Consider the following 57,671-nt stretch of genomic DNA (forward strand, 5'->3'; position numbering starts at 1 on the left):
AACCCGATAGTAGTTTGTATCCGCAAAAAATCGGGACTCAAACATGGCACATCTGTGCCAGTCCGCAGTTATTGGCCCGCTATTCTGCTGAGCAGATTGGCCAGTTCAACCATTTGCCGCTGATTGATAAATGCGCCGAGTACAACTCGCTGTGTTGGAAAGGGCTGGAGAAATCAAATGTTATTGCGGCCAGATGTGACGATTTTCATGCACAGTTGATGCTGGCAATGGCAGGCATTGGTGTTTGCTGTTTACCGAATTGGGTGGTTGCGCCAGCAATTGCCGCCGGAGAGCTGGTCAAAGTGATGGATGATCCGTTTGATCGGTGTGAAACGATTTATGCCCTCAGACCCTTTCAGCAAGCCAGTGCCAAAGTGAGTCTAGCGATGGCGGGGATTGAAACTGCGCTGATCACCATCTCCGGGACGATGTCTGCCGACAGTCAATGAGCCTAACATGGCTCATTGACTGGAAGAAACAACCAACCGCCGTCATCAGCTCACGTTACTGATCCGTAAAGCGGGCAAATTCAGCGGTGTATCGTTCTCCGGCAACACCGAGTTGCGTGCTGATCTCACTAAGCTGACGGACTTCATCGGCTTTGAGTTCGAGACTGGCGGCACCGAGGTTGTCATCGAGGTGAGCAATTCGCCGGCAGCCCGGAATCGGCACAATGTCATCGCCCTGATGGAGTAACCAAGCCAGTGCGATTCTGGCTGGCGTCGTGGCCTTGTCTGCAGCGAGCTGACGGATTGCATCAACCAGCCGCAGGTTGGTGGCGTAATTCTCGTCACTCAGCCGCGGATCGCCCCAGGCCCGAAAATCATTCTTATCGTAGGCGGAAGCGGGTTTGCTATCACCGCTCAGAAATCCGCGTCCCAAGGGGCTGAATGGGACTAAGCCTATCCCCAGCTCGCGCAGTACGGGCAACGTCTCATGTTCCAGACGGCGTTCCCACAATGAATACTCACTTTGAAGTACCGACACCGGACATGTCTGGTGCGCTTTACGGATAGTCTTCGGTGATGCTTCAGATAAACCAAAATAGCGAACCTTTCCCGCATCAATCAGTTCGGCGACTGTCCCTGCAACGTCTTCAATCGGCACGTTGGGATCCACCCGGTGTTGATAAAGAATATCAATATAATCGGTCTGGAGCCGTTGCAGTGATGCATCCACCACGTCTCGGATATGTTCCGGGCGACTGTTGAGTCCGATGGACGCACCGTCACGGATATCAAACCCAAATTTGGTCGCAATGACGAGCTCTTGCCGCTGACTTTTCAGTGAGTTGAGCCATTGGCCCAGTAATTTTTCATTGGTATAAGGCCCGTACATTTCAGCGGTATCGAAAAAATTAATCCCTTGAGCCAGCGCATGATTGAGTGTGGCGAACGATGCACTGTCATCATAACCCCCATAAGCATGACTCATGCCCATACAGCCTAACCCTAACGCTGAGACTTGTAGACCTTGACTTCCTAAACGACGCTTTAGCATGTGTGTATCCTTATCATTGATGAACCAGGCTATTATGCGCACATTGACATTGTTTATTAATACTTCAGAATATTCATTAACTATGAAGTATAAGATTGATAATTATCTCGCCTCAATCATGCTGAACATCATTTGTCTCAAGAGTCATATCAATGAAAAGCAGTGAATATACAGAAATGAAAGCGTTTAAAGCCGTTGCTGAACAGGGGAGTTTCTCTGCTGCCGCGAAGGTATTACGCATCACGCCCTCGGCCTTGAGTCAGATTATTAAACGTTTGGAGGATAATCTGGGCAGCCGGCTGTTTAACCGGACAACGCGCAGTGTGGTACTGACAGAAATCGGGTTGCGGTTTTATCAGCGTCTGCGACCGGCACTGGATGAAGTCGAAGCTGCATTGAATGAAGTGAAGACTCAGTCGGGCGCACTGGCCGGCACGGTTCGGTTACACCTGACTACGGCTGCGGCCGATGCGATCTTACAGCCGGTTTTAGGGCAGTTTTATCGGGCATATCCCGATATCGTGCTGGATATTCTGGTCGAAGATGCGGTGATTGATTTGGTCGCGGATGGATTTGATGTCGGGATCCGGTTGTGGGAGTTTGTTGAGCAGGACATGATAGCCTACCCGATCGGGCCGAAAGTCCGTATGTGTGCTGCAGCTTCGCCTCAGTATCTGGAAAAGTATGGTTGGCCTGAAACCCCGGCTGCGCTGCGTGAGCATCAGTGTCTGAACTGGCGACTTTCCGGTGACAGAGCGGTGTATCGGTGGGAGTTTTTCCAGCACGGGCACTGGTTCTCAATGGCTGTCGATGGCCCCTTGATTACCACCAGCAGAGAGCTGGCGGTGACAGCGGCCTGTGAAGATCAGGGCATTGTTTTCTGGACGGAAGATAAACTCAGACCTTGGTTAGAGCGGGGTGAACTGGTGTCCGTTCTGGATGAGTTCTGTCCGTTCTTTCCGGGGTGGCATCTCTGCTATCCGCGTCACCGGCATACGTCCAGTGCTTTGCAAGCATTTATTCAGTTTATGCGTCAGGCTTATCCGCTGCCGCTGCCGCTGCCTAATGAAACAAGAACATCGAGTGATTGACCTGACTTACCCCTTCCGATAACAGACTAACAGCAGCCTGTTATCGAAAATCAGCTTAACACTTGCCTTTTTTCGCCTGTCCCGGTGGGCAGAATTTGCCTTGATCATTGGTTTCCGTGGTATTGACTTTCACCTGAGTATCATTGATTTTCCCTTCAACCCGGGTCAACTGGCAGCCGGATAAAACGATGGATGTGACGGCAATCATGAGCAGCTGTTTCATATATTCACCAATAAAATATTTACGTATTTACTTATATATAATAGTTGGCTCAAAGGCATGTTTGTCTGGAAGATGTAAAAATAGTCGCGATTGATGAATCTGAGATACAGTCGGTTACCGGATGGTACGATAACCGATATGGGCGGATTTGATACGGGGGAGATGATTGATATCGGTTTATTGAGAGGAACCGATATTCGGTGCGCTGGTATTTTATACGCTGATATTTGATACGCTGATATTTTATACAAATACACCGTAAATCGCATGACTCAGAATTCGATCCCCGACTTTTTCCTGATGGCTGATAATCCCTTCCAGTGTCATGCCTAACCGTTCACAGACGGCTCTGCTTGGCAGGTTGTCTGCCGCCACAGCGATCTGAACTTTTTCGACCTTGAGTGTTTCGAATGCGTAAGCGATCAAAAACCGACAGGCACGGGTAATAATGCCGTTTCCCTGATATTGCTGGCCGAGCCAATAACCGATTTCGGCTTTTTTAAGCTCATGATCAATACTATTAAAGCCAATATTACCCACCAGTTCGCCGCGATATTCAATCGCGCAATCCAGACCATCGCCATCAATATATTTATACCGTGAACCTTGAATAAAGGTTTTGAAATCGTCGGTGGAATGACAAACTCTGGGCCAGTTTAACCACTGTGAGAGGTATGGTTTATTTTCTTGTACGAGCTCGGCGTATCGGGACGCAAATGATTCATGCAGCTGGTATAAAATAATATCCTGATCGATCGTCCATTTCAGCATAAGGTAATTTGATTTCCTCTCAACTATTGCGGGTTATATTGATTTTTGGTCATTGAAAGTCATCTATATATTTATCCAATATACATTCAAAGCTCATCCTATCAAACAGAAGATAAAATGCCTGTTTATTTTATCTGCCGGTTATCTGCTGGCAAACATTGTGATGCTCTGTCGTATTTTTATTCTTGTTCATGAAATTCTTTACAGGCAAAAAAATTATCGTGTTATGGTTTGGTGGAATATATGAGTTTATAGGCATATATTATTTAAATACTGTACTGAATAATGGAGAAACTATGAAACTAAAAAATACGATATCTATCGCATTGTGTACGGTGGCATCTTTCATTTCCGTGAGTGCTTTTGCCGTCGATAAAGATGCGATTGCAGCTCGGTTGGCATCTCAGTTACATGATTCAGTCAATTTGAATCAGCAACTTCAACAGATCGAACGTTCACACACACCGATACGGGTTAACACATTTTTAGCGCCACAATCTTTTTTAGCACCGCAAGGTATGCAGGCCCCTCAGGCAGTGAGTGACAGCACGGAAATGTGGTTATTCCTCCCGGCGGATCGTGCGCTGAATGATGATATGTCCGATCTGGTGGTGGCGTATCCGCCATCCGGTGATGAAGCGTCATGGACGGAAGTGACCGGTTATACGCTCAGCGGTGATAAAACCTCGCTGGCGGTCGATCAGGAACCCAATGTCCCGGTGCTGGTAGTCGATGACAACGGTTATTACGCGATGAAAGAGGGCATGGAAAAACTCAATGCGCTTTTACAAGAGAATGGTTTACAAGAGAGTGGATTGCAGGAGAGCGGCTTAGAAAAAGGTTTACGGGAAAAAGCATCGGCAGCACCTCAACAAGGTGTTCAGGTTCAGGCAGCAACCGGATTTGATGCAACGAAATTAACCAAGGTGAGTGTTAAAGATACCAAAGAGCCTTGGATTAAAGGCCCGGCAGAAATATACAGTCTGGTCACGGGCGTCGTGACGAACAATAAACCGCAAGTGATTGCTGTTGAAATGCCGTATTTGGATTACAAAGAGACCAACTATTATCCCAATCAAATCGTAATCAACTGGTCTGCATATGATTATCGCGTGGTTGATTTGTTGATGTATGAACACGATTCAGGAACCAACTATAAAACCTTGGTGCAAGCTTTGGTCTCGGCTATCGGTGCTGCCGGGTCGCTTGCCGGCTGGCCTCCGTCTTCAGCCGTTGCTGAGATTACCAACCGGGTGATTGCAGCGATGCCAGATTCTGTGTTTGTTGATGACGATGATTTTGTTGATGCCTGTTATACCCTTGAGCGCGGTAAGTCTTATGCGGATTTCCATTGTTCAGCGGACAATGCCACTATCAGTATGGAACCCTTCTTTGTTGAACCCAATTAAGCCCTGAAACGCATGAAACCCTGAAGACAAGACAATCCGTGACTTACGACGGTATTGTGTTGATCTGGAATGGCAAGTAAAAGTCCGGCCTCAATCGCCGGATTTTTTATTTTTGGCATATCCGTATTTTTCTATGCTGATGGCCTGAGGGTTAACATCTGTGTGTTCTGATGCAAATTATCAAATCGCAATATTGTACAATTTTTTTGTTGCAGGGTCGGTTATGATAGGACAAAAACGACAAGGGTAAGGAATCAGCACACCATGACAATGATGACAGCTGCGCATCACGCTTCAGATTCGCCGATGAGGCTATTTTTCCGCGGGGCGTTGGCGATGATGCCTTTAAGTATTGCGGTACTACCTTGGGGGCTATTGGCGGGATCTTTTGCGGTCGAATCCGGGTTAACCGTGATCGAGAGCCAAGCGTTATCTGCGATTTTATTTGCCGGTTCAGCCCAGTTGGTTGCCACTGGGATGCTAAAAGCCGGTGCCGGATTGTTTTCTCTGCTCCTGACGGTCTTTTTCATTACCTCACGCCATTTTCTCTACAGTGTGTCGATGCGTTCAAAAATCAGCCCAATGCCATTGCGCTGGCGGCTCATTCTGGGATTTTTACTGACCGATGAACTGTTCGCTTTACTCAACCATCAGGATGATGCCCGCTTTAACCGCTGGTATGCATTCGGAGCCGGGTTTAGTTTTTATCTGTTATGGAACATCGCCACGCTGGTGGGGATTGTTGCCGGTCATACGATTCCGCAACTTAATTCGATGGGGCTTGATTTTGCCATTGCAGCCACTTTTATTGCGATTGTCATTCCGAATGTCAAAACAGTACCAGTGACAGTTGCCGTCCTGACGGGACTGGTGATGTCGGTTCTGTTGAATTTATATCAGGTGGACGGCAGTCTGGTGATCGCCAGTCTGTCTGCGATGATCGCCGGTTATGTGACTGAAACTTATCTGGAGGGGAAATAGTATGGTGCTCATCCAAATTATAGCTATGGCAGGGGTGGTGTTTCTCAGCCGCTATCTCTTTTTAGAACCTAAATTGCCCTTGCGTTTAGGCCCTCATTTACATCGGTTTTTGAGCTATTCCGGTCCGGCCATCTTAACGGTGATCTGGGCGCCGATTGTGTTTATGCCGGAACAGTCGTTATGGATTCACTGGCACAACCCTTATTTGTGGGGCGCTTTAACGGCAGGAGTAATCTCTTGGAAAACCCAAAATGTCCTGCTCACCACCGTGTTGAGCATGATGGTGTTTTTGGTCCTTCATTTGGTGGTGTTTCCGGCATAACGGCAAGGTTACTGAGCGACCCATTCAATCTCGATTAAGGTTTTGTCTTCACTCTTCAGCCGGGCAAGAAACACATCACCCGCCTGAACAACGCCAACACCTTTGGGGGTGCCGGTCATCACAATATCCCCGTCTTCCAGTGTGGTATAGCGTTGTAATTCCTGCAAAATGGTGTTTGGCGGGTAGATCATTTGCGCGACGCCGCCCTGTTGAATACGGACGCAGTTGATCAGTAATTCCAGATTGAGCGTGTCGAGCTCGATATCTTTGAGCGCAATAAACTTACTGAAGACCGCCGAACCGTTGAATGCTTTGGCCCGTTCCCAAGGGAGTCCCTGTTTTTTCAGCTGGGATTGCAGATTTCTTTTGGTGAGATCCAGCCCGAGTCCAACCCCGTGAAAGCGGTTATTTTTGACTAAAAAACAGATTTCAGTTTCGTAATGCAACGGTTCTTCATGGTAGGCATACAACCGAGACGTAATACTACTGTTGGGTTTATGAAATACCACCATCTGCTCAGGTACGGCATTATCCAATTCATGAATATGCTCGATATAATTTCTGCCGACACAGACAACTTTTGACGGTGTGATTTTCCGGTTGCCAAAACGAATGGTGTTCATGAGCCTGCCCTTGATAAAGTCTCTCCTGCGAACCGCTGAAATGGCGTGTTCAGCGGTGGTCAGAGAATAGTCTATCCGATCTGAGTCAGAATGAATATTAATTTATATTCAATAAGTTATTTGCTCTCCAGAATGCAATCTTAAACTCAGAATTGTGCGTGATTGAGCCATAGATGCGTTGCAATACTGGCCGCATAGCCTAAGACAATCACCGGTGTCCAACGTAAATGACTCAAAAAGGTATACTGCCCGTGAGATGCGCCCATCAGCGCAACACCGGCAGCAGAACCAATCGATAGCATACTGCCCCCGACACCCGCCGTCAGCGTGATCAGGAGCCAGTTGCCGGTAGACATGACCGGATCCATGGTCAGTACGGCATACATGATCGGGATGTTATCGATAATCGCAGAGAGTGCGCCCATGAAAATATTCGCCCATTGTGCCCCCCAATGCGGATAGATGGTGCCCGAGATCAGGCTGAGATAACCCAACAGACTCAGGCCACCGACACTCATGACGATGCCATAGAAAAACAGCAAGGTATCCCATTCGGCATGGGAAATACGTTTAAACACGTCAAACGGGACGATTGACCCCAGCCGTTTCAGGGTGGTTTCGTCATGGTTAGCTTGTGCGAGGGCCTTTTGTTGCGCGAGAAAACGGGGGAGCGACTTCTGGAGGTAATAGCCGAAAAACTGCAGATAAGCCAATCCCATCATCATGCCGACCACCGGCGGAAACTCAAATAAGGCGTGAAAACTGACCGCGGTCACAATCGTCAGTAAGAACAAGGCCACAATCCGTTTTGCCCCCCGTTTGGGGGCGATATGCTCCTGCACAAGGTCAGGACAGCCTTTGGGTAAAAAGCAGGACATAACCAGAGCCGGTACCATGTAATTGACGACCGACGGAACGAAGAGATCAAAAAACTGAAGAAAACCCGCCATACCCGCCTGCCAGACCATCAGGGTGGTGATGTCTCCGAACGGACTGAACGCGCCACCGGCATTGGCGGCAATGACGATATTAATACAGCACAGGTTGACGAAAGACGGATTATTTTCACTGACTTTCATCACCACCGCACACATCAGCAAAGCTGTGGTGAGGTTATCCGCGACCGGTGAAATGAAAAAAGCGAGTAAACCGGTCAGCCAGAACAACGCTGCATAGCTGAAGCCTTTACTGACCATCCATGAACGCAATGTGTCAAACAAGCGCCGCTCTTCCATCGCGTTGATGTACGTCATCGCCACCAGCAGGAAGAGCAGTAGTTCAGCATATTCCTGCAAATTTTTCTCGAACGCTGCTTTGGCAACTTCAATTTGATCGATTTGTTGATACGAGAAACCGATAATGGCCCAGATAATTCCGGCAGCTAACAGCACTGGTTTCGACTTTTTGAGCTTGATCGTTTCTTCAAAAGTGACCGTGATATAGGCGAGCACAAAGAGAATCACACAAGCGTAACCCGCCCAGGAATCTGTCATATCAATGGCAAATGCGGCGCTGGAATGGGTCGATGCAACACTGAGAAAGGGAACAAACAGGAGTAAAATCAAAAAGCGTCCGGCTGATCTTGTCGTCATCACGTTATCCTTCTGATGAAAAAGCACATTCAGTGTAGGCCGCATTTACCGTGCTGACTGTGAGTCGAATCAAAATCAACCATATTCAACAATGTTCAATGTCCACGCTTCACCTTTGGTTCTCAATCTCCGACGTTTAAACCCCAATGGATTGTATTGAGGGCATTCATCCGTGAACAGGCCCGATCACACCACCATTGGCAGTGTTGATGCAACCAGCAGGAAAGCCATGGTGTAGTTAAACCATAAAAGATGCGCTGGTTTTCTCAGTAAGGTACTGATCTGCTTGCCGGCAAAAATCCAAGTGGTGCCGGAAGGAATATTAATGATGATAAAAATCACAGCCGTCCAGAGCAGCCCTTGCACGCTTGCCGAAGGATTATAGAGGCTCACCGCGGTGAGTGCCATCGACCAGCCTTTCGGGTTGACCCACTGAAACAATGCTGCGGCATAGAAGGTCATCGGTTGGTAGTCACCGGTGGCTATCTTGGATTGACTGGTCGCGATCTTGATTGCCAAATAAACCAGATAGGACAGGCACAGCCATTTGAGCATCGGTTGCAGGGTCGGGAAAGCGTGGAAAACACTGCTCGCACCGATCCCGACCAGAAACAGCATCGCCCCAAAGCCAAGAGTGACGCCCAGCATATGAGGGAGCGTGCGGACAAAACCGACATTTGCCCCGGAAGTCATCAGCATCATATTGTTTGGCCCGGGCGTGAATGTTGCGGTAAATGCAAAGAGTACAAGTGCGGGGAGTTGTTCAAATAGCATGGATTGGTCTCTGATGATTGTTAGTTATGTTAATAAACGCAATCATAACGAGAATAGGGCGCAATTTTGTGTTTATATTGAATGTATCATCCGCTTTTGGACAATAAATCGTTTCTATTTAGCTTATTGGAGAAATAATCTTGCAGGGTGTAATGAGAGTGGACAATGTGAGCAGGAGAGCGGCAGAAAGTACAACTCTGGGAGATTTGCGGAACCAGAGACAGTACCACATCAACGCGCCATACTGTCATTGGTTCGATTACTGACTGGTGTTCTATCAGTCTCAGTGAGTATATTGTGCCAATAAACGTTTCAATGCATCCGGGTCTTGCTGTGCAAGCTTATCCAAAGCCTCTTTTGCAGTGTTTCTTATGTTCTCCTGATGCGTTTTTTTCACCGTTTCAACTTTATCCAAAAGTTTAGTCAGTTCTGCAACCTCTTTGCTTTTACTATTCTTACTTAACTCAAGAACCACCTTGGCGAGCAAACCTAGCTGAGTACCGTAACTTGCAACATGACTCACGATCTCTTTTTCTATCGCTTGATTGCCGGCAAAATTGAGTTCGATTTGGGGGGATAAAAAGTTATTCCGGGCATTAATCTCTTGTTCAACCGCACCGCTTAACGGTAAGTAGATGTCTTTTAACCAAAATGTAAACCATGGATTCATATCTTTCACCTTAATCAATGTGATGTACTGATATGACAATAGTCCACTTTGCGACAGTATGTGTTTGATTGAATATAATAAGTGTGATTTTCTACGTTCATCACGCAGTATGATGGTGATGACATCAATCCCTTTGCCGCATGCTGGCATCAATTTCCAGTTGCCAGTAGCCGACGGAAATGTGGCGATTAAACTTGAAACCGATATCGTGGAACTCACCGACCTGATTGAACCCCAGAGATTCATGTAGCCGAACACTGGGTCGGTTCGGCAGGGCAATCACACCCATTACGTTTTTAATCCCTTGCTGTTTCAGGCGTTCGATAAGCTTGCGATATAATGCGCGCCCGAAGCCCTTTCCCGTCGCCGGAGATGCTAAGTAAATGGTTGATTCTGCGGTAAATCTGTATGCAGAACGGCCATGCCAAGGGCTGGCATAAGCATACCCCATCACTTCATGATCCACTTCTAACACCAGATATGGGAACCCTGTGTCCAAGATCTTTTGCAGCCGTGCGCCCATTTGATCGACTGATAAGGGCTGCTCTTCAAAGGTGATAGTTGTATCCCGGATAAAATGATTGTAAATCGCGGTGATCGCCGCGGCGTCATTTAAATGCGCGTTTCTGATATTCATGCGTCCTCCCTGACGCTAAAAATCTGATTATGACCCGACCCATTTACTAATGCCAATCGCTTCCATAATAAATTCGACAGACAACGCAGCCAGTATCATCCCCATCACTCGGGTCAGCAGAGACGCCCCGCCAATACCAATAATTCTGATAATTTTGCCCGAGAAAATCAGTAAAAACAGTGTCGCAGCTAAAACCGTCAACATCGTCAGCGATGTAACGACCTGCTCCTGAATCGTATAAATATTGTTATCTGTAATCAGAATGACGGCCAGAATGGCTCCGGGAGATGCTGTTGCAGGAATCGCGAGCGGAAACACGGCAATATCATGCAGCGGCTCTTGTGTTTCGTTTTGATTCCCATTGGAAAATATCATCTGGAGTCCGAACAAGAACAAAATGACGCCGCCAGCAACCTGAAATGAGATAAGGCTGATTCCCATCGCGCCAAGCAGTAACTGTCCGAGAACAATTGCACCGGTCAAAATGAGCGCGGCATAAAAAATAGTCTTATATGCCGTTTTTCTGCGCTCGGCGGCAGATAGCTTGGGTGTCATAGCCGCAAACAGCGCCATGGTACCAATTGGGTCAACCGTTGCCCAAATCACTAGAAAATCGTGTATTACCTTGTCTATCACTGGCTTTGTAGTCCTTATTTCATAATCAATGAGATGAATTTTCCTCTTGCGAGGGGCTGTCACGGAAGTGACGAATCATTTGTGTCGGAGGCATCGTGGCATCGACTAGAATAATGGTGGTTATCCTAAATCTTATGCGCAGAGATGGAAGTCTATGAGCCCTAAATATGACGAAAAATTAACGATCAATGCAATCTTTATTTTGTTAGTTTCTATTGCTGAAAGTGAAATGCCGGTTTTAGCCCCCCACACCTTATAGGGCCACTTCTCGCACAGGTCACAAGGGGGAATTATTCTCATCGTTTCAATGCGCTGATTCAGTATAGTCTTCTATGCTTAGGCTGACTGATGTTATCAATGAAATATGAGTTAAATATGACACTTCAAAGATTAAAAAAGTGAGAAAGCAATCATGAAAAGAATCGTCCAATCGGTATGTTTATCATGCGCGATGATGCTGAGTATCGCAGCCTGTCAGGCTAACCCTCAATCTTATTCATCACATGACCTCACTTGGTGGTCTGTACCTCTCGGGCTGAGTTGGATGTGGCAACTTCAGGATTATGAGAATTTTAAGATTGACCCAGAAATTGATGTTTATGATATTGACCTGTTTGAAGGAAGTGAAGGCGGCGCGCAGAGCTTGATTCACAGACTGAAATCAGCCAATAAAAAGGTCATTTGTTATTTCAGTGCCGGAACGCGAGAGGATTGGCGCAGTGATGCCGGTGATTTTAGCGACAGCGCAGTGATTGCCGACGGAGATATGGACGACTGGCCGGGAGAAGTCTGGCTCAACATTGCCAATCGTGAGGTTCTTGAAAACAATATTAAGCCGATCATGGCAAAGCGGCTCGATTTGGCAGCGGCAAGCGGTTGTGACGCTGTGGAACCGGATAACGTCGATGCTTATGCGAATACGGATGAAACGCACGGTATCATCAGCGCCGATGACCAGCTGAGATACAACCGTTGGTTAGGTGACGCTGCCCATCAGCGAGGCCTTGCTATCGGGCTCAAGAATGATTTGCAGCAGCTTGATGCGTTAGTTGATCACTTTGATTTTGCGGTCAACGAACAATGTTATGCCTATGGGATTGAATGCGTTGACTATCAAGGAACGTTTCTCGCCAAAGGTAAACCGGTCTTTAACCAAGAATACTATACCAACGGTCGGGAAGGCGAAATTGACAAAAGCACGTTCATCTCTTCAGCATGTCCATATTTTCAGAGTGTCGGTATTTCGTCGTTGTGGAAGACGGGATATGCGTTAGATGGGGTTGGGGTGCGGTCTTGTGTACATTAAGCATGGCTGTTGTGTTTTCAACCTCTGGCTTCGGAAATATGGCGCACAATTACGTTTTGCGGTTTCAGAGGCATTGGTGCTCTGTGTGCCTGTTACTCTTGCAGAGATGCAAGCGTAACCAGAAGATCTTTTTTTCTTTGCCTAGCCTCCGGCATCGAAATTTGACGCACAATCAGCGTCAGTGATTTCAGGAGCATCGGTGCTCAGTGCGCCAGTCACTCTTGCCAAGATGCAAGAGTAACCAGAAAATCTTTTTTGTTTGGCTTGGTCGCACGTTTTCCAGAACCAGCTTTTACGGGCGTCCTGCCCGGAAAAGCTTAACCATTCTTCCATGAATGGTTTTCTTCGTTTGGTGGTTGATTTGAGTTGGGTGAAACATAGCAAAAGCTAGAAAAGCTACCTATATCAAAAAATGTCATGTTTGTGTCGATTTTTTCTGGCGGTTTTCTTTAACCTATTCAATGCTATGTAGAGTGTTCAGATGCTTACTTGCGAACAAATGGGGCTTATCCGAGATGTGTATGGCGGGTGGGAACGCTAGTCAATCATTTGTGAGCAAATTAGACAGTGTTGTGCTGTGGTTTGTGACGTAGTGATGTTTTTTACCGACATTTTGTCTGTCTTTTCATGCGATTAGGACAGAAGTTTCATTGGTTGGCGGTAAATATACAGAAGTATTCCTATAGAGTGGTTCTGTATAATGAGCTGTTATGAGCTACCAAACCTCAACATTCAAGTTAATATTCAACACATTTGAAGTAAATTTTTTATGACAGATAAACCTAGATATGGAAGTCAATATTCTGATACTGATTGGGGATGTGACTACTTTGAGATAGAAACAGACACACCGATTGGAAAAATCAAGGTATGTCATGTAGTAGTAAACGACATAAAGATAATATCTGAAGCACTAGCTAAAAAAGTACTCGATACTTCTTGGATGACAAATTTAGATGTAGGTACCAAGAGAGCATATGATAGAACAGTTCAAGAAACTGCTTCTGCACTAGTTGAGATATTTGAATCTACCACCACACCTTCTGATGTAGGGAGTGAGTTTGGTGAAGTAATGGTTTCAATTGGATCTACCAAAGCACTTGAGAAAATATTTAATCATGTAATTTTGCCCATAGCAGAACTCTGGAAGCCCCAGATTAAACAAAATGAAGGCTTTGATTTTCATACAGTATGTCCTGACATGTTTATAAATTTTGGAGAAGCAAAATATTCAGGAAGTGCAAACCCCCATGGTAATGCAATAAATCAATCAAAAGGTTTTATAGATGATGAAAAACATCTAAGGGATTATGTTCACTTAAGAGAGTTGGCTTCAGACGCAGCCATTGAAAACCTGAACAATGATAGTTTTGGTGTTGTCGCGTCATTCTCAATAAATACATCTGACTCACTTGAAGTTTTAAAGAATGCTATTAATACAGCTCAAGATAAATTGAGTTTAGATAGTATAAAAGCAGTATATTTGGTTGGGGTAAGCACATGAGCATAACCGATATTGTAGAAGATATTGAACCAATCAATGGTATTTCTGAACTATTAGATATTCTTCATAAAGAAGGCCCTGTAAGCTCTGAAGTATTAGAAAAGATAGCTTATTATAAAAAGTTCCACAGAGATAAGTTTCAGGAACATGAAGAGAAAATCATCACTTCTCTCGGACTCTTTTATAAATTACCTGAACCAAAAAATTTGTACTCATTCCTTTTGTCGGGTATTGGAAAACGACATAAGGAAGAGTTTGGTGAGTATCTTACCCCTGTTCAGGCAAGTGTAAGAAGAGCAGTTAATGAATATAAAGTGGTTTCTATATCTGCACCAACAAGTGCTGGAAAGTCATATTCTATCAGAGATTTTATTGCTGAAGATGATGGTGATGCTGTTGTAATTGTTCCTTCTAGAGCTTTGATCGCAGAGTATGTCAACACAATGAAGCAAAAGTTCAATGGTGACAAAAATGTGATGATATCCTCATTTGTAGATGACATATTCAAATCTAGGAATCTACGAAGAATATTTATTCTTACACCTGAACGAGCAAGAGACCTATTTTCCAGCAATCTAAACTTAAATATAAAAGTATTTTTCTTTGATGAAGCTCAGGTTTCTGAAGAAAATGAAAGAGGGGTTATTTTCGATGTTCTTGTGCGAAGGGTTAAGCAATATTTTGACAAAGCAAAATTAATTTTTGCGCATCCGTTTGTAGAAAATCCTGACGCTCAACTTAAAAAGCATAACTTTTCTGAAGCAGATGGCTATTCGAGATCATATAGCTATGGCTCTGTAGGTAAAATCTTTATATATCAGCATAAAAATAAAAAATATTATTACTTCTCTCCATTTATTGAACGCGGTCACCAGATTAAAAAATGTGTAGAGCATGAAAAAAAGTTCAGTGATTTTGCATTTGATGGAGCTCACTCCGTCCTTGTCTATGTGTCAAAAGCATCTATATATAACGGTAAATTCATTAAACCATTCAGAAAATATATTGATAATTATGAGAACATAGATTCAGTTGAAGCTGAAGAGATAATTAACACAATTGAACACCTGCTGGGCGCTGATAACGATGAGCATAACTCTGAACTGGTCGCACTATTACGCAAAGGTATTGTTATTCATCATGGTTCAGTACCACTAGAAGTACGTTTTCTTGTCGAAGATTTAATAAGAAAGGGTTATGTAAAAATTTGCTTTGCGACAAGCACGCTTGCACAAGGTGTTAACATGCCGTTTGATATTGTATGGCTTGATAACATGCGAATTCTTGGTGATAGCGATCAAAGTAGATCGTTATCACTTAAAAACCTAATTGGAAGAGCTGGCCGATTATCCAACAAACCTCAATTTGACTTTGGATATGTTTTCACAAAAAGTCCTGAGCTACTCTCCCAAAGAGTTAATGAGAAATTCCTATTAGATGAACAATCAATCATCGACAACCCAGAAACCATAGAAGATCCTGACATTTCGGAATTGATCAATTCAATAAAAGAAGGCAGCTTTGAAGATGATAAGCAAGCACCTTTATCCAAAATTGAGCGCCTATCTGAATCAGAAATATTAAAATACTGTAAAGCAATATTAAGTATTATTTATAACGGAGACTCGATTAAGGATAATCTCTACGGGGCTAAGAATAAAGGAAAAAGAGAATCATTGGAAGAATACTTTAGATTCATATATGAAGCTTCAATTAATAGAGTCTTGTATGATGGTGAAATTGCAGTATTTAATCAGGCAATTTCAATTTTCCTCCAGGTAATTCAAGGGCGATCCTTTAGAGAAATTGTCGGTATTCGATATAGTCATATTTCAAAAAAAGATGAGGGAAGACAAGGTTATGCTGCATTTTCACAGCCGGCTGCCAAATTGCCAAAGAGTACATTGACTCAAAAATATTCAATCTTTGATAAGTACACATTAGCAAAAAACGTTAGTTATGACGCGGTAGTTTTTGACACATATGATTATCTCGATCAAGTTATTTCATTCTCTCTGACCGAGTCCTTTATAACTTCTTTTAAAGTATATAAAGATCAAACATCAGACCAGCGCTCTGATAAAATGATAGAGTTATTACGGTTCGGTACAAATAACACAGTACATACATTGCTAATGCGTTATGGATTTCCACCTGAAGATATTGCAGAAATATCAAAATACATACTTTTCATTAACGAAGACACCATAAAATTCAAGCCTGACATATCAGATGCGCCAGAATATATTCAAAAAATGGTAGATTGGTATTTGCCGGGCTAGGCTCATAACAAGTAAATTCAGGTGACGCCTACGGCGCACCTGATTTAGGCGTTGGTCAAAACTTTGGGAGAACAACATGGGTACTACGACCATTGGTGTTGACCTAGTCACTAAGACCATCCAAGTATGCGTTTATTCGAACTTATATATAGCTTTGAATTGAATCGCATTTTCCTCAGTAAAACGCATAAATCAGGATGTGATAGTATTCTTTGTCTGCGCCTTCTTTTATGCTAGCGCTATTCATCCACAACGAGCTTCAATGCAGCGATTATGAAAACCTCCCTCGACCATCTGCCGGAATATAAACAGCATGAGCTGGCCACGATTTCAACCATTCTGCGTGACACGCTAGAAGATTACCTGCAAGGCAAAACCGGCAGTAAGCGTGAGTTTCGTATTCTGAAAATCATTTTGTTCGGCAGCCATGCCAAAGGTAGTTGGGTTAAGGATCCGGTCAACGGTTATATCAGTGATTACGATATTCTGGTGATTGTAAACAAGGCCGCTTTGGTAGAGGACGATGTGGTCTGGCAGCGTGCTGAGGAGCAAATTGATCGCAAAGTGGAATCCGCGCCGTTGGGTTTGATTGTCCACGATTTGCAGGAAGTGAATGAACGCTTGCAACAGGGGCATTATTTCTTTAAGGATATCCGCGAAGAGGGGATCGAACTGTTTGCTGCGACGCCGAAACCTTTGGTTATGCCGGGCGATTTGAGTGAATCTGAGCTGCGGGAAATTGCTCGCAAACACTATGAGCAGTGGTCTTATTCAGCATTCCGCTTTTTTCGTAATTATGAATTCTCTATTTCCGAGGATGATTTGATTCACGCAGCCTTTATGTTACACCAAGTCACGGAACGTTATTTAGCCTGTACTCTACTCGTGTGTACTAATTACCTACCCAAATCCCACAATATTGAAAAACTGGGCAAACTCTGTTCGCAAATCGACCCTGAGTTTGCAACGATTTTTCCGATGGATAATAAATTCCACCGTCGTAGTTTTCGGCGATTGCAACGCGCTTATATTGATGCCCGTTATTCGGAGCACTACGAAATTACTGCAGAAGAATTGAATTATCTGGAGACAGAAGTCCGACGTTTGCAGGCGCTGGCGGAGCGGGTTTGTTTAGCGCGGATTGATTCTGCCTAATTATTCTCCCTTGAAGGGTTTTCTTTGATTAGTGATTGATTTGAGTGGTGTGAAACATTCTTAAAAAGTTAATTTGGTCACTGAACTCAGGGTGAAAAATCATGGACGATTTTTCAGGATTGCTTGAGCAGGATGCGAATCAATCCGACCCTGATGACGCGCGCTGAACTTAAACCTAGGCCTTTTGGGGTACTTTTTCGGCCTTGAAAAAGTACCTGGGGCGCAGTCGGTGATGATAATGAGATCGGAGAAAGTCATTGCGTCCCAAACTCAGCATCACCCTTTTATTTTTCCAGCCATCGGCGTTGCAGTTTGACGCACAATCAGCGTCAGTGATTTCAGAGGCATTGGTGTTCTGTGCGCCAGTTCATCTTTCAGAGATGAAAGACGAACCAGAAAATCTTTTTTTGTTTGGCTTGGTCGCACGTTGTCCAGAACCAGCTTTTACGGGCGTCCTGCCCGGAAAAGCCTAACCATTCTTCCATGAATGGTTTTCTTTGTTTGGTGGTTGATTTGCGTGGTGTGAAACATTCTTAAAAAGTTAATTTGGTCACTGAACTCAGGGTGAAAAATCATGGACGATTTTTCAGGATTGCTTGAGCAGGATGCGAATCAATCCGACCCTGATGACGCGCGCTGAACTTAAACCTAGGCCTTTTGGGGTACTTTTTCGGCCTTGAAAAAGTACCTGGGGCGCTTTCGGAGATGGCAATGAGATCGAAGAAAGTCATTGCGTCCCAAACTCAGCAGCATCCTTTTACTTTTCCAGCCTTCGGCGTTGCAGTTTGACGCACAATTGCGTTCCTCAATTTCAGAGGCATTGGTGCTCTGTGCGCCAGTTCATCTTTCAGAGATGAAAGACGAACCAGAAAATCTTTTTTTGTTTGGCTTGGTCGCACGCTTTCCAGAACCGGCTTTTACGGGCGTCCTGCCCGGAAAAGCCTAACCATTCTTCCATGAATGGTTTTCTTTGTTTGGTGGTTGATTTGCGTGGTGTGAAACATTCTTAAAAAGTTAATTTGGTCACTGAACTCAGGGTGAAAAATCATGGACGATTTTTCAGGATTGCTTGAGCAGGATGCGAATCAATCCGACCCTGATAACAGGCACTGAACTCAACCCCTAGGCCTTTTGGGGTACTTTTTCGGCCTTGAAAAAGTACCTGGGGCGCTTTCGGAGATGGCAATGAGATCGGAGAAAGTCATTGCGTCCCAAACCAGCAGCCTATCATGATTACCTTTCCAGCCTTGGGCTCCCTGATTTGACGCACAATTGCGTTCCTCAATTTCAGAGGCATTGGTGCTCAGTGCGCCAGTTCATCTTTCAGAGATGAAATCGAAGAAAGTCATTGCGTCCCAAACTCAGCAGCATCCTTTTACTTTTCCAGCCTCCGGCGTGTGTCCCAAATCGTGCTTTACTTGAGTATTGAACTTTAAATTACATAACCGTTTTCATCCTGTGGGGGAATGTGCTCACCTTAATCATGTTGCCACCTTAATAAGGTGCTAGCAGCAAATAGCTATGGATATAACCGAAGATCATTATCAAGACGCCCTTATAATATAATCAGAGACATTCATTATTTATATTATTGAGCCTAACTAAAGCTTTGGCATAATTTTGAACGAGGAAGGATTTTTTCGAAGCACATGTTTGCAACCGCGCCAAATATCTGAAATAGAGCTCATGCTTTCAGAGCAAAAAATAGTTATAACAGTAAGTTATGTTGACTTCACATCAGATTCTTGCTTCTCTAGTGCAAAGATGACCCACCTTCACATTATATAAAGTCATTATCGGTGAAGTGAAAAATAATAACTCTGCATATCAGCCGAGAGACTCCCCCGTAACGAATTGCTAAGGAAGTATGTTGATGAAAAAATTCCTCGAAAATAGGCTAATTGGCACCAAGTTGGCTCTTGGGTTTGGCTCTGTACTGCTACTGGCCTTGGTGGTCGGTATTGTTGGTATTACAGGCGTCAATACCTTACATGTGCGAGCTGAAAAGGTGCGACTTTCAAACGATCTTGATGACACCATTGTCGATATGCGAATCGATTTAGAACACTATGTTATTTCTGGGTCAGCAGAAAATAATAGTCAGGTGCAACACGATATAAACCAACTGCAAGGCTATCTTCAAACCGCTGAACAATTATACAGTGGCGTTAAGGTGAAAGATTTAACTCAGCAAACTCAAAACAACCTTGCTGATTACCAAAAAACCTTAACGAAACTGATTGCTGCCCGAACGCGATGGGATGGTATCGATAGCAATGCAGTACAGTATTTGCAGTCAATTTATACGCAATACAGACAAATCATTGAACAGCTTCGTCAACAAAACGATCCTCAAGCCTTTACTGCGGCTTTAGATGTTTCAAATGATTGGTACGCGCTCACGACGGAAATGAACAAATACATTAGCAAAAAACAAGATATTCCGATTGAGCTGGTGACCACCCGGTTTCAGTCGGTCGTCAAAAAAACCGCAGCACTACAACTCCCTGATGCCTTAGATGATTCTCGTAAAAGTATTCTCACCCTTCTGGGGAAATATGAAGAGCTTGGAAAAATTAACCCGGAGATCAATAAGAACCTGACAGATGCGCAAAACAGACTGATTGAGTTATCCATCCAAATGGATAAACAAATCGATGCGATTACGTCGATTCAAGAGCAAAATAGTATCGAAGATGGTCGCGAAGTTTCGATGTTATCCATCACCGCAACAGCAATCGCTATTTTGATCGGCATATTTTTCTCATTCTTTATTCGCCACATGATCGTCCAGCCCATGAATGAGGTTATCCATGCAGTCGGCAAAATTGCCAAAGGTGATCTCACCCAGAATCTGTCCACCGACCGTAAGGATGAGCTTGGCCAGCTCTTTAATCACATTGGTGAAATGAGCAAAACGCTGAACAAACTTATTTCTGAAGTTGTCTCGGGTGTCATGAGCTTAAGCGCCACAAGCGAGCAGTTAGAAAGCATCTCGAAGCAAAGCCAGCAGATGATGCAATCACAGCGCGATGAAACAGACCAAGTGGCAACGGCGATCAATGAAATGTCCGCCACAGTATCTGAGGTTGCCCGAAATGCTGAAACCGCCGCTGAAGCGACCACGAAAACCGACAATATCATTATTCAGGGCAATAACATTGTGAATGCCACTGCCCAAACAATCGATGCCTTAGCCAGTGACATCGCATCCACAAGTGAAGCTATGGAGCAACTCAAACTCCGGACCGATAACGTTGGCAATGTTTTGGAAGTCATTAAGGCTGTCGCTGAACAAACAAACCTACTAGCACTAAATGCTGCGATTGAAGCTGCGCGCGCTGGTGAAGCCGGTAGAGGTTTTGCTGTTGTGGCAGATGAAGTCCGTGGACTCGCCAGCCGGACACAAAGCTCAGCCAAAGAGATCGAAGACCTGATTGTTGAACTGCAAGATGGTGCACAAGCGTCATTAGACAAAATGATTGGCAGTCGGGAGCTTTCAGGCAAGAATGCAGAACAAGCGAAAGATGTTCTTACGTTATTTGAAGATATCAGTGAGCAAGTTCGTGATGTTCAAGATATGAACAATCAGATTGCAACCGCTGCGGAAGAACAATCTCAAGTTTCAGAAGATATTAATCGCAGTGTCGAGAATGTGCGTGAATTAGCGGATAAAACTGCGGAAGGCTCTTTAGAATCGGTAAACGCAGTAACCAACTTAAGACAACTCAGCCAGCAACTGAAAAAACTGACTGACCAGTTCTCGATTTAATCTCATCACGTCATTGAACCAAGAGTTAAAATTAGAGGTGGAGATGGTAAGCATACAAAGCGTTCAGTAGGGATGCGCAACACTGGGTGTTATCGTTCAAGGAGGCGATGATGGCAAAGGTTATATCGGTGAGTAAGAGTGAAGAACATCACTTTTCCAAATCGGCCGTAAAAGCAATCACCTTAATCCAAGGAGAGGGGGTTGAGGGTGATGCGCACAGAGGTACGACGGTAAAACATCGTTCTAGGGTAAAAGTTGATCCGACGCAGCCAAATTTAAGGCAAGTGCATCTCATCCATGGCGAATTGTTTAACGAATTAGATCAGCAGGGGTTCGATATAGAGCCCGCTGCATTGGGTGAAAACATCACGACACAGGGAATCGACTTACTCTCATTGCCCAAGGGGACAAGGTTACAATTTCCGAGTGGGGCACAAATTTCTGTAACAGGTCTGCGAAACCCATGTCCGCAAATAGAAAATTATCAGAAAGGGTTGTTATCAGCCTTATTGGGCCGGGACGAGTCAGGAAAAACGGTCCGCAAAGCCGGTGTCATGGGGATTGTTGTCATGGGGGGTGATGTGCATGAAGGGGATCATATTGACGTTGTTTTCCCTGATGAGCCATTTCAAACGTTAGAGGTTGTTTAAGGGTGAATCATGAACAATCGCTCTCATTTTACGATTTGGTGCGATAAGTCTGTCGCAGAACACAAGGGGTAGGTTTATTGTGCAACTGACTCACGGGAGAACCTGATGAACCTGGAACGAATCCACCATGTCGCTATCATTTGTTCTGATTATCAAAGGTCTAAAGCATTCTACACGGAAATCTTAGGTCTCAAGATTCTGGCGGAAAATTATCGAGAAAACCGGAACTCATATAAGTTAGACTTAGCATTGCCCAATGGTGAGCAACTAGAGTTATTCTCTTTTCCGTCGCCACCACCAAGAGTGAGTCATCCTGAAGCACAAGGTCTTAGACATTTGGCTTTTGCTGTCAGCTCTATTGAATCCACCGTAAGCGAGCTACATTTACATGGGATCGATGTTGAGCCTATTCGTATTGACGAATTTACAGGTAAAAAATTTACGTTTTTCCAAGACCCTGATGGCTTACCGCTCGAGTTGTGTGAAGAATAAACAGGCGGGTGTCTGAAAAAGCCTAACCTTTATCTCATTTGCCCGGCCTCGGGTCTCAAAACATGATGCACCTTGCGTTTTCGCACCCCAAATAACAACACAATCTACGGTAGGCATGGCATTCGTTACTTGATAGCCTAGGCACAATCAATTCAGACAGCATTATTAGGAAATCCTATGGATAATTTTACTTACTTCAACCCAACTAAAATTCACTTTGGCAAAGGTCAGATTGCCACGCTGAAAGAAGAAATCGCTCCCAATAGCCGTGTTTTGCTGACTTACGGCGGGGGAAGTATTAAAGCAAACGGTGTCTACGAGCAAGTGCTCGATGCGCTGCAAGCGTGTACTGTGGTCGAGTTTGGCGGGATTGAACCGAACCCGCATTACGAAACCCTGATCAAAGCGGTGGCTGTGGCAAAGCAAGAGCAGATTGATGTCATTCTGGCTGTCGGTGGCGGCTCAGTGATCGATGGCAGTAAGTTTATTGCTGCTGCGGCATGTTATGACGGGGACGCCTGGGACATTATGACCACCGGTGGTGATTGTGTCCGTCGCGCTTTGCCTTTGGGCTGTGTGCTGACGTTGCCTGCGACCGGCTCTGAAATGAACAAAAACAGCGTCGTTACCCGGGCAGAAACACAAGATAAACTTTCTTTTGGCTCTGATTTCGTCCGTCCGGTCTTCTCGATCCTTGATCCGCAAACGACGTATACATTGCCACCGCGTCAAATTGCCAATGGCGCTGTCGATAGCTTCGTTCACATCATGGAGCAGTACATGACTTATCCGGTCAACGCCAAAGTCTCTGACCGTTTTGCCGAAAGTTTATTGCTGAATCTGCTGGAAGACGGCCCGGCAGCGCTGGCGACCCCGGAAGATTATGAAGTCCGGGCGAATCTGATGTGGACGGCGACAATGGCCCTCAACGGAACACTGAAAAACGGGGTCCCGTCTGACTGGGCAACTCATGCCATTGGTCATGAACTGACCGCGTTATACGGTCTCGACCACGCTCAGACGCTGGCGATTGTCATGCCGGCGCTGTGGCGCTACAAAAAAGAGCAGAAAAAAGGCAAGCTGTTACAGTATGCGCATCGCGTCCTCAATATTACCTCGGGGACAGAAGATGAGCAGATTGAACAGGCGATTCAACAAACTGAAGCCTTCTTCACTCAGATGGGCAACCCGACCCGCCTGTCTGACTACAATCTGAGTGAGAAAGATATTCCGGCCGTGCAAGAAAAACTCACCGAGCACGGGATGCTGGCACTTGGAGAACATCAGGATATTACGCCGCACGATGCCGCAGCAATATTAAAAATGGCGCTGTAACTGTGCAGTGAATCAAATCAGCCCGATCATGAGATCATCATGATCGGGTTTTTTGTGCCGACTCCCGGGTTGTAAATACAATACATCCCTCAATACCAGCCTTTGAAATTGTGATAAGAGACTTTACGCGTCCGATGGGATCGGTCATATTGCGGCACTGACTAAAATCGCTGATGATTCAAACTCCCTTGGATGTAGATGTTGAAGATGACCACCGTTCTGACTCATAAAGATTATTTAAAAATTGCTATTCCTTTTATCGTATCGACGGTCACTCAGCCGTTGCTGGGTGCGGTGGATACCGCTGTGATCGGTCAGCTTGGTTCGGCAGCGCTGATTGGTGGTGTTGCGGTCGGCACCGTGATCATGAATACCCTGTATTGGTTGTTCGGATTTTTCCGCGTGAGTACCACGGGGCAGAGTGCCATTGCTTTAGGCCAAAACAGTGAGTCAGCGAAGGCAAGTAGTTTGCTGCATCCTTTTGTCATGGCTGCGGTGGTTGGCGTTATTTTTATTCTGGGTCAGAGTCTGATTTGGCGCGGTGCTGAGTGGATTATTCAGCCGGAGCCGGAGGTCGCGGTGCAGACCCGGGAATACTTCTTCATCCTGATTTGGGGGGCGCCATTCGTATTACTCAACTATACCCTGATTGGCTGGCTGATGGGGCAGGCAAAAGTCAAAGAGACGTTGCTGACTCAGATTTTCGGTAATGTACTGAATATCGTGTTAGATATTTTGTTTGTGGTCGGCTTGAATATGGGGGTGGCCGGAGTGGCGATCGCGACGTTGATGGCGCAGATGACTACGTTTGTGATTGGGATATATCTGGTGCGCCGGGCTGCGGGGTTCTCATTTGCGCCTTATCTGGGGTTAGCGAAAATGGGGCGTCAGGAACTCAAAACAATTGTCTCGGCCAATACCGATCTGATGTTGCGCACTGTGTGCCTGCTGGCGATGTTTAACTGCATGGCGCGATTTGGTTCAGCGCTGGGGGCGGAGACGCTGGCAGCCAATTCTATTATGATGCAAATGACCTTTCTGATGAGCTACATGTTTGAAGGGGTGGCCAATGCATCGAGCGTGTTCAGTGGCAAATCGGTGGGTGAGAAATCACCGGGCCTGTTTGCCCGGATGTTAAAGGTGAATTTTCAGTGGACCAGTGGGCTGATTGCATTACTCACCTTGGTGATGGTGTTTAGCCATCAGCAGCAGGTGCGGCTGTTTACCCAGATCCCTGACGTGATTCAACAGTATCATCAGGTCAGTGGCTGGTTGATTGCTTTTCCGCTGGTGGCTGGATTCGGCCTGACGGTTTACGGGATTTTTACCGGTAGCGGTACCACCCGTCCGGTCAGAAATGCCACATTTATGGCATTGACGGTATTTCTGCTGGCGATTTATCTCACTATGGATGTGTGGGGAAATCAGGGGCTCTGGCTGGCGTTTACGCTGTTTTATATCGGGCGTTTTGCCTTTCTTTATCCGTCTATCGGTCAGGTGCGTCAGCGTTGTGTGGCTGATTGACGCCGGTCAATCCGGTCAATAAAGCCCTGCATTTGTCTCATATGACAGAAGGTATCGTTGGGGTATTTGGTTTGGCGGTTCAACGGCATGGATTCAAGACTGAATCAATGGTTCAATGCTGATTCGGTCGCATCATTGATTAGATAAGGATGTATCACTTATGGCATTTTCTGCATGGTTATCACTATTTACTATCTGCCTGTTAGGTGCGATGTCTCCGGGGCCGAGTCTGGCGATGGTGACCAAACATACACTTGCCGGAGGGCGGCTGAATGGGATTGCCACCGCTTGGGCCCATGCTTTGGGGATCGGTGCATATGCATTTCTGACGGTGATTGGGCTCTCGATTGTGTTGCAACAGGCGCAGTGGCTGTTTCAGGCAATTAGTTTGCTCGGGGCTGTTTATCTGGCTTATCTGGGCTGGAAGGCGTTGCGTTCCCGGGGCGGTGTGGCCACAAGTGTGGAGACCGGTATCCGTGTTTCGGTATGGCAATCGGCCAAAGAAGGGCTGATGATTTCGATGCTGAATCCGAAAATTGCCTTATTTTTTACCGCATTATTTAGCCAGTTTATCACGCTGAGTCATGATGCGCTGAGCCGGGCCATTGTGGTGATGACGCCGCTGTTCGTGGATGGATTATGGTACACCTTGCTGGCGTTACTGTTTTCCAGTGCGGCGGTATTGACTCGTTTAAAGCGTCAAGCCGTGCTGATCGATCGGATTTCTGGTGTGGTTTTGATCGCATTGGCTTGCCGGATTATGATAAATATTTGATTTAAATCAATTTTTAGATTGTGTCATAATGACTCTTTCATGTCTATATGCACGAATTAAGTGTGTTAAAATGACCTACATCTTATCAGGTTATTATTTTAAATTAATGAAATATATATAGTTTTTTCATGGCATGGTTTATGCCCTTCTGGCTCCGGAATTCAAATAAATTCATACAACAATATCTGGAGCGAGCCTATGTTTTGTATTCAATGTGAACAGACGATTCAAACCCCGGCAGGAAAAGGGTGTGCCTATGCGCAGGGGATGTGTGGTAAAACTGCTGAAGTCTCTGATTTACAAGATGTTCTGGTCTATTCACTGCAAGGGGTTTCTTTCTGGGCAAATCTCGGTCGGCAGTGTGGTGTGATTGATCCGATGATTGATCAATGGGCACCGAAAGCATTCTTCTCGACATTAACGAACGTCAATTTTGATCCGGAACGCATTGTTGAGCTGGCGATTGAATCGAATCAATACCGTCGTTCGCTGGCTGAACGGGTTCAAGCTGCTGCTGTGCTGCACAATATGGTTATTCCAACGCCATACACCGCAGCTCTGGCCGACTTGCCGGAAAGTCGCGATGCATTATTGTCATTGGCACCGGATGCCACGGTCAATCGCGGCCACAATGAACTGCATGAAGATATTATCGGGTTAAGACTTTTGTGTCTGTACGGCTTGAAAGGCGCTGCCGCTTATCTGGAACACGCCCGGGTGCTGGGACAAACAGATGCAGAGATGTACGGGCAATACCACAAGATTATGGCTTGGTTAGGCAGTGATCCGGAAGAGGCCAAAGCATTGCTCGATACCGCAATGGAAATCGGGCTGATGAACTTTAAGATTATGGAAATGCTCGATAAAGGGGAAACCGAGACCTTTGGGCATCCGGAACCCACCACCGTCAATGTGAAACCGGTCAAAGGGAAATGTATTTTAGTCTCCGGGCATGACCTGCACGATTTGGAAAAAATTCTCCAGCAGACGGAAGGGTTGGGCATCAATGTTTATACCAATGGGGAAATGTTACCGGCTCATGCCTATCCGGAATTGAAAAAGTACCCGCATCTGGTCGGTAACTACGGTAGTGCGTGGCAGAACCAGCAGAAAGAATTTGCCAATTTCCCCGGTGCGATTGTCATGACCTCGAACTGCTTGCTCAATCCGAATGTCGGTCAGTATGCCGAGCGGATTTTTACCCGCAGTATTGTTGGTTGGCCGGGTGTGCAGCATATAGAAGGGGATGATTTTAGTGACGTGATCCGGTGTGCGCTTGCCCAAGACGGTTTCCGTCATGATGAAATTGAACATTTCATCACCATTGGATTTGGCCGCAATGCATTGATGCAAGCCGCGCCTGCTGTGATTGATCAAATTAAACAGGGCAATATTAAACACTTCTTCTTAGTGGGCGGGTGTGACGGTGATAAAGCGGAAAGAAGCTACTATACCGAATTTACCGAAAAAGCACCGCAAGATAGTGTGATTCTGACGCTCGCCTGCGGGAAATACCGCTTCAACAAAAATGACTTCGGTGAGATTAACGGTATTCCGCGTTTATTGGACGTCGGTCAATGTAATGATGCCTACTCCGCCATTCAACTGGCGCTGGCACTGGCAAATGAGTTTGACTGTGGTGTCAATGATTTACCGTTAACCTTGGTGTTGTCATGGTTTGAACAAAAAGCCATCGTGATTTTACTGACACTGCTCGCTTTAGGTGTGAAAGGCATTTATACCGGCCCGACGGCCCCGGCGTTCCTCACACCGAATTTGATGGCCATTCTGCAAAGCGAATTTGATATGCGCAGTATTACCACCGTGGATAATGACCTGAATACAATCCTTGTAGCATGATTAATATGCACTATCATGCATTTGTTGCGCGCTCTCGGGAAACCGGGAGGCGCATTTCTGTTCTTCCCCCAATTCAAAAAGTAACCATCATTTAAGAGGGAGTATAACGATGATCGCAGAGGATTTTGATACGCCTGTTGCATTAGTCTGTACCGAAAAGTGGCATGAAACACCGGATACCGTGAGTTTCGTGCTGGCTTGCCCGGAGAATGCCCGCCGTTTTCATTTTAAACCCGGCCAGTTTGCGAGTTTAGGGTTTGAGATTGACGGTAAAATTGAGTATCGCGCCTACTCGATCAGCACCTTGCCAGAACAGACGATGATGAAGTTTACGGTCAAGCGTGTCGAAGGCGGTAAAGTCTCCAACCATGTGATTGATCATCTCAGTTCGGGTGACCGGGTTCAGTTACTGAAACCGCAGGGCGCGTTTAATAATGTGGATTGTTCTCACCGCGGACGTGTTGCACTGATCAGTGCCGGATGCGGTATTACGCCGGTGATGTCGATGACCGCAGACTGGCTCTCGCGAGGGGGTGTCGATATTGTCTTTATTCATATTGCCCGAGATGTGCGCCATACCATTTATTATGAAGAGTTATTACATTTGAATACGGTTCACCCATCATTTCATCTGAAATTATTGCTCAAACAAGCCGGGAAGAGCGAGCATATGCAGGGGCGCCTGGATCAGGATTACCTGCTGAAACTTTGTCCGGATATTCTGGAAAGAACGGTCTATCTGTGCGGCCCCGAAGGCTTTATGCAAGATGTCACCACTTATCTCGATCAGATTGGGTTTCAAATGTCAGACTGTTATCAGGAGCGATTCAGTGCCGCGGCTATCGGGATGGATTCACCACAGCCTGATGACGACAGCCACGCTTCGGTCACCGTTGAGGTGCCCGGTTTTGGCATCTCTGCCGATGCACAGCAAGGTGATACCTTGTTAGACGTTCTTGAGTCAGCCGGTGTGCCGGTGATTGCCGCGTGTCGCAGTGGGATTTGCGGATCATGTAAATGCCGGGTCGAACAGGGGCAGATTGAGTTTTCCAGTCAGGAAACACTGAGTGAAGCGGAGATCCGGGATGGTTACGTGCTCGCCTGTTCGAGTCGGGTTCGTTCGGATCTGAAAGTGTCCCTCTGAACCATGTCCGCAGCGGTCAAGGCGGCGAATACGTATTCGGCCAGAGTCAGCATCAGAACGTGAATGACAGTGCGAGTGTAAAAATTTGGCTGTCATTCTCAATGGATGTTGTTTGTAGCTGAGTAAAGTGACCACTGAGTGGTGTGTGCGGGCTGCGGACATATTCCCATTCGGCATTTATCACTAATCGAGGCGTGAGCGGATAGCGCATTCCGATCAGATAGGTCTGGTTCGCGTGGCCGCGCAATTGCCCGTACTGAATATAAGGGAGCCAATGGCCCATATCCCGGGAAATACCCATGTACCAGTCGGCAAAAAGTCCCGAATCATATAGTGTTTCTACCGTCATATTGTAGCCGCGGTATAAATAGTTAAATCCGACCGACAGCATATCCAAGTCATAATGATAAACCGTGTTCCCGTTTTGATTCTGATCAGAGTTGACGGACAAATAGGACAGATGGAGTTGATGATCGTCTTGAAACAGATCCACGGTTAAGCCATACGCATCACTGCTATCGAGTGTGAAAGGCTTGCCGAAGAATTGATAATCATTCTTCTCGGCTGCGGCAATGTAGGGGGAAATTTTGAGTTGTAATTGCTCGGTCGGCCAGTATTGCCACTCGTATGCGGCACCATTGTAATGGGTCACCCCGACAAAGCTGTCATATATGTCGTGAGGCGGACGAATCCACGGATAGGCTGCCGAGACATAATAATACTCCGACAGTAAAAACATCGGGATTCTCAGCCGTCCGAGTTTCAGGGTTGAATTGCCTTGTGTATAAGCCAGATAAGCCCATTCTAACTCCGGATCTGAATAATTGTCCTGAGGGCGTTTGACAGCCTGAACCGAACCGCGGAACTGATCATTGATAACCCAGTCCAGTTGCAGGCCGAGGGTACTGTCACAGTCTGCACACCATTGATCATCTATATCCCGATAGACAAAAACAGGCACATGGCTGTCAGAGCGGCTGAGGCTGAATGTACCAAAGCCACTGAGACGAATGGCGTCATTAAATTCGTACTGGTGTGCACTGGTTTGGAGTGTGATCATCCAGACAAATATGAATTGTATCCAATGCTTCATAGGGCGTCCTCGTCACCAAAACGATAAAGAATGCGAACCTGATCTGAAAGCCAGTCTTGAGGAATATAGGCTATGCCATTGGGATGTTCGTCCAGCCACTGACTGATGGTATGCATATCCTCATTGTAGAGTTCATAAGGGGGGATAAATTTGCCGGAAAAACTTTGTCTGGCCCGAATAGCCTGCATTTGCGCCGGTGATTTTCCCAGTAGGCGAAGGTAGAAATGTGCCCGGATGCTGGAGTCGGCAGGTAAATCGGCCAATTGAATATGTGTGCCGTTAATGTGAGTCAACCGCCCCCGGTAGAGCATTTTGACCTGAACATCGGTTAACAACGGGAGTGCGTTCTTCTTGGTAATAATTGCAAATTGATCTGCAATACAGGATGTACTGAATAATAAAACACAAAGCACCCACCAAGGACCGGCAATACGCAAATACAGTTCTCCATTGCAGTGAGATTAAGTTCGGGCAAGTCATTCTATAACGTCTATATTTAAAAAGTAGGCCAGCTTCGTAAAGTTTCAAGGAAGAATTATGTCGGTACTCAAATGTTTATCGATAAAAAACCGACTGATTGTGTTATGCATCGTCCCGGTCATCATCATCAGTTGGGGGGCGTATCAGTGGTTCATGCAAGTCGAAAAGCGAATGAGCGGATACGCCAATACGATATCTCGCATCTCAATTCTCGAGAAAGTTTCTACTTTATCCGATCAATTTTATCAGCTACTGAATCTCAGGCAGGAGATCGGGGCGATCGAACCCCATCAGTCTTTATTGTTTCATCAGACAACCAAAAACATCAGCGTGGCGCTGAAACAAAATCATGGGGAGATCATGGCTCAAGGCGATCAACAAGTCATTGTGTCCAATCTCGATGAACTGACAAAACTGACAGAACGGCTATCCGGTATTCGGGATGATGCATTGATGGCTCAGTCATTGTGGGGGTTTGATTTAATCTATGAAATGATGGTCGCGGTGCAAAAGCATTCAGGGGATTTAGCGCCCACACATATTTATCAGATGGAAACCACGTTTGGCCAGTTAAGCTGGTTTCTCTATTGGATTGAACGAGAAACCTGGTTAATGCAGCAAATTCGCGGCAAACATCAAATCGATAATTTTTTGCGACAAGAGTATTTTGAAATTATTGCCCGCCAGCAAACCTACATGGAATATTTTATCAATTTCGGTGCCAGTGATGCGCAATTGAATCAGATGACGAAATTCCTGTCCCAACAGGAATTCCAACATGCCAGTGTGATCAGAGACAAGTTGCTTTATGACCGGATTGACCCTCAACTGCTCGATAAATACATGAACAGCCTTGAACGCAAGCAGGATGCATTGCGACAACTTGTGCTGGGGTACGCTAAAACATTAGCGCAAAAGATTCAGACACTGGTGAAGCGTGATGAACAGTTTATCTATACGGCGATTGTGCTGGTTATTCTGACGCTATCTGGTTTGATCCTGCTGAGTATTAGCACGTCCTATCGGATTTCGACCCGATTGAGTCGGATCTTACATACGATGGCTCAGATTAATGAAAAGTCGCAGCTCAGCCAGATGAAGAAGATTCCCGTCGATGGTTATGACGAATTTGCCCGTTTTGCGATCGGCATGAATGAGGTGATGCAAACATTAACGGAGCAGAAACGCCATCTGGTACAAGCCAAAGAAGAGGCCGTCTCTGCCAATCGGGCCAAAAGTGCCTTTCTTGCGAATATGTCCCATGAAATTCGCACGCCGCTGAATGGGATTATCGGTTTAACAGAAATGCTCAGGATGCACGAGTTAAGCGCGGCACAAAAAGAAGTGATTGCGGATATTGAAGTATCTTCACAAACCTTACTGGTACTGATTAATGATATTTTAGACTTGTCTAAAATCGAATCCGGGCGACTGGCGATTTCACCGCACTCCTTCAATATTAAAGAGCTGATTTATGATGCCGTAAATATGCTCAATTCCAAGGCCGTTGCTCAATTTAATGAGCTGCAAATTTCACTTGATCCGAAACTACCGACACTAGTGATTGCCGATGAATTTCGTCTCCGGCAAGTTTTAATGAACCTGCTGTCAAATGCGGTGAAATTTACCCGTGAAGGTAAGATCAGGACAGAAATCACTTTTCAGGAAGCCGATGCCATGCTGATTTGCCGTATCAAAGATACCGGGATCGGCATTGAGCAGGAGAAAATCGAACAAATCTTTGAGCCATTCTGCCAAGAGGATGACAGCATCACGCGCCGTTATGGCGGCACCGGATTAGGGCTGCCGATCTGTAAGCAGTTAATGACGCTGATGGATGGCTCGCTGACGGTTGAGTCGGTCAAGGGCAAGGGGAGCTGTTTTGAAGTGAGGGTGCCGCTCAAACTGCCTGCGGAGCAGCCGAATCCTGAGCCAATCGACTTTCGCGCGTTGTTGATTTCCAACAGTTCGGTGTACAGTGCGCAAATTCATCAGGAGTGTCAGCGACTTGGCGGAGAATTGAGCCGAATTGAATCATTGGATGATATCGGCCAGAAAATTGATCGCTCATTAGATATTATTTTGTATTGTCCTTGCCTGACCCGCAATGCCAGCCAAGAGATTGAAAAATTGCGCCAGCTTTTCCCGTCAGTGAGAATCGTCACTTGTCAGCACCATCTATTCTTAAACCGGGCATTGGTGAGCCTGAGCGATGCAAATATCACCCTGCCGTTTTTGGGGAACCGAATGGCAGCGGCCCTGCGGGACACGCATCCGGCACTCCATCAAGCCACGCCGGGGAAAAACAAAATGGCAGCCGACCGGTTGGCGAAACGTGTCTTAGTCGTGGAAGATAATCTGATGAATCAGAAGATTGCCAGCTTCTTCCTCGATAAAGCCGATTTTGAATATACCGTGGTCAACAATGGTCAGGAAGCATTAGATGTGATTACGCAGGGCGGCCAGTATGCGGCAGTCTTGATGGATTGCATGATGCCGGTGATGGATGGTTTTACCGCCACTCGCAAAATTCGCCACTGGGAGATAGAAAATCAGCGCGGGCATGTGCCGATCATTGCGCTGACGGCCAGCGTGCTCGATGAAGATATTACCAAATGTTATGAGGCAGGGATGGATGCATACCTGCCAAAACCGTACAAGGCAGAGCAACTGCTCGATATGCTCAACTCGCTTCAGGTGTCATCATCCCGGTGAGCCGAATGCTTTGCGCCCGGACTAGCGGGTGTTGCTATCGGTGCGGTTGTTCAGCTCACTGAGTGGTATCCAGCAGACTTGGACACCGGCCTGATTGAACATCTCCTGACTGACCTGAATTTTATCCCCCCAGCGCGAGAGATAATCTTGGCTCTGTTCCGGGCAGTAAACCATAGTGATTCCGGTCTGGATAATTTTGGCGGCACAGTTGGGGCAGGGAAAGTGCGTGACATAAATGTCACAGCCATCCAGATCGCGTTTGGCAAAGAGAATCGCATTTTCTTCCGCGTGCAGCGTTTTCAGATATTTCATATCCCGATCATCGATATCGACACTGTCCGAGATGCCATGCGGATAGCCATTAAATCCGACCGATACAATTCGGTTCTGTTTGGTAATGACGGCACCAACCTGAGTAGACGGATCTTTACTCCAGGACGAGACCAGCTCGGCCATCTGATAGAAGCGGTGAACCCATTTTGACATCATTGTCTGACAACCCTATATGTTATTTTCGCTGATATGGATATCACGCAGTTTATATTGAATCTGGCACGGAGGGAACCGAGTGTTTTTTCCGATTCTTTTTGTAAGAGATCTCTCACATGGTCTGTGAGATATAGCTGTTTGTGTGTCAGTTTTATGGGGTGTTTGTCACCTTAACTCAATGATAAATATAAATTTGTCTGTTTTTTAGCACTTTATCCGTGTAATCGTTTGCTTCACGAGGATTTGCACGAAAATCGAATTCGCGTATTCTGAATCTGTCGGTAGGATGCTGACAAGGAACAGGAAAGGCCCAAGGATTGGTCATCTTCAGGAAGAAGATTCGATGATTCAGGATGATTCATCGGCATGGATCGCGAAGGGACACACGCCAAGATGGCGATGTAATGGAATGCGCTGAAGGAATCAGCAGACTATCAGGGAATAGATGCAGGGAGCACATCGAGTAGCTGGATTGCTGCAAGTAAGAACAGAAACCCCATCAAGCCTCGCTTGATGGGGTTTTCTATTTGCATTCCGCTTAGTGGCGTGTAGGATAAGCGGCGTTTTCAATAGATGAAGGTGAAGGATATGCAAGCTGAGGTTACTTGGGTTGATGGATTGAAATTTATGGGTCAGTCCGCGTCAGGTCATTCCATTGTGATGGATGGCAGCGGCGGCAAAACGGCACCGAGTCCGATGGAGATGGTGTTGATGGCTGCCGGGGGCTGTAGCTCTGTCGATGTGGTTGACGGACTGAAATCCGCAGGACAACGTGTAACCGACTGCCGGGCGAAGCTGACCACGGAGCGTCGTGATACGGCACCGCGTCTGTTTACGCAGATCCATATCCACTTTGAGGTTTCCGGTGAAGCATTGGACCCGGCGATTGTCAGCAAAGTGACCGCAGATTCACTGGAAAAATACTGCTCGGTTTGTCTGATGCTCGGCCAAGGCGTGGAAATGCGTCACAGTTGGGAGATTGTCACTGCGGATGCCGAAAACGTCTGATTTCACAGCTCTGTGCGTGGTGATCGCCAACATGAACAAGAGAACGGTGTGACTGTCAGTGAGATGAGACTCAGTGAGATGGGGTGGGGATGAAAAAAAATAAATCCGCCTGGCGGCTTCATCCTCAGTTTGCTGTGACACAGGCACCGTCTGATGTTTTTATGAATTTTGAAGCGTTCGTTTCGAATACCGAGACCCGCATTCACAGCCATCCCTGGGGGCAGGTGCAACTGATTTCCGGCGGTATTTTAGAAATGGAAGCCGAGCAGACACGGTTTCTTGCGCCCCCGCATTTGGCGATTTGGGTACCGGCTGGTGTCGTGCATCGCAGCTATAACCGTAAACCCCTCGACTACTGTTCGCTCAACATCGATCAGTCGCTCACCACCGCCTTTCCTGAACAAACCAGTCTGCTCAAAATTACCCCGATTGTGCAGGCGATTATTGAAGATTTTCGCCAGCGGCAAGTGGGTGTCCCGCAGAGTGAAGCGGATCGGCGGCTGGTGGATGTGTTGCTCGATCAACTGTCTGCGCAAGAAACCGAACTCCACTTCTTGCCCTCATCTACACATAAATACCTCTCGCCTATTCTGGCTGTGGTTGAAGACAATCCGGCCGACGATACCAGCCTGAAAATCTGGGCGGAACGGGTCCATACCACTGAACGGACACTTGCACGCTGTTGTCAGAGCGAGCTGGGCATGAGTTTTACCGAATGGCGAATGCGGGTTCGCTATCTGCATTCTATGGAGTTATTGCGTCATGGCTGCTCAGTCAAAGAGGTTGCTTACACGCTTGGTTATCGTCAGGCCAGCCCGTTTATCAATATGTTTAAAAAGTACGCCGGTGTGACGCCAGAACAGTATAAGCACCGTTTCCTCACGCTTGATGAGTGAGTATCCACTTGCTACTTGTGATTTTTCCGTGGTTTGGATGCATGATGTAGTACTGGATTGATGTGCTTGTCTTACTGTGCGAATCGGTTCATGATAAGCATCACATTTTAGTCAAATACCGAATGAGAGAACCTGTATGGCGGGCGTTAGCTTACTTACCCTTCTGGATGATATTGCGACCTTACTCGACGATATCGCAGTGATGTCGAAAGTGGCTGCCAAAAAAACGGCCGGAGTACTGGGAGACGATCTGGCACTCAATGCGCAGCAAGTCTCCGGTGTGGCGGCAGAGCGTGAAATCCCGGTAGTGTGGGCCGTTGCCAAGGGGTCACTACGCAATAAAGTCATTCTCGTGCCGATTGCATGGGGACTCAGTCAAATCGCGCCGTGGCTGATTATGCCGTTACTGTTGATCGGTGGGTTATATCTCTGTTTTGAAGGGGCAGAGAAGGTGATTGAAAAATATGGTCATGCGCCGCATCAGGATGTTGAGCCGGAAGAAGAGACGGAATCCCTGTCTCTCGAAGCTTATGAAAAACGCAAAGTCGCAGGAGCGATCCGCACCGATTTTATTCTGTCGGCAGAGATCATTGTGATTGCTTTGGGAACCGTACAGGGACAGAGCGCTTTGAACCAAATCTTGGTGATGAGTTTTGTTGCGGTCTTAATGACCGCCGGTGTGTATGGATTAGTCGCCGGGATTGTCAAACTGGATGATCTCGGATTCTATCTCGAAAGGCGTTCCCATAGCCGGGGGATTTTCCATGTGATCGGGCAGATGCTGATTCACGCTGCTCCGCGGTTTATGAAACTGCTGACCGTGGTCGGTACGCTGGCGATGTTTCTGGTCGGCGGCAGTATTATCACCCATCAGGTGGTCTTGCTGCACCACGGGATTGAATCCCTGATCCACGGCATACCGGATATCTATCTGATGCAGTCTGTCGGGCGTCTGGTGGGGCAGAGTCTCACCGGGTTCCTCGCCGGATTAATCCTCGCCGGTGTCTGGACATGGGGACACCGTCGCTTTGCCCGCTCCGCTGAGTGAGCAGGCGTTTATCAGTCATACTTATATTTTTGGTGCGCAATGATTTTCGTCGATACTCATGACAGCGCTGATTGCGCACCATTTCCTCCCGATAGATGGCACGGCAAAAATACCCGTCTGGAAAAATTAATGGAGTGTGCACGTTTTCACGATGAAATTTGTTTTTCCAGCCTCAACGGCTTTGACCAACACATGATTTAACGCAGGATCCAAAATAATGCCGCCTTTAGCCGCCTGACTTTCTTTGCAAGGTGTTTTCGCATCAAAATCAAACTTACTTGCCACGAGGACTGCGGTCTCAGTCGCACGGCTGCCAAAAGCCATACTTAAAATTAAGATGACATAACAAGCCATGATTTTGTTCACTGAATAGAAATTGTGCCCATTATCTTTCCTGAGACAAACCCGAAAAATCCGGGAGCTGCCTTTTTGAGCCTTGGATTTATAAATGGCGATTTTGGAAGATTGCGACTGATTGCCGATGGAATAATAAATGGTGAGCACGACAATCAGTACAAAAGAAATTAAAGCCAGCCAAGGTGTAAGAATAAGCAGCATCGCGATGGGTTTCGTGAAACTAAAATACTGAGCACTCACACCAAAAATCTGATTGAGCCAAATACTGGCGTAACCATCAAGAATATAGAGCGCTAAGGCCACAATGAATGCTGACAAGAGCGCCAACTCAAACTCTTTCTGCTTAAGCGTTCTGAAAAACCATTTATAAATTGGAACACTGACACAGTAGATACATAGAAAACCCGAAATCATAAAAAATAGTACCAGAATTTTATGCCCCCTAAATGCCATCCCCGATAGCGACAACATTGCAAAAGCGACCCCTAAAATGCCGGCTAAATCATTGAGGTAATATGACGTCCCTTTGGCGTAAAGCCCAAAAGCGATTAACCACCACACCGCAAATAACAGCGCTGTTGCCCCAAATTGCCACTTTTCTATATCGGATAATAATTCTAGATGATTTCTAATTAGGTCGATTTCAAAATAGCCATTTATAAATAATAGTGTTGGAGAAAAAAGATAGCCTAATGACAAGAGAATTATGAAAAAATTACGCACAACAACCCCGTAGAAATAAATTTATTTTTTGATTGAATGAAATGCCAAATAAAGGTCGCTCACTTTCATTAAAGCGTGACAACACCGTCATCGCCCGTCTGGCACAAAACTGTCGTTATTATATCTCAACTCGCGCCATATTAGGGGATATGGCACTGAGTCCCCATTCTTTTGAAATCGAAAAACGCAGTTGTGCGTCAAATCTGGGAGCCGGAGACTAGGAAGATAAAACTTGTGATGCAGGTGTTTGGGACGCAATCACTTTCCTCTGTTTCATTAGCATTTTCGAAAGCGCCCCAGGTACTTTTTCAAGGCCGAAAAAGTACCCCAAAAGGCCTAGGTTTAAGTTCAGCGCACGTCATCAGGGTCGGATTGATTCGCATCCTGCTCAAGCAATCCTGAAAAATCATCCATGATTTTTCACCCTGAGAGCATCGAGCAATTGAGCCTTGTTGATTCAATGTTTCACTTCACTCAAACCACCCACCCACCGAAGAAAACCATTCATGGAAGAATGGTTAGGCTTTTCCGGGCAGGAGGCCCGTAAAAGCTGGTTCTGGACAACGCTCGCCCAAAGCCAAACAAAAAGAAGATTTTCTGGTTCGTCTTTCATCTCTGAAAGATGAACTGGCGCACAGAACACCAATGCCTCTGAAATTGAGGAACGCAACTGTGCGTCAAATTTCGGTGTCGGAGGTTAAAGAAAACCATCCAGGGAGAATAATTAGGCGGAATCAATCCGCGCTAAACAAACCCGTTCCACCAATCCTCGTAGTCGCTGCACTTCTTTTTCCAGATGTGCCAATTCTTCCCCGGTAATTTCATAATGCTCCGAATAACGGGCTTCGATATAGGCGCGTTGCAGGCGGCGGAAGCAGCGGCGGTGGAATTTATTATCGAGCGGAAAAATCGTTGCGAACTCAGGCTCGATTTGAGCGCACAGTTTCCCCAGTTTCTCAATATTATGAGATTTAGGTAAATAATTGGTACAGGTGAGTAGGGTACAGGCAAATAAATGTTCTGTCGTTTGATGAAGTTCGAATGCTGCTTTTTTTAGTCGTAAGTCTTTGCGCGCATAGTGATACATGGCCAAATCATCATTGGCACTTTCAAACCACTGTTGATAATGCTTACGTGCTATTTCTCGTTTTTCTTGCTCGGTTAAATCACCCGGCTCCGCCAACGGTTTCGGTGTCGCGGCAAACAGTTCAATGCCCTCTTCGCGGATATCCTTAAAGAAATAGTGACCCTGTTGCAAGCGCTCGTTCACTTCCTTTAAATCGTGAACAATCAAACCTAACGGTGCCGATTTCACTTTGCGATCAATTTGCTCTTCGGCACGCTGCCAGACTACATAATCCTCCATCAACGCTGCTTTATTGACGATCACCAGAATATCGTAATCACTGATATAACCATTGACCGGATCCTTGACCCAACTGTCTTTGGCATGGCTGCCGAACAGAATAATTTTCAGAATGCGAAACTCACTCTTACTGCCCTGTTTACCTTGCAGGTAATCTTCCAGTGTATCGCGCAGAATCGTTGAGATGTCCGCCAGCTCACGCTGTTTGTATTCAGGCAGATGGTCGAGAGATGTTTTCATAATCGCAGTATTGAAACTCGTTGTGGATGAATAGCGCTAGCATAAAAGAAGGTGCAGACAAAGAATACCATCACACCCTGATTTATGCATATTACTGAGAAAAATGCGATTCAATTCAAAGCAGTAGGGTAACCCTCTTTCAAACTAGGCGTACATCATGATTTACTGAATGGTATATCAACATCTTGATGACAACAGACATGGTATATATTCACTAAATGCCTTGTCATATGCAGTGTATGCGATTAACTTTAATAGTTAAACGTTGTGAAATCACTTATCCTAAAAAGAGACAACACATGACTGATTTACACACCGAAACACCTTTAGCAAAAGCTATTTTTGAGCTATTCGATGCTCTAGCGCAGTCGATTGAAGACAATCACGGAGATTTAGCTGCAGGTTCAATAAAAGCTTATATTTTTGGTGGGTGTGCTGTTCATCTATATACAAATGCACGCGGGAGCAACGATTTAGATACAGAGATTGACGCTGCAAACAAGCTAGATATATCCAGTATCATTTTAGCACTTGATCCAGTCTACTTCGATGACCCCGAAGTAGGTGAGTCGACCCTAGATTGGGATGCGAATTTCAACATTGGTCTACCATCGCTTGGTCCCAATTACAAAGAAAATGCCATACCTCTAGTACATGGAGATTGTATACTTCATATCTACTTAGTCAGTGCTGTGGACATTGCAGTTTCTAAGTTATCTAGATTAGCAGAAGATGATTTAAAAGATATTATTGCACTGTTCAAAGCAAAACGCTTTAGTTTAGAAGACTTTAAACGGGTGGCGCAGGATGCTGTAGACTATAGCGCAACACCTGATAGTTTACAAAGTAACGTAGAATTTGCTATAACAGCTATAGAAGAAGCGTGACCAGTAATCATAATGGGTTTTGTAACAATGAAACGCACACAAGAAGTTTTTGACAGATTGGTATCTAGCGAGTTCAGGTTGGCATCTTTTGAAGATGTTAAGACTGTTGCTCTAGCTATGTGGCATGAAAACTTCGTACCTCAAGTAACGCATTTATCAGAGACTTCAGCTAAAGCCGCTGGCTATGTTGTTGACAAACTAATGCGCTTTAACTGTGTTTCTCAAGAACTCAAAGCTAAACTACGTGATGTACTAGCTGTACTTAAAGGGATGTTCAGCTTTACACCTGTAAAAGTAAAAGGTTGCGATAAACTAGCTCAAAGTTGGGGACTAGTAACAGATTTAAAATTACAAATACGTGAACTTCTTGAATATCAAACGCGGCACTATAAGCACGCTTAAAATACTAGATTAAAGCACCTTTTGAGGTGCTTTTTTGATCAATGCATATAACTCTGACCTCAGCTGCAAAATAGCTTATTTGAGGCCTCTCGGAGGCTTGTCAATATGCATCCCGATATTGAGTCAAATGCATACTCATACTTAACAAATTCCCTGTCCATTATAGATCTCGCCATGAAAAATACGGCTTATTTTTTATCATTGATAAGCTCTAGGGGGGATATTCTTGGTTCGGATGTTCTACTGTTCTCGATAGAGTAAGATACTAATACCTTATTCCCTAGCTTCTGATATGCAAAATAAAACGAGAAGCCAGCTAGAAATACTCCAGGAATAGAGACAAGAATATTCTTAATATCTTCCCATGTAATGTTGCTAAACCAGAAAGTTAATGATTCCATACTTGTTCTTTAGTTGTAGAGATAACAGTTTATTGTACAGAACCACTCTATAAAAATACTTCTGTATAATTTACCTCCACCCGTTAAAGATTCTGCCCTAATAGCATGAAAAAAAAACAGATAAAATATCCGTAAAAATGTCACCGCGTCAGAACAGAAATCACTGACGCTGATTGTGCGTCAAATTTGGGAGCCGGAGGCTAGGAAGATAAAACTTGTGATGCAGGTGTTTGGGACGCAATCCCATACCGCGATTTCATTAGCATCTCCGACTGAGCCCCAGGTACTTTTTCAAGGCCGAAAAAGTACCCCAAAAGGCCTCGGGGTTGAGTTCAGTGACCAATCTAGCTTTTGCTATGTTTCACTCAACTCAACCACTCAACCAAGAAAATCATTCACGGAAGAATGATTAAGCTTTTCCGGGCAGGACGCCCGTAAAAGCTGGTTCTGGAACGCGTGTGACCAAGCCAAACAAAAAAGATTTTCTGGTTCGTCTTTCATCTCTGAAAGATGAACTGGCACACAGAACACCAATGCCTCTGAAACCGCAAAACGGAATTGTGCGTCATATTTCAGGGCCAAAAGTGATCATCCAACATCAATGACTACCCTCAAGCCCCGAAACACCAACCATGATGAGCAGCGCTACTTCTCCGTCGGGATATTGTTCGTGATCCACTGGTATGTTTCATCCGCACTTAACTGTGTCTCTATGTTTTTCAACGTCGCCCGATGGTTGTCGTCAAAGGTTGGTAAGTGATGATTCATGAAATCAAGCGCCGATTCTCCCACCGCAGGTTGCTGGCCTGCGCCTTGTAAGATGCTCAGCGCGGCATTCTGGAGTAAGTTTTGCGTGATCCCCATGGTTTTAGAGAGTTCTGCCGTGACTGGGAGTGTTGCGGTGGTTGGCCGTGCAGCGAAGGTCGCGATGGATGAAACAATGTTTTGCTTGACCCACTCTAAAGCTTCTTCTGGTTTTTCTGTTTGAGACAAATCCCATGTAACAAACGGAGAATCCGTACAAATGCCAACGCCAATTTTTTCGAACAGGCTGTTTGCTTCTACAACGGAAGGGGTGTGACTATCTGCATCGACAACGCCAAGGTAACCGGCCCGTAATGTCGGGGGAAAATCGAATGTCATTTCACCAATTTCTTCAGCGCATTTCATTTTAAACATCACTTGCAGTGCTTTGACATCGGGAGAGTCCCCCAGAAGCTGCTCCAAATTGTCTATGACGACACGCAATAAATCCTGATTGAGTATTTTTCTTCGCAGTAAGGTATGTGCAGCAAACAGCCCGATAATAGGATTATCAAATTTACCTCTGAGCGCAATGCGCATCGACTGACCTGACAGGCCTTGTGTTCCGGCAATCAAAGACGTTGTCATGATTTCCGTTGAGGCGAGGGTCTGGTTCTGCGGATCAAAACCTAAAGACCTGTCAGCCATTAACAACCGGAGACTGTCATAAGCAATTTGCCTCTTGGTGTACAGACCGAATAGCTGGGTTTGAAAACGGTTAGTTAACCAGATCGGTATCGCCCGCTGCTGAGCGGGGTGTTCTCCGGTCGGTTGTTCAATCAGTTCTACAATATAGCCGCCTTGACGCAGTGCCAGAGAAAAGCCCAGCCAGCCCTGACTCTCATTTTGAATCGGAGTATGTATCCTTGAATCAAATATCAGGTGGTTATCTGCCCCTAAAACGCGAAAATAGACGCGGATAGGCTGTGCCTGCGCCTGATTGATCGTTCGAATCATGCACACGAGATTGGGGCTGTTCGTATGATCGGTTGATACTTGTTGATTCGATGTTGTTTGACTCAATGCCGCTGCTGCTTGCTCATAGTCATGATGCGATGTGATTGCATTTGATAGCGGTACAGCACTATAGACCGCCGGTTGAGGCGCTGGCATGACGAGATCTTGATTGAACCTGATGGCCGTTGACTGGGTTTGTCCGCCTAACTTACCTTCCACCTGATAAATACCTTTTGGCAGTGTCAGTGTCACGGAATTGCTATATGAGTCGATGACCTGTATCGCACTGTTTTGGGGTCGTTCCAGCCTCGGATCATCCGCCATCATGGCGACGACCTCACCAAAGCCATCGTAAAGTGTGATTTGTAACTCCGGATGGTCGAAGGTTATGGTTAGATTGTGGTTAGAATTTGACATGTTTGTCTCCTTCTCTTATCGCAATGTTGGAACCATCAACACCGTCACATAACAGATGTATGCCTGCGCCCAGAGGCAAGTTCACCGATTGTGCGGTCGCGACAATGGTTTTCAAAACACTATCTTCAGGCCCAATGACATCGATGTTTCTGCCGACTTTGGCTGTGCTAAACGCAATGACGACTTTTCTTGAGGGCAGTGCGTCACCAAAAATAGGTTCATTTTCACTGATAAAACTGATATCCACTTCCGGTATCTGAGTCTTGCCGTCGTTTTCTGCCAAAGCTCGGGTTCGATTCTCAACATATTGCTTCAGGCGTTTTGCCGGTACGCCGCCTTGAGTCTGGGCGGCATTGCCATAAAGCGCTTCTAGGAGTGCTTGGGTGAAATATCCCCTGACGTCTGAACTGTCGATATCATTTTCCGCTTCATAAGCGGCATTTTGGTACTCTGTGGAATAAGCGATCATCCGTCTTTCATGACCAGAGAGTTGATCGGGTTTGGGACGGCCTAAAGAGGATGCTGCGCCTTTGCTATTACTGAGTCTGACCCGGCAACAGTCAAAAAAGCAGACAATTTCTTCAAAGCGCCCGGTGCCAGCCAACAGTTCGTAGTAGGCCTCTGAATCCAGTGCGGCATTGCGTCTGATATGCGACCAAACCGATAAACACAAGTCTGCGCCCATACTGCTACTCGCCAGACCGTGGCCGCTGAAATATAAGTAAAAGCGGCGCACCTGATGACTTCCAATCCGGTCAAATAACTCGACAAGTGCAACATCAATATCTTCTTGGATCGGCTTATTGGTGTTGGCTGAAGAGACAATCAGTCGTCTGTTTTCCTGAGGAAGGCCACCGCCGTTGTTGGTATCGGTCAGCCATTGATCGAACGCTATCGCATCGTTGATTGCCCCACTCAAGTTCTTAAAGCCAGGATAGTGGTTAATCCCAACGACCAACCCATAGTCATTTGGATATGTTGCCATTGAAACTAGCCCTCTTGCAGGAGTGTATTGATGCTACTGATGGTGGCCTCATCATCGTCAAAGTCTCCGTGTGTTTCTGAAGTTGTGATAAATGGTGCCACTGCCCCCGGGTTTAACTCGCTACTGTTGGACAGAATTAAGCGGTTATCCTGACGCATAAAATCTCTGACTTTGGCGAAAGCATTTTCTTTGTATTGTTCTGGCTGGCTGATATACCGTTCCATGCCAATGATGGGCATATCATCTTTCCCTTCAAGGACACCGGAGATAAAGTAGAGCAGCGAGCGGGTATAAACGTAGGGAACCAGCATGTCATTACATTCATATTGGTCACTCATGGTGTACATTTTGAACGACTGGTAGAAGTTCGGTTGAGGGAGGATGTGTTGTATAAATAAATCATATCTGGCTGCCGGAGCCAGAAAAATTAAGTTGCGGATATCGAGTGATTGCTGGCGTTGTTTCATTGCTTTGAACAGGTGGCAGATGGCGATGGCCCCGGCACTATGACCAACGATATCAATTTTAATATGATGCTGTTGTTGTAAGGCGATCAGTTTCTCCAGCAGATATGTGCCCGCATGTTGTTCGACCCCGCTGAGATTGGTATTCTCTTGCCACATTTCCTGAGCTGATAATTTCATCCCTCCCCAGACCCACTCCCCGACATCGGCTAGGTAATACTGTTGCAGGATTTCTTCAACAATAGTGGGGTATAAACCGTGATGTGTCCCATTGGCTAAACGTCGGATGACTTGCACGCTCAGCTTGGCTAAGTCTTTGATCAGTTTAACGGAGATCCCCCTCGCTTGCCCTTTTGAGGTTTGTGGTCCGGTTATTTTCTGTGCATTGTAACCGGTGAGCATCGCACTGATTTGCGGATCCGTCATATCGATTTCCGTTTCAAGTTCTGCTTCGATTTCATCGATCAGATTATCCAGCTCCATTTCTGTCAGGGAAAAATCCGCACCCTTAGCCCCCTGAGAAAGGGTCGGCGTTAAATGCTCAAAAGGTCGCTCATTATTGAGCTCATCGAGTATTTCAGCATCTGTAAGCTCTTTTGCGCCTCTTGTGCCGATTTGAAAATCTGCGGGAAGGTATTTACTTGCTTTTTTGGCGACCCAGAGCAGGAGCTTCTTAAAGAGCTTCGTTTTGTAGACATCGGTGATACGATCCTGAACGGTTTCTAACAACCCCGTTTCCCAGACAATCGTGAGTGGGTGCGCGCCTTTGTAGCTTTTGGAAAGTTTTTCGGCGATTTGCATGCCGGCGGATTCTTTAATTAATCCACCATGAAAGTGGATCACGAGTTTATCTTGGGTTTTTAAGAATTCGATGAGGGCATCGACATCTTCTGGCGTTGAATAGTCCTTGCCGGTTTTACGAAATGTGCCGTCATCTCCGACGTTCAGGTAGTTCAGTTTAGAAAGCATATTCTTATCCTCTGTATAAAACAAAGGCATAACGACGTTTTACGGATAAAACATATGCGATGTTGTGTTATGAAACTTGCATATTTGTTGAGTTGAGTTTAGTCCATTATCAGTTAAGCATCGCTTAAAATTTGTCCGGTTTTTTCAAGGCGGATTGTTGCTCATTCGGGCTTTAGAACATATTTCACGCAATTCAAATGAAAAGATTTTCAGGTGACTCGGCAGCTTGGTAAGAGTGGCCGAAGGCCAGTCCCGAAGGTTATCGCAAAAAGGGTCACTTCAACGTGACCCTTTTTAGCTTTCGTATGGAAGACCGACAGTATGCAAAACCAACAGTAGGTGAGGCCGATTTAGATCTGGAACTCACCGACTTCATGATCAACTTGTTTTGCAAGCTGACTGAGGCGTTTCGATTGATCTACACCGGTTTGGCTTTCTTCCGCCAGTTCAGCGGCAACCTGACGAATGGTCTCACTGTTTTGGCTGATTTCACTGGTCACCGCCGTTTGCTCTTCTGCTGCGGTGGCAATTTGAGTTGCCATGTTAGAAATACTGACGATGGCATCGGCAATTTCTTCCAGACTTGCAGTGGCGGCATCGGCATCGGTCACACTGGTTTGTGCTTTGGTACTGCTTTTCTGCATCGAAGTGACGGCTTTGGTCGTTTGCTCTTGTAGTAACTCAATCATTTTCTGAATTTCTTCCGTAGATGAATGCGTTCTTTGTGACAAGGAGCGAACTTCATCGGCAACGACGGCAAAGCCGCGGCCATGTTCACCCGCCCGGGCAGCCTCGATGGCGGCGTTCAGTGCTAACAAGTTTGTTTGTTCGGCAATGCCATTGATAGTAGACAAAATGCTGCTGATTTGCTGAGCGTGTTGATCCAACGCAGCGATTTGCTCAGTCGCTCGACTGACTTCAGTTGCCAGCTCGTGCGTTGAGTGACGGCTTTTCCGTACTTGGTCGCTGCCTTTTTGACCCAGTTCAACAGAGCGAGCGGCGGCTTGTGCAGTCTGGTCGGCATTACCGGCAATTTCATGGGTTGCCATGGCCATTTCGGTCACCGCAGAGGCAACCATATCGATTTCTTGTTGCTGTCTGGCAACACGGGAAGCGCTTTGAGTGGACGAGTTCGAGACTTGTTGTGCTTCGTGAGCAACATCAGTAGAAAGGGCTTTCAAACGTCCGACAACCCCATGCATGTGGCTGACAAAGTCATTAAAGCCTTGCGCAAGAATACCAATCTCGTCTGCGCGTTTGACTTCAATGCGAGCACGCAGATCACCTTTACCTTTAGAAATATCTTGTAGCGCATGGGATACACGAGTTAGGTCGCTGAACAGGACGATGAATAACCAGTAGAGGAGGGCACCAAAGATCACCACCAGCACGAAGGCGGTAATGATTTGGCGCGTCAATACTTTGTAAACCGGTGCCATCAGCTCGGCTTTGTTCATGGTAAAGACGAGACTCCAATCAGTGTTAGGGATGCGTTGTGCATAAGCAAATACATCGGTGCCATTGAAATTCACTTCTTCCAGCTTGTCGTCTTTGGTCAGTTTTTCAAGAGAGGCCGGTGCAAAAATTGGAGAGATAGACTCGGCCTTTTTCATGACCATTTCTTTGTCGGCGTGAGCGATAATGTCGTTCTGGGTTGAAACCATCATGGCTTGACCTGAGCCCGGAATATCCAACGCTGCGACTTTCTCGGAGAGTTGCTTCAAGCTTAAATTGGCGCCAACAGTCCCGTAAGGCTTGCCATCCTTCATGACCGGGTGGGTGAGGATAATAACCAATTCTTTCGTCGTTGAGCTTAGGTTCGGTCCAAGAATTCCCGGCCCGCCGACAGACATGGCATCTTTGTACCAGCTTTTTTTGCGAGGGTCATAGTCAGGGCGTTTTGCATCCAGTGCCGGATCTTGGCGGTACATCTTGCCGTCGTTATTGCCGTAGTAGGTTAAAGCAAAATTACCACTTTCGTAGGCTTGCTTGATCGCTGCGTAAGGAGACGGGTCAGTCGGATTTTCCAGATTATGGGCCAGTGCTTTTGCAATGGTTCTGCGGGTGACGAGCCAATCGCTGGTGTTATCGCCATATGCACTGGCAAAGTGACGAATATCTTTCAGCAGCGACTCACGCATTTGATTGGTCAAGGAGGTTGCCGTTTCGGTCACCAGATAAGCAGTTGTGATAGCAACCGCGAGCAGGCTGACACCTAATATTCGGGTACGGAGGGAAAGAGTCATTGACTTGTTCCTTATCATCGTTGTCGTTGAGAGACAATGTGTTCATTAGATTGTGAATCTTTTATTGAGTTTATATAAGTGTAATTGATTCTTTCCAACTGTCTATTTACAAATTTATTAAGAATAATGTAGCACAGTTGAGAAGCTGACGGCGCAGCCTGATTTCCGGTGATTACCGGGACAAACGCATCACACACGCCATTGCTATTGCTCCGGGCTATGTGCCTGCGATATTGCCGCAATCGTTAGAAGCCTTGTCCGCTCAAACCGTGATCGTGGGTGGTGAACTCGATCAGACCATTCCGCCGAAGTTACAAATTCTTCCTTATATAACCACGTACCAGAACCGACTGACTTACAAAGAAATCAAAGGTGCATCGCACTTTAGTTTTATGCAAAACTGTAAGCCTCAAGCGATTGAAATCCTGGTGGAGGAGGGGGCTGCATTTGTTTGTCAGGAAGCGGGGCGTGTGGATCGAATGTCAATTCATCAGGCGTTGCTTGATATCGTCGAACAACAGAAGGCAAAAATAGAGCTCTGATTTAGGGATAGCCGCACACCGGGTGCGGCTATCTATTGCAAAAGAGCGTTCTAGCAACAGAGCGGTCAAAGCCCGCTCACAAAACTCAAGCTGAGGTGTCGGGCTTAACTTGCCATGCGATCATTTCACCTGCGCGGATCGGCACCACGGTTTCGTTACCGAACGGCATGACTTCAGGGACTTGCCAAGGGGTTTTGACCAGCGTGATAGTGTCGGTATTGCGTGGTAAGCCATAGAAATCCGGGCCGTGGTGGCTGGCAAACCCTTCCAGACGGTCTAATTTGCCCGCTTGTTCAAAGACTTCTGCATACAGTTCAATCGCAGCATGTGCGGTATAAGAGCCTGCACAACCACAGGCATTTTCTTTGTTGGCTTTGGTATGAGGCGCGGAATCGGTGCCGAGGAAGAACTTCGGATTGCCGGAAGTGGCCGCCTGAATCAACGCTTGTTGATGCGTATTGCGTTTGAGAATCGGCAGGCAGTAATAGTGAGGTTTAATGCCGCCGACGAGCATGTGATTGCGGTTATACAACAGATGGTGTGCGGTGATGGTCGCTGCTACATTAGGCCCCGCCTGCTCCACAAATTGGACTGCATCCGCGGTGGTAATGTGCTCAACGACAATCTTCAATTCAGGGAAATCACGCACAATCGGTGCCAGTACATCGCGCAGAAATGTCGCTTCCCGATCAAAAATATCGACGTCATGGTGGGTGACTTCACCGTGGATCAACAGCAGCAGCCCAGCATCTTGCATCGCTTTAAGCACCGGATAAATGGTGTTGATCGCGGTGACACCGGAGTCGGAATTGGTGGTCGCACCGGCAGGATACAGTTTAGCAGCAACGACACCGGATAATTTGGCCTGCTGGATCATTTCTGGCGTCGTGTTATCGGTTAAATACAGTGACATCAGAGGGGTGAATCCGGTGCGGGGCTGAGCATCCATAATCCGTTGCCGGTAAGCCTGCGCCATTGCGGGTGTGGTTGTCGGTGGAACCGTATTGGGCATAATCAGGGCGCGGCCGTTATAGCGGCTGATATCTCTGACTGTGTCTGGCAAAACGTCTCCGTCCCGCAGGTGTACGTGCCAGTCATCGGGGCGGGTCAGTGTGAGTGTTGTCATAAACGATTTCCACCTTTATCTCTGTTGCTGAAAGTATCTCTGCTACTGAAATGTCAGTCCGCTCGGATGCATCAAAGAGCGAACGATATGAATGCCGGGGATCATAGAAGAAAAAGTAATCCATTGCATCTATTAAATACTGGGGCATCAATAAAACACTACGGTTGGGCTTGGATGCATAGTTTATCGTGATATGCTTATCGGCTATCACTCAAGAACCAAGGAAAGTAACAGCATGTCAGCAAAAGTTGATCAAATTCATATTTATCCGGTGAAATCCGTCGGTGGGATTTCATTATCACAAAGTTGGGCGGATAAAGAAGGACTGGCCTTTGACCGACGTTTTATGCTGGCGTTAGCGGACGGAAGTATGGTGACCGCCAGAAAGTTTCCTCGTTTGGTGACGGTGCGTTCGGCACTGATGCCGGATGGCGTGATATTTCAGGCTGAAGGGCAAGCACCGCTGCATATTCGCTATGCTGATTTTAAAATGCAGGAAATCGCCACCACGGTCTGGCGCGATACCTTCACGGCCTACACGACGACCGATGAAGCCAATGACTGGTTCAGTCGGGTCATTGATCGTCAGGTTGAACTGATATTTACCGGGGAACTTTCACAGCGCTATCGTGAGTCGGTTGGTAATACGGTCGGATTTGCCGATGGTTATCCTCTGCTGATTATCAGCCAAGGTTCATTGGATGAACTGAATCGTCGCAGCCCTGAACAGCATGTGATGCAGCAGTTCAGACCCAATCTTGTCGTCGCCGGAACCGAGCCGTTTGCCGAAGATGGCTGGAAGCGTATTCGGATCGGGACGGCTGAATTTGAACTGGTCAAACCCTGTGAACGCTGCATTTTAACCACAGTTGAGCTAGAGCGCGGTCAACTGAGAGCATCACAAGAGCCGCTGAAGACATTAGCACAATTCCGGCGAGACACATCCGGCGGGGTGTTCTTTGGTCAGAATATGGTGGTTCGGACCGCGGGCATGGTGCGGGTCGATGATGTGGTTGAAGTGCTGGAATATAAAGACAAAGTGCAATATCCCGATGAGCAGCCCCAGTGGTATAGCATGACTTGTGTCGAGAAAGAGGAAATTGCCCGCAATTTCGTGACATTCTGGCTCGAGCCACAGCACGGTCAAATCCCGGTTTATCAGCCGGGACAGCATTTACCCATCGCGTTAACCATCAATGGTGAAACGATCCATCGTCATTATACGTTGTCTTCCAGCCCTTCCCGGCCGGGACGGCTGGCGATTTCAGTCAAGCGGATGAACGGCGGGCGGGTGTCGAACTGGTTACTGGACCATTTCCAAATCGGTGACGTGCTTGAGGCTCAAAACCCGAACGGTGAGTTCCATTTACAGTCGGATTCATCTCATGCTCCGTTGCTGCTTTTGTCGGCTGGCAGCGGGGTTACGCCGATGCTGTCGATGTTGCGTTATCTGGCGGATCATCAACAAGTCCGGGATGTGGTGTTTTATCATCAATGCAGTTCGGTGGATGATATTCCGTGTCGTGAAGAGATCGAGCATTTGAACGATCAGCATGCGGGTTTGAAGGTGATTATCTCCCTCACGCAACCCCCGCAGGACTGGTTTGGCTTGAAAGGGCGGTTTTCGTTATCGCATCTGCGTCAGGTGAAGGATGTTGAACGGCGTCAGGTGTTTGTCTGCGGGCCGGACGGGTTCATGCAGAAAGCGAAAAATTTGCTGATGAAGGCCGGTTTACCCGCGCATTATTACCATCAGGAAGCATTCGGTGCTCAAAAGGTTGCGGAGCGGCCGCATCTGAATGTGAGCCTGACGTTTAACGGTAAAACGGTGGCGGGCAACAATCAACGGACATTGTTAGAGCAGGCGGAAGATCAAGGCATCGCGATCAGCAATAGCTGTCGGGCCGGGTTATGTGGTGCTTGTCGGGTGAAGGTCACGCAAGGGCGAGTGTCGCAGCCCGATGTTCCGGCGCTGGATGATCAAGCACGTCAGGCTGGCATGGTATTAGCGTGTTGTTGTGTACCGGATTCCGATCTGGAGATTCAATATTAAAGGACATTGCCTGATGATGAGCGTACCGGGTGACCGGTACGTTCGAGCGATTGGTGAGCGCTGCTTTATCCGGTTGTCGGCATCATCTCATTGTGTCGCCGACTCCCAGTAAACTCTGGCGTAATTGATGCAGTTGCGCCAGTTGCCCGTCAAACAGCTGTTCGGCGATGTGTGCCGCTGCCACGCCGGACTGCATTTTCTTTTGCGCTTCACGTAATAATAAGATGAGATGCACTTCCGGTGAGAGACCTTCAACGGGTTGCGGGCATTGTACCTGCCATTGCTTGAGTAAATGAGTCAACGGATTGTCATGCAGTTCAGGTGCAAACTGGCACACTTCGTCAGTCAGTACACCGAGCAGATGGGCGTGGACTGGCATTTGTGGTGTGGTGTCAGAGAGACGATTCAGCACGGCACGGCATAACGGGCTGAGAGTGACAAATCCGGCTTGTGCCGGAAAGTCGTGACGCAGCCGGGCTGAAAATTCAATGCGTGTCAGGCGGGTCTGCGGAAAAATAGTCAGCGCATGCAGGCACTGAAAGGGGATCCACAGCGCTTGCTGTGCCGTTGCCGCATATTCGTGCTTGCCGAGTTTTAAGAGCACCGTACCCTGCTCAACGAGCAGCAGAACGTGTTTCAGCGATTTTTTCCGGGCGGTGAGTTGTAGGTAATCGGTGGTGGCTGAATCCACTTGAATGGCGTAGTGCATGGTCGGTCTCTCTTTGTCAAACGCGCATACTTTCAAACGCGCCTAGGTTAACGTGTCCGCCCGTAAAAGCCAAATAAACTAGGCTATACTCAACTGGGAGCTTTTCATTCTGTCAGGTATGATTGATCAACCATGAAGCGATCGCCCTGCCGGGCTGAGATTCCGTCGGGTCAGGCAAAAAGGATAGGATTGGCTTTAGATGATGAAATCTGATAGGCTTGCTCTCCTTTTCTGGTCAGACCAGAGATGTAGTTAGTCAACAATAGCTGCGAATACGGGGAAGTGTGCGTAGAATGAGCCAGTTTTTTCGAATCATATAGTATTATAATGACATCAATAACCGATCCTTATGCAGAAATTCGTCCTTATGACGACGATGAGATTCCTGCAGCTATCAATCGTCTCATTCAGGACGATGAATTTATCCATGCGATTGTTCAGCATCGATTCAAACACCATGCAGGGTGGATTCAAACCCTGATCAGTCCTTGGGTCAAAGTGTATTTAAAGCTCAAGTGGCGCAAACTGAATTCCGTTGCAGCCATTCAGCTGGAAGTGAAGAAATATCTCGATCAAACCTTAGCAACCACCTCCGGTGGCGTGACGTATTCCGGTCTCGACAAGCTGGATAAAAATCAAGCTTATCTGTTTGTGTCCAACCATCGCGATATTGCGATGGATCCGGCGCTGGTGAACTATGGGTTGCATGTTTCCGGCCATCAAACCGTCAGAATCGCGATTGGCGATAATCTGTTACGTAAACCTTGTGCGACTGAGCTGATGAAACTGAATAAAAGTTTTATCGTGAAGCGTTCTGCCAAAGGGCCGCGTGAAATGATGAAGGCCTTGGCAACGTTGTCCGGCTACATCAAAAACTCGTTAGAAACCGGCCATTCGATTTGGATTGCGCAGCGTGAAGGTCGGGCCAAAGACGGCAATGATTTTACGGATCCGGCTATTCTGAAGATGTTTTATGTGGAAGGTCGCAGTAAAAAAATCGACTTTGCAACATATATTAAGTCACTGAAAATTGTGCCGGTCGCAATTGCCTACGAAAACGATCCCTGCGATCTGGCCAAAGCCAAAGAGCTGTATGAGAAAGCGACGCTGGGCGCGTATGAAAAAAGCGAATTTGAAGATATTGACAGTATCATTCAAGGAATCGTCGGTGAAAAAGGGCGGATTCATGTGGCATTCGGTGATGTGATTGAGCAGGATTTCACCACGCCAGATGCATTGGCTGAAGAGATTGACCGCCAGATTCATCAACATTATCAGCTGTTTCCGATCAATCGACTGGCTGCCGGATGTGAAAGTGATGAAGTGACTCAGGCGACACGCGAGATACTCAACCAAAAACTGGCTTGTCTGCCGGAAGGCGCACATCCGTATCTGCTGGCCAGCTATGCCAATCCGGTCAAAAACAAACCTCAAGTTTCCGACAGCAATTCGCTGTCAGAAATCGACTCAAGCGTCTGACATCCTTCCCGATTCTCCCACTGCCAATGGTCGGGAGAATCACCGTAGCAAGAACATTATCTTGCTACGGCACCACCCAGTGTTAAATTTTTCGGCCATTTCTGGATTGCGTTCCCGCCCAGATAGATGTTGCCTTTCACGGTCATCGTTTCAGGAAAAGCATGAACTCCCGAGCCTCCGATATATAAATTCCCTTCGACAATCAGGCCGTCCGGCAGCGCTGTTAACGGTGTGCGGATGACACTCAAATCGCCTTTGACTCTCAGCCGGGCCGGCAGTGTTTCTAATGGCGTGTCCGTAAAATTTAAATAACCGCCGACCCGGACGCCCCGGGGCCAACGTTTGATTTTGGAACCGAGTAAATTGGCATAGCCTTTAATTTTGGTTCCGGGATACACGGTCTCTAACTGACAATTGGTTGCAACCAGCCCGCCTTGAATATCGATGTCTCTGGGCAGTACACGAATCGGGGTTCGGGAAATATTCAAATCTCGTTTAATCACCAGACCGGATGGTAACTCAGTGATGGGCTTGCCGCTGAGATCCAAATTGCCGTAATTATCCAGATAGTTGAGGATCTGGTAATGATTCAACCCTGAAGCCACAGTGATTTGAGCCAAGCTGAGACTCAGTAATCCGATCAAGACAGTCAAAAGTGTACGCACTTTGTATCTGAGTATAAAAACACTGAACATAAAAACGCGGGACATGAAAAGGGTCTGTAGATGCAGTATGGCCGATTGATAGGGGGCTTGCAATGCTGAAAGATGCGGACAAAATCACGATCGAAGTGATGAGTTGAGAGCGATATCTTCGGGGAGGAAGGGCCAAAAACAGACCACAGACACAAGGTATTCTTGTCTGTGGTGAGCAGTCACAGAACCGGATAAATGGTTCTGTGACTGATATTCAGTGAGATGTGATTTTATCGATGATTTATCCGCGGGCCAGCGAGCGGGATTTAAGTTCAAAAATCAGTTTTTCGGCACTGACTTCAAACTGAAAACGGGCATGAAGTTCTTGTGTATTTTCAGTGATCGGGGTGGTCTCATACTTCACATCTGCGCAGACTTGTTTTGCCAGAGCGATGTATTTATCCAGCTCAGCCTGAAGTGCGGCTGCACCATTGGCGAGTACCGTGACCTCAGCAACATCGTCCCCTTCTTTGATGATGTAGCCGATTTCACCGAATGTTCCACAGGCTTCGCAGATTTCGTTTTCTATATTGTCATTTGTACTCATAAAGTTACCCCATTAGTCAGGAACTGATACTCGAATGTTCTGATTGTGTGAGTGACACACGATGACCTCAGTATATACCTGAATGATTTCAAACAAGTTGATTTATCACAATGGATGCCGTCTCTCGTGGCTGTTACCGCCCGCGCATGATCGGGGATTCGATTACGGTGGATAACTAAGTAACACGTTGATTTTGTGTGACAATGGTGATGTATGATGCATCAGAAATATTTATATGTGATTCAACTCTCATAATCATCAGGATTCATGCCAAGGGGGTAACAGAATTCAGGTGATATTATTGTTCTGCTCAATAGATCTGAGATGATAGCTCGGATATTCAGGCGCTATCATATCTAAGCACCTGAGTGAACACCATTCTATTCCAATTCGGTGACCTGATCGGAGAGAGCCAGGTGACAATATCCGTGCATCAATTGTCAGCCATATTTTGATTTGGCAGGGCAGAATGTAATTTGATGACAGCTTGAATGGTGCTGATTACTTTTGGATTGAAGGTTGGGAACTCCGATATTGCTGAGATAACAGCACGGCAATTTGACGTCCCATATTTTTTGAATGGATTATCATGGTGAAATGCCTCTTACCTTGGCATAACGTGTTTACGGAAAGGTGGGGCTCACCTAATTTAAAGAGAGTCATATTATGCCTAAGCGTAGCAGAGAAGAAACAGAAGTCACGATACAGACCATATTAGATGCAGTCGTCTATCAGGTGCTGAACCTCGGTTATGACCGCATGTCGTATACGACACTCAGTCAGCAGACAGGTATTTCACGCACGGGGATCAGCCATCACTTTCCTAAAAAGACGGACTTTGCCACAGCCCTGAATAGCCAGATTTTTCTGCTGTTCACCTCTTATCTTGAGTTGGAAAATGGGGTTGCGGCATTCCGTCGGAGCTGGATGCAGGCATTGGAACACAGCCAGTTTGTTGCGATTTTAAGATTTCTGTTCCACCACATCATTTCTGCTGAACGCTCGGTGGATGTCTCGCGTCAGGGGTTAGAACGGATGTACCATTTGATTGAAGAAAAGCTCGGAACCGATGCGGATAAAGAGCTGGAATGGTTGTTGGGTAAATCATTGGTGGCGATGAGCAATCATGAAATTCTGGAACCGGAGGCGGTTTAACCGAAGTCATCTATCCGGTGGATAAATCAAAAGGACTGCTGATGCAGTCCTTTTGATTTGGTTGGGGGGCTGAGTTATCTGACCGATACACGGGCATTGATACAGCCCGTGAATGGTGTTGGTTTTCCTTGTGTTAACGGAAAAAATCGACCTGATTTTTCAGATGTTCTGCCAGAGATTGTAGTGCTGAAGCGCTCTCCGCTGTTTTCGCATTGGTTTGTTGACCTTGCTGATTCAACTGACTGATTTCTGAAGCACTTTGGGCTACATCAGCAGAAACCTGTGCTTGTTGCTCTGCGGTTGTGGCAATGGTTTGGGCTTGAGAAGCAATCGAATGGATCTGTTCCGCGATAGTTTCGAGTGATGTTCCGGCATCCTGAGACTTATTCAACATATTATCCGCATGATGTTGACTCTGTTGCATCAACTGGACGGCATTTTTCGTTGAATGTTTGAGTTTGTCGATAATGGTGACCACACTCTGAACGGATGTTTGCGTTCTTTGCGCTAACGTTCTGACTTCATCGGCGACGACCGCAAAACCACGGCCCTGATCACCAGCCCGTGCCGCTTCGATCGCTGCATTGAGGGCCAGCAGATTGGTCTGTTCGGCAATGGCATCAATCATTTCCGTGACCGTCTGAATGCTTTCACTATCGGTTCTGAGCTGATCGATAGCCTGAGAGGATTGTGTTAACTGATCATTGAGTTGAGCCACATCGATACAAACATCTTCCACCAAATTCAAACCCGATTGAGTATTCTCGTTGGCCTGGCGGACATTTTCTGCAATCGCTTCGACCTGCATGGCAACATCTTTCGCGGAGGTTGCCATCTCTTCAATGGCAGTTACGACCTGTTCAACCTGTTCATGTTGCCGTTCGGACTGATTTAATCCGACATTCGCATCGCTGAGCACGCTGGCGGACTGATCCTGAACCTGATCACTGGTCGAACGGATATTCCCAACCAATTGGTTCAGTTGCGCCATTGTTGCTGCTGCACTGTTATATAGCCGGATAATTTCATTCTTGGTATCTTTGGCGCCGGTTTTGATGCTTTGGCTGATTTCCCCTTGTCCCAGTCGTTCCATTATCTGGCTTAAGCTGATTAACGGTTTGATGGTGTGGCTGAGGAATAGCGCAATGATGACAAATGTTGCCCCGCCGACCAACGATGAAATCAGGACAATCAATTTCAGGAGTGCCTGACTACCCTCGGTGATTTCATCAATATTGGTGCCGCCAAGTAGTTTCCACTCCCAGCCGGGAACATCGGTATAGACGAGATAGCGTTCTTGAATGTCTCCTTGCGTGGCCTGACGATAGCGAATCAAACCGTTACTATTTTTGAAAATATCGTGAAAGATGGTATTTCCGTCTGCATCTTT

Annotated in this window: 54 protein-coding genes (2 of these 54 running past the window's edge); 30 read left to right on the forward strand and 24 right to left on the reverse strand. The window is 46.4% G+C overall.

Going from position 1 to position 57,671, the window contains the following annotated elements:
- Positions 1-449 carry the final stretch of a LysR family transcriptional regulator gene (locus OCV37_RS15965; RefSeq protein ID WP_051680465.1) on the forward strand. The gene continues 451 nt to the left of window position 1, outside the view, so only the last 449 of its 900 coding nucleotides appear in the window; its start codon lies beyond the left edge, outside the window; it ends in the stop codon at positions 447-449.
- 55 nt (positions 450-504) lie between these two features.
- On the opposite strand, the gene OCV37_RS15970 is transcribed toward OCV37_RS15965, so the two are convergent.
- A complete protein-coding gene (locus OCV37_RS15970) occupies positions 505-1,500 on the reverse strand; it encodes an aldo/keto reductase (protein WP_038180268.1) in 996 nt (331 codons plus the stop codon).
- Positions 1,501-1,652: 152 nt separating this feature from the next.
- On the opposite strand from OCV37_RS15970, the gene OCV37_RS15975 reads away from it, so the two are divergent.
- The gene (locus tag OCV37_RS15975) at positions 1,653-2,591 is read left to right on the forward strand and encodes a LysR family transcriptional regulator (RefSeq protein WP_051680467.1); all 939 of its coding nucleotides are present in this window, start codon (positions 1,653-1,655) and stop codon (positions 2,589-2,591) included.
- A 55-nt stretch (positions 2,592-2,646) separates the two neighbouring features.
- Here the strand turns inward: OCV37_RS15975 and OCV37_RS15980 are convergent, their stop codons facing one another.
- Both OCV37_RS15980 and OCV37_RS15985 read right to left on the reverse strand, forming a co-directional pair.
- A complete protein-coding gene (locus OCV37_RS15980; RefSeq protein WP_169739358.1) occupies positions 2,647-2,814 on the reverse strand; it encodes a hypothetical protein in 168 nt (55 codons plus the stop codon).
- A 243-nt stretch (positions 2,815-3,057) separates the two neighbouring features.
- A complete protein-coding gene (locus OCV37_RS15985; protein WP_038180271.1) occupies positions 3,058-3,585 on the reverse strand; it encodes a GNAT family N-acetyltransferase in 528 nt (175 codons plus the stop codon).
- Positions 3,586-3,881: 296 nt separating this feature from the next.
- On the opposite strand from OCV37_RS15985, the gene OCV37_RS15990 reads away from it, so the two are divergent.
- From OCV37_RS15990 to OCV37_RS16000, 3 genes are all read left to right on the forward strand, one after another.
- Entirely contained in the window at positions 3,882-4,994 is a 1,113-nt protein-coding gene (locus tag OCV37_RS15990) for a DUF3103 family protein (RefSeq protein WP_038180272.1), read from the forward strand.
- Positions 4,995-5,264: 270 nt separating this feature from the next.
- Complete coding sequence (locus OCV37_RS15995) at positions 5,265-5,975, forward strand: AzlC family ABC transporter permease (RefSeq protein ID WP_084717449.1); 711 nt, start codon at positions 5,265-5,267, stop codon at positions 5,973-5,975.
- 1 nt (position 5,976) lies between these two features.
- Positions 5,977-6,297 carry an AzlD domain-containing protein gene (locus OCV37_RS16000; protein WP_038180274.1) on the forward strand — a complete coding sequence of 107 codons (321 nt, stop codon included), beginning with the start codon at positions 5,977-5,979 and terminating at the stop codon, positions 6,295-6,297.
- Positions 6,298-6,305: 8 nt separating this feature from the next.
- Here the strand turns inward: OCV37_RS16000 and OCV37_RS16005 are convergent, their stop codons facing one another.
- From OCV37_RS16005 to OCV37_RS16030, 6 genes are all read right to left on the reverse strand, one after another.
- On the reverse strand, positions 6,306-6,920 hold the full coding sequence (locus tag OCV37_RS16005) for a fumarylacetoacetate hydrolase family protein (RefSeq protein ID WP_038180275.1): 615 nt from the start codon (positions 6,918-6,920) through the stop codon (positions 6,306-6,308).
- Positions 6,921-7,066: 146 nt separating this feature from the next.
- On the reverse strand, positions 7,067-8,512 hold the full coding sequence (gene nhaD / locus OCV37_RS16010; protein ID WP_038180277.1) for a sodium:proton antiporter NhaD: 1,446 nt from the start codon (positions 8,510-8,512) through the stop codon (positions 7,067-7,069).
- A 186-nt stretch (positions 8,513-8,698) separates the two neighbouring features.
- Positions 8,699-9,286, reverse strand: a complete 588-nt coding sequence (locus OCV37_RS16015; protein ID WP_038180279.1) for a LysE family translocator — start codon at positions 9,284-9,286, stop codon at positions 8,699-8,701.
- 283 nt (positions 9,287-9,569) lie between these two features.
- Positions 9,570-9,956: a hypothetical protein gene (locus tag OCV37_RS16020; protein ID WP_157634937.1), complete on the reverse strand. Its 387-nt coding sequence runs from the start codon at positions 9,954-9,956 to the stop codon at positions 9,570-9,572.
- Positions 9,957-10,080: 124 nt separating this feature from the next.
- A complete protein-coding gene (locus tag OCV37_RS16025; protein ID WP_038180283.1) occupies positions 10,081-10,593 on the reverse strand; it encodes a GNAT family N-acetyltransferase in 513 nt (170 codons plus the stop codon).
- Between the two features lie 27 nt (positions 10,594-10,620).
- The gene (locus tag OCV37_RS16030) at positions 10,621-11,229 is read right to left on the reverse strand and encodes a MarC family protein (protein WP_038180289.1); all 609 of its coding nucleotides are present in this window, start codon (positions 11,227-11,229) and stop codon (positions 10,621-10,623) included.
- A gap of 412 nt (positions 11,230-11,641) precedes the next feature.
- Between OCV37_RS16030 and OCV37_RS16035 the strand changes: the two genes are divergently transcribed.
- Positions 11,642-12,535, forward strand: coding sequence for an endo alpha-1,4 polygalactosaminidase (locus tag OCV37_RS16035; protein WP_038180293.1), 894 nt, complete (start codon positions 11,642-11,644; stop codon positions 12,533-12,535).
- 141 nt (positions 12,536-12,676) lie between these two features.
- Here the strand turns inward: OCV37_RS16035 and OCV37_RS16040 are convergent, their stop codons facing one another.
- Positions 12,677-12,868: a hypothetical protein gene (locus OCV37_RS16040; protein ID WP_038180294.1), complete on the reverse strand. Its 192-nt coding sequence runs from the start codon at positions 12,866-12,868 to the stop codon at positions 12,677-12,679.
- A gap of 436 nt (positions 12,869-13,304) precedes the next feature.
- Here OCV37_RS16040 and OCV37_RS16045 point away from each other — a divergent pair, with 436 nt between their 5' ends.
- The 12 genes from OCV37_RS16045 (at position 13,305) to OCV37_RS16100 (ending at position 29,028) form a co-directional block, all read left to right on the forward strand.
- Positions 13,305-14,039, forward strand: coding sequence for a hypothetical protein (locus tag OCV37_RS16045; RefSeq protein WP_038180299.1), 735 nt, complete (start codon positions 13,305-13,307; stop codon positions 14,037-14,039).
- Entirely contained in the window at positions 14,036-16,321 is a 2,286-nt protein-coding gene (locus OCV37_RS16050) for a DEAD/DEAH box helicase (RefSeq protein WP_038180302.1), read from the forward strand. The genes OCV37_RS16045 and OCV37_RS16050 overlap by 4 nt, the downstream gene beginning before the upstream one ends.
- 273 nt (positions 16,322-16,594) lie before the next feature.
- Positions 16,595-17,476, forward strand: coding sequence for a HEPN domain-containing protein (locus OCV37_RS16055; RefSeq protein WP_038180304.1), 882 nt, complete (start codon positions 16,595-16,597; stop codon positions 17,474-17,476).
- Between the two features lie 730 nt (positions 17,477-18,206).
- Positions 18,207-18,422 carry a hypothetical protein gene (locus tag OCV37_RS16060; RefSeq protein WP_261888160.1) on the forward strand — a complete coding sequence of 72 codons (216 nt, stop codon included), beginning with the start codon at positions 18,207-18,209 and terminating at the stop codon, positions 18,420-18,422.
- Positions 18,423-19,349: 927 nt separating this feature from the next.
- Complete coding sequence (locus OCV37_RS16065) at positions 19,350-21,248, forward strand: HAMP domain-containing methyl-accepting chemotaxis protein (RefSeq protein ID WP_051680760.1); 1,899 nt, start codon at positions 19,350-19,352, stop codon at positions 21,246-21,248.
- 110 nt (positions 21,249-21,358) lie between these two features.
- Entirely contained in the window at positions 21,359-21,898 is a 540-nt protein-coding gene (locus tag OCV37_RS16070; protein WP_038184339.1) for an MOSC domain-containing protein, read from the forward strand.
- A gap of 105 nt (positions 21,899-22,003) precedes the next feature.
- A complete protein-coding gene (gloA2, locus tag OCV37_RS16075) occupies positions 22,004-22,390 on the forward strand; it encodes an SMU1112c/YaeR family gloxylase I-like metalloprotein (protein WP_038184337.1) in 387 nt (128 codons plus the stop codon).
- 177 nt (positions 22,391-22,567) lie between these two features.
- A complete protein-coding gene (locus OCV37_RS16080) occupies positions 22,568-23,725 on the forward strand; it encodes an iron-containing alcohol dehydrogenase (protein WP_038184334.1) in 1,158 nt (385 codons plus the stop codon).
- A 207-nt stretch (positions 23,726-23,932) separates the two neighbouring features.
- Positions 23,933-25,249 carry an MATE family efflux transporter gene (locus OCV37_RS16085; RefSeq protein WP_038184675.1) on the forward strand — a complete coding sequence of 439 codons (1,317 nt, stop codon included), beginning with the start codon at positions 23,933-23,935 and terminating at the stop codon, positions 25,247-25,249.
- Positions 25,250-25,409: 160 nt separating this feature from the next.
- Positions 25,410-26,024, forward strand: a complete 615-nt coding sequence (locus OCV37_RS16090; protein WP_038184332.1) for a LysE family translocator — start codon at positions 25,410-25,412, stop codon at positions 26,022-26,024.
- A gap of 198 nt (positions 26,025-26,222) precedes the next feature.
- Positions 26,223-27,884, forward strand: coding sequence for a hydroxylamine reductase (gene hcp / locus OCV37_RS16095; RefSeq protein WP_038184331.1), 1,662 nt, complete (start codon positions 26,223-26,225; stop codon positions 27,882-27,884).
- Positions 27,885-27,993: 109 nt separating this feature from the next.
- Positions 27,994-29,028 (forward strand): hybrid-cluster NAD(P)-dependent oxidoreductase, encoded by a 1,035-nt coding sequence (locus tag OCV37_RS16100; RefSeq protein WP_038184328.1) that lies wholly within the window; start codon positions 27,994-27,996, stop codon positions 29,026-29,028.
- Positions 29,029-29,080: 52 nt separating this feature from the next.
- Here OCV37_RS16100 and OCV37_RS16105 read toward each other — a convergent pair whose 3' ends face one another.
- Together OCV37_RS16105 and OCV37_RS16110 are read right to left on the reverse strand one after the other, a co-directional pair.
- On the reverse strand, positions 29,081-30,121 hold the full coding sequence (locus tag OCV37_RS16105) for a hypothetical protein (RefSeq protein ID WP_051680758.1): 1,041 nt from the start codon (positions 30,119-30,121) through the stop codon (positions 29,081-29,083).
- On the reverse strand, positions 30,118-30,558 hold the full coding sequence (locus OCV37_RS16110; RefSeq protein WP_051680756.1) for a hypothetical protein: 441 nt from the start codon (positions 30,556-30,558) through the stop codon (positions 30,118-30,120). The genes OCV37_RS16105 and OCV37_RS16110 overlap by 4 nt, the downstream gene beginning before the upstream one ends.
- 100 nt (positions 30,559-30,658) lie before the next feature.
- Here OCV37_RS16110 and OCV37_RS16115 point away from each other — a divergent pair, with 100 nt between their 5' ends.
- On the forward strand, positions 30,659-33,316 hold the full coding sequence (locus tag OCV37_RS16115; RefSeq protein WP_038184326.1) for a hybrid sensor histidine kinase/response regulator: 2,658 nt from the start codon (positions 30,659-30,661) through the stop codon (positions 33,314-33,316).
- Positions 33,317-33,337: 21 nt separating this feature from the next.
- On the opposite strand, the gene OCV37_RS16120 is transcribed toward OCV37_RS16115, so the two are convergent.
- Entirely contained in the window at positions 33,338-33,805 is a 468-nt protein-coding gene (locus OCV37_RS16120) for a dCMP deaminase family protein (protein WP_038184324.1), read from the reverse strand.
- A gap of 588 nt (positions 33,806-34,393) precedes the next feature.
- Here OCV37_RS16120 and OCV37_RS16125 point away from each other — a divergent pair.
- The 3 genes from OCV37_RS16125 (at position 34,394) to OCV37_RS16135 (ending at position 36,757) form a co-directional block, all read left to right on the forward strand.
- Entirely contained in the window at positions 34,394-34,813 is a 420-nt protein-coding gene (locus tag OCV37_RS16125) for an OsmC family protein (RefSeq protein WP_038184320.1), read from the forward strand.
- 89 nt (positions 34,814-34,902) lie between these two features.
- Positions 34,903-35,709 (forward strand): AraC family transcriptional regulator, encoded by an 807-nt coding sequence (locus OCV37_RS16130; protein ID WP_038184317.1) that lies wholly within the window; start codon positions 34,903-34,905, stop codon positions 35,707-35,709.
- A gap of 136 nt (positions 35,710-35,845) precedes the next feature.
- Positions 35,846-36,757, forward strand: a complete 912-nt coding sequence (locus tag OCV37_RS16135) for a DUF808 domain-containing protein (RefSeq protein ID WP_038184315.1) — start codon at positions 35,846-35,848, stop codon at positions 36,755-36,757.
- Between the two features lie 126 nt (positions 36,758-36,883).
- Here OCV37_RS16135 and OCV37_RS16140 read toward each other — a convergent pair whose 3' ends face one another.
- Positions 36,884-37,837 (reverse strand): hypothetical protein, encoded by a 954-nt coding sequence (locus OCV37_RS16140; protein WP_038184312.1) that lies wholly within the window; start codon positions 37,835-37,837, stop codon positions 36,884-36,886.
- A 41-nt stretch (positions 37,838-37,878) separates the two neighbouring features.
- Between OCV37_RS16140 and OCV37_RS16145 the strand changes: the two genes are divergently transcribed.
- The gene (locus OCV37_RS16145; protein WP_038184309.1) at positions 37,879-38,058 is read left to right on the forward strand and encodes a hypothetical protein; all 180 of its coding nucleotides are present in this window, start codon (positions 37,879-37,881) and stop codon (positions 38,056-38,058) included.
- A 503-nt stretch (positions 38,059-38,561) separates the two neighbouring features.
- Here the strand turns inward: OCV37_RS16145 and OCV37_RS16150 are convergent.
- Positions 38,562-39,443, reverse strand: coding sequence for a HEPN domain-containing protein (locus OCV37_RS16150; RefSeq protein WP_038184306.1), 882 nt, complete (start codon positions 39,441-39,443; stop codon positions 38,562-38,564).
- A gap of 299 nt (positions 39,444-39,742) precedes the next feature.
- Here OCV37_RS16150 and OCV37_RS16155 point away from each other — a divergent pair, with 299 nt between their 5' ends.
- From OCV37_RS16155 to OCV37_RS16165, 3 genes are all read left to right on the forward strand, one after another.
- On the forward strand, positions 39,743-40,330 hold the full coding sequence (locus tag OCV37_RS16155) for a DUF6036 family nucleotidyltransferase (RefSeq protein WP_038184303.1): 588 nt from the start codon (positions 39,743-39,745) through the stop codon (positions 40,328-40,330).
- A gap of 27 nt (positions 40,331-40,357) precedes the next feature.
- Positions 40,358-40,732: a hypothetical protein gene (locus OCV37_RS16160; RefSeq protein ID WP_245609146.1), complete on the forward strand. Its 375-nt coding sequence runs from the start codon at positions 40,358-40,360 to the stop codon at positions 40,730-40,732.
- 859 nt (positions 40,733-41,591) lie between these two features.
- The gene (locus OCV37_RS16165; protein WP_157635060.1) at positions 41,592-41,738 is read left to right on the forward strand and encodes a hypothetical protein; all 147 of its coding nucleotides are present in this window, start codon (positions 41,592-41,594) and stop codon (positions 41,736-41,738) included.
- A gap of 40 nt (positions 41,739-41,778) precedes the next feature.
- Here the strand turns inward: OCV37_RS16165 and OCV37_RS16170 are convergent, their stop codons facing one another.
- The 4 genes from OCV37_RS16170 to OCV37_RS16185 form a co-directional block, all read right to left on the reverse strand.
- Positions 41,779-43,311, reverse strand: a complete 1,533-nt coding sequence (locus OCV37_RS16170; protein WP_038184293.1) for a hypothetical protein — start codon at positions 43,309-43,311, stop codon at positions 41,779-41,781.
- Positions 43,298-44,296, reverse strand: a complete 999-nt coding sequence (locus tag OCV37_RS16175) for a caspase family protein (RefSeq protein WP_038184290.1) — start codon at positions 44,294-44,296, stop codon at positions 43,298-43,300. Before OCV37_RS16175 ends, OCV37_RS16170 begins: the two co-directional genes overlap by 14 nt.
- A 5-nt stretch (positions 44,297-44,301) precedes the next feature.
- The gene (locus tag OCV37_RS16180) at positions 44,302-45,729 is read right to left on the reverse strand and encodes an alpha/beta hydrolase (RefSeq protein WP_038184287.1); all 1,428 of its coding nucleotides are present in this window, start codon (positions 45,727-45,729) and stop codon (positions 44,302-44,304) included.
- Between the two features lie 350 nt (positions 45,730-46,079).
- On the reverse strand, positions 46,080-47,975 hold the full coding sequence (locus OCV37_RS16185) for a methyl-accepting chemotaxis protein (RefSeq protein WP_038184283.1): 1,896 nt from the start codon (positions 47,973-47,975) through the stop codon (positions 46,080-46,082).
- 221 nt (positions 47,976-48,196) lie between these two features.
- Here OCV37_RS16185 and OCV37_RS16190 point away from each other — a divergent pair, with 221 nt between their 5' ends.
- Positions 48,197-48,517 (forward strand): alpha/beta hydrolase, encoded by a 321-nt coding sequence (locus OCV37_RS16190; RefSeq protein WP_038184280.1) that lies wholly within the window; start codon positions 48,197-48,199, stop codon positions 48,515-48,517.
- An 85-nt stretch (positions 48,518-48,602) separates the two neighbouring features.
- Here OCV37_RS16190 and pyrC read toward each other — a convergent pair whose 3' ends face one another.
- Positions 48,603-49,643, reverse strand: a complete 1,041-nt coding sequence (pyrC, locus tag OCV37_RS16195) for a dihydroorotase (RefSeq protein WP_038184277.1) — start codon at positions 49,641-49,643, stop codon at positions 48,603-48,605.
- Between the two features lie 235 nt (positions 49,644-49,878).
- Between pyrC and OCV37_RS16200 the strand changes: the two genes are divergently transcribed.
- Entirely contained in the window at positions 49,879-51,696 is a 1,818-nt protein-coding gene (locus tag OCV37_RS16200) for a hybrid-cluster NAD(P)-dependent oxidoreductase (RefSeq protein WP_038184274.1), read from the forward strand.
- Between the two features lie 82 nt (positions 51,697-51,778).
- Here OCV37_RS16200 and OCV37_RS16205 read toward each other — a convergent pair whose 3' ends face one another.
- On the reverse strand, positions 51,779-52,405 hold the full coding sequence (locus OCV37_RS16205) for a cupin domain-containing protein (RefSeq protein WP_038184272.1): 627 nt from the start codon (positions 52,403-52,405) through the stop codon (positions 51,779-51,781).
- 327 nt (positions 52,406-52,732) lie between these two features.
- On the opposite strand from OCV37_RS16205, the gene OCV37_RS16210 reads away from it, so the two are divergent.
- Entirely contained in the window at positions 52,733-53,884 is a 1,152-nt protein-coding gene (locus tag OCV37_RS16210; RefSeq protein WP_051680754.1) for a 1-acyl-sn-glycerol-3-phosphate acyltransferase, read from the forward strand.
- A 56-nt stretch (positions 53,885-53,940) separates the two neighbouring features.
- On the opposite strand, the gene OCV37_RS16215 is transcribed toward OCV37_RS16210, so the two are convergent.
- Positions 53,941-54,579, reverse strand: coding sequence for a hypothetical protein (locus tag OCV37_RS16215; protein WP_051680796.1), 639 nt, complete (start codon positions 54,577-54,579; stop codon positions 53,941-53,943).
- Positions 54,580-54,820: 241 nt separating this feature from the next.
- The gene (locus OCV37_RS16220) at positions 54,821-55,126 is read right to left on the reverse strand and encodes a YfcZ/YiiS family protein (RefSeq protein ID WP_038184269.1); all 306 of its coding nucleotides are present in this window, start codon (positions 55,124-55,126) and stop codon (positions 54,821-54,823) included.
- Positions 55,127-55,792: 666 nt separating this feature from the next.
- Between OCV37_RS16220 and OCV37_RS16225 the strand changes: the two genes are divergently transcribed.
- Positions 55,793-56,281 carry a TetR/AcrR family transcriptional regulator gene (locus OCV37_RS16225; protein ID WP_038184267.1) on the forward strand — a complete coding sequence of 163 codons (489 nt, stop codon included), beginning with the start codon at positions 55,793-55,795 and terminating at the stop codon, positions 56,279-56,281.
- Between the two features lie 133 nt (positions 56,282-56,414).
- On the opposite strand, the gene OCV37_RS16230 is transcribed toward OCV37_RS16225, so the two are convergent.
- Positions 56,415-57,671, reverse strand: the 3' portion of a protein-coding gene (locus OCV37_RS16230; RefSeq protein WP_038184265.1) for a methyl-accepting chemotaxis protein. Its footprint extends 777 nt past the window's final position; 1,257 of the gene's 2,034 nt are visible here — the last part of the coding sequence; its start codon lies off the right edge, out of view; its stop codon occupies positions 56,415-56,417.

Source organism: Vibrio rhizosphaerae, from assembly GCF_024347095.1.
Taxonomy (GTDB): domain Bacteria; phylum Pseudomonadota; class Gammaproteobacteria; order Enterobacterales; family Vibrionaceae; genus Vibrio; species Vibrio rhizosphaerae.

What these genes read in the sequence shown, in the direction of transcription:
- OCV37_RS16025 (WP_038180283.1), bottom strand. Translation starts at nt 10,593, where the DNA reads ATGAATATCAGAAACGCGCATTTAAATGACGCCGCGGCGATCACCGCG.
- OCV37_RS16090 (WP_038184332.1), top strand. Translation starts at nt 25,410, where the DNA reads ATGGCATTTTCTGCATGGTTATCACTATTTACTATCTGCCTGTTAGGT.
- OCV37_RS16045 (WP_038180299.1), top strand. Translation starts at nt 13,305, where the DNA reads ATGACAGATAAACCTAGATATGGAAGTCAATATTCTGATACTGATTGG.
- OCV37_RS16120 (WP_038184324.1), bottom strand. Translation starts at nt 33,805, where the DNA reads ATGATGTCAAAATGGGTTCACCGCTTCTATCAGATGGCCGAGCTGGTC.
- nhaD (WP_038180277.1), bottom strand. Translation starts at nt 8,512, where the DNA reads ATGACGACAAGATCAGCCGGACGCTTTTTGATTTTACTCCTGTTTGTT.
- OCV37_RS16185 (WP_038184283.1), bottom strand. Translation starts at nt 47,975, where the DNA reads ATGACTCTTTCCCTCCGTACCCGAATATTAGGTGTCAGCCTGCTCGCG.
- OCV37_RS16005 (WP_038180275.1), bottom strand. Translation starts at nt 6,920, where the DNA reads ATGAACACCATTCGTTTTGGCAACCGGAAAATCACACCGTCAAAAGTT.
- OCV37_RS15975 (WP_051680467.1), top strand. Translation starts at nt 1,653, where the DNA reads ATGAAAAGCAGTGAATATACAGAAATGAAAGCGTTTAAAGCCGTTGCT.
- OCV37_RS16160 (WP_245609146.1), top strand. Translation starts at nt 40,358, where the DNA reads ATGAAACGCACACAAGAAGTTTTTGACAGATTGGTATCTAGCGAGTTC.
- OCV37_RS16125 (WP_038184320.1), top strand. Translation starts at nt 34,394, where the DNA reads ATGCAAGCTGAGGTTACTTGGGTTGATGGATTGAAATTTATGGGTCAG.
- OCV37_RS16210 (WP_051680754.1), top strand. Translation starts at nt 52,733, where the DNA reads ATGACATCAATAACCGATCCTTATGCAGAAATTCGTCCTTATGACGAC.
- OCV37_RS16150 (WP_038184306.1), bottom strand. Translation starts at nt 39,443, where the DNA reads ATGAAAACATCTCTCGACCATCTGCCTGAATACAAACAGCGTGAGCTG.
- OCV37_RS16130 (WP_038184317.1), top strand. Translation starts at nt 34,903, where the DNA reads ATGAAAAAAAATAAATCCGCCTGGCGGCTTCATCCTCAGTTTGCTGTG.
- OCV37_RS16105 (WP_051680758.1), bottom strand. Translation starts at nt 30,121, where the DNA reads ATGAAGCATTGGATACAATTCATATTTGTCTGGATGATCACACTCCAA.
- OCV37_RS16135 (WP_038184315.1), top strand. Translation starts at nt 35,846, where the DNA reads ATGGCGGGCGTTAGCTTACTTACCCTTCTGGATGATATTGCGACCTTA.
- OCV37_RS16015 (WP_038180279.1), bottom strand. Translation starts at nt 9,286, where the DNA reads ATGCTATTTGAACAACTCCCCGCACTTGTACTCTTTGCATTTACCGCA.
- OCV37_RS16085 (WP_038184675.1), top strand. Translation starts at nt 23,933, where the DNA reads ATGACCACCGTTCTGACTCATAAAGATTATTTAAAAATTGCTATTCCT.
- OCV37_RS16070 (WP_038184339.1), top strand. Translation starts at nt 21,359, where the DNA reads ATGGCAAAGGTTATATCGGTGAGTAAGAGTGAAGAACATCACTTTTCC.
- OCV37_RS16065 (WP_051680760.1), top strand. Translation starts at nt 19,350, where the DNA reads ATGAAAAAATTCCTCGAAAATAGGCTAATTGGCACCAAGTTGGCTCTT.
- OCV37_RS16180 (WP_038184287.1), bottom strand. Translation starts at nt 45,729, where the DNA reads ATGCTTTCTAAACTGAACTACCTGAACGTCGGAGATGACGGCACATTT.
- OCV37_RS16220 (WP_038184269.1), bottom strand. Translation starts at nt 55,126, where the DNA reads ATGAGTACAAATGACAATATAGAAAACGAAATCTGCGAAGCCTGTGGA.
- OCV37_RS16000 (WP_038180274.1), top strand. Translation starts at nt 5,977, where the DNA reads ATGGTGCTCATCCAAATTATAGCTATGGCAGGGGTGGTGTTTCTCAGC.
- OCV37_RS16115 (WP_038184326.1), top strand. Translation starts at nt 30,659, where the DNA reads ATGTCGGTACTCAAATGTTTATCGATAAAAAACCGACTGATTGTGTTA.
- OCV37_RS16225 (WP_038184267.1), top strand. Translation starts at nt 55,793, where the DNA reads ATGCCTAAGCGTAGCAGAGAAGAAACAGAAGTCACGATACAGACCATA.
- OCV37_RS16145 (WP_038184309.1), top strand. Translation starts at nt 37,879, where the DNA reads ATGCCAAATAAAGGTCGCTCACTTTCATTAAAGCGTGACAACACCGTC.
- OCV37_RS16155 (WP_038184303.1), top strand. Translation starts at nt 39,743, where the DNA reads ATGACTGATTTACACACCGAAACACCTTTAGCAAAAGCTATTTTTGAG.
- OCV37_RS16050 (WP_038180302.1), top strand. Translation starts at nt 14,036, where the DNA reads ATGAGCATAACCGATATTGTAGAAGATATTGAACCAATCAATGGTATT.
- OCV37_RS16205 (WP_038184272.1), bottom strand. Translation starts at nt 52,405, where the DNA reads ATGCACTACGCCATTCAAGTGGATTCAGCCACCACCGATTACCTACAA.
- pyrC (WP_038184277.1), bottom strand. Translation starts at nt 49,643, where the DNA reads ATGACAACACTCACACTGACCCGCCCCGATGACTGGCACGTACACCTG.
- OCV37_RS16035 (WP_038180293.1), top strand. Translation starts at nt 11,642, where the DNA reads ATGAAAAGAATCGTCCAATCGGTATGTTTATCATGCGCGATGATGCTG.
- OCV37_RS15970 (WP_038180268.1), bottom strand. Translation starts at nt 1,500, where the DNA reads ATGCTAAAGCGTCGTTTAGGAAGTCAAGGTCTACAAGTCTCAGCGTTA.
- OCV37_RS16175 (WP_038184290.1), bottom strand. Translation starts at nt 44,296, where the DNA reads ATGGCAACATATCCAAATGACTATGGGTTGGTCGTTGGGATTAACCAC.
- OCV37_RS16055 (WP_038180304.1), top strand. Translation starts at nt 16,595, where the DNA reads ATGAAAACCTCCCTCGACCATCTGCCGGAATATAAACAGCATGAGCTG.
- OCV37_RS16215 (WP_051680796.1), bottom strand. Translation starts at nt 54,579, where the DNA reads ATGTTCAGTGTTTTTATACTCAGATACAAAGTGCGTACACTTTTGACT.
- OCV37_RS16040 (WP_038180294.1), bottom strand. Translation starts at nt 12,868, where the DNA reads ATGGAAGAATGGTTAAGCTTTTCCGGGCAGGACGCCCGTAAAAGCTGG.
- OCV37_RS16020 (WP_157634937.1), bottom strand. Translation starts at nt 9,956, where the DNA reads ATGAATCCATGGTTTACATTTTGGTTAAAAGACATCTACTTACCGTTA.
- OCV37_RS15980 (WP_169739358.1), bottom strand. Translation starts at nt 2,814, where the DNA reads ATGAAACAGCTGCTCATGATTGCCGTCACATCCATCGTTTTATCCGGC.
- OCV37_RS15985 (WP_038180271.1), bottom strand. Translation starts at nt 3,585, where the DNA reads ATGCTGAAATGGACGATCGATCAGGATATTATTTTATACCAGCTGCAT.
- OCV37_RS16170 (WP_038184293.1), bottom strand. Translation starts at nt 43,311, where the DNA reads ATGTCAAATTCTAACCACAATCTAACCATAACCTTCGACCATCCGGAG.
- gloA2 (WP_038184337.1), top strand. Translation starts at nt 22,004, where the DNA reads ATGAACCTGGAACGAATCCACCATGTCGCTATCATTTGTTCTGATTAT.
- hcp (WP_038184331.1), top strand. Translation starts at nt 26,223, where the DNA reads ATGTTTTGTATTCAATGTGAACAGACGATTCAAACCCCGGCAGGAAAA.
- OCV37_RS16080 (WP_038184334.1), top strand. Translation starts at nt 22,568, where the DNA reads ATGGATAATTTTACTTACTTCAACCCAACTAAAATTCACTTTGGCAAA.
- OCV37_RS16200 (WP_038184274.1), top strand. Translation starts at nt 49,879, where the DNA reads ATGTCAGCAAAAGTTGATCAAATTCATATTTATCCGGTGAAATCCGTC.
- OCV37_RS16100 (WP_038184328.1), top strand. Translation starts at nt 27,994, where the DNA reads ATGATCGCAGAGGATTTTGATACGCCTGTTGCATTAGTCTGTACCGAA.
- OCV37_RS15995 (WP_084717449.1), top strand. Translation starts at nt 5,265, where the DNA reads ATGATGACAGCTGCGCATCACGCTTCAGATTCGCCGATGAGGCTATTT.
- OCV37_RS15990 (WP_038180272.1), top strand. Translation starts at nt 3,882, where the DNA reads ATGAAACTAAAAAATACGATATCTATCGCATTGTGTACGGTGGCATCT.